Origin of the sequence: Paenibacillus sp. FSL K6-0276, from assembly GCF_037977235.1 — a bacterium.
Lineage (GTDB): Bacteria > Bacillota > Bacilli > Paenibacillales > Paenibacillaceae > Paenibacillus_AQ.
The window spans coordinates 4,552,089-4,607,179 of sequence record NZ_CP150276.1 but is presented as its reverse complement, the minus strand read 5'-3'; the positions used below and the strand labels follow the sequence as shown (position 1 = coordinate 4,607,179).

Sequence of the window (55,091 nt, the reverse complement as noted above, 5' to 3'; positions counted from 1 at the left end):
TGCTTCATTTCAAGTCGATCAGCAAAAGCGGTCTGAAAGGGATCACTCCTATTTCTGTTATCCGTGAAGAACTTGGAGTGCAGAAGGCCCAGCGGAAATTTCTGGGGGCCTTTTACGCCAACGGGACGGCCACACGTGGGATTCTCAAAATACCGAACGGTACTTTGGACAAACCGGCTAAGGATAAGGCTCGGGATGAATGGCAAAAAGCAAATTCGGGGCTGAACAACGCGCACCGGATTGCTATTCTGGATGCGGGCATGGAATATCAGAACCTCGGTATGCCCCTGAATGATGCCCAATTTATCGAAACAAGTAAATTCGGCATTATGGAGACCGCCAAGATATACAAGGTGCCGGGATACAAATTGGGTCTCACAGATGTGAAATTTTCGAATATGGAGAACCAGTCTCTGGAGTACGTGAAGAGTACGCTTCAGCCGATCTTCACGAATTGGGAGCAGGAATGTGATTACAAGCTGTTTACGGAGTCTGACCAAAAGAAATATTACACCAAATTCAATGTAACTGGCGAATTGAGGGGAGACAGCGCCAGCCGAGCAGCCTATTACAAGGAAATGATTGCAATGGGCGTTTACACCATCAATGAAGTGCGGGAGCTGGAGGAGCGGGACAATATCGGTGACAAAGGAGACGTACACTTTGTCAGCCTGAACTATGTCAACCTGAAGAAGATGGACCAGTATCAAATGCTGAAAGCGGGCCTCGGGAAAGAGGCTACGAATGAAGGGGGGTGACAACAACAATGAGTGAAAAGGTTATTCGCTACTTGCCTGTTAAAATTGAAGTGCGCAGTGCAGAGGGTGAGGGAGACAGTAAGACTCAGACCATCGGCGGCTATGTCGTCAAGTTTAACCAGCGCAGCCAATTGATTTGGGGCGAGTTCTACGAGCGTGTAGCCGCAGGGGCATTTTCCCGCAGCCTGCAGGAGAACGTGATCAAAGCGTTCTGGAATCATCGCAGTGACTTTGTTCTCGGATCGACAAAGCCGGGGACGCTGCGGTTGCTGGAAGATGATGTGGGCCTATCATTTGAAATTGACCTGCCTAACAATACATGGGGCAATGATGCCTTTGAATCTGTACAGCGCGGGGATGTTGACGGAGTGAGCTTCGGCTTTTATGTGCGCAGTGACGCTTGGCAGTATTTAAAGGAAGAGGATGTTTACGAACGGACCTTGTTAGATGTCAATCTGTTTGAAGTATCCCCGACGCCGTTCCCGGCTTACGAAGATAGCGAAGTGAGTCAGCGCAGCATTGATCAGCTGGGCATTACGTCCAAAGAACAGCGGAAAATTGAAAAAGAAAAGCTATTACTCGAAATCGACCTGTTGGCTCTTGGCTAATAAGTCGATTTTTGTTTTGCCAAAAAACCTAGTGGAGGTACAATATGGACCCGAAAGAACGCGAATTACGCCAGAGACTGGCGGCAAAGTTGGAAGAAGCCCGGTCACTCATGGAAGGCGGCAAGCTTGATGAAGCGCGGACGGCAAAGGATGCAGCAAAAGAGCTGCGGGCGCAGATTGATTTAATGGTTGAAATGCGGGATTTGGACACTCCTGGAGACGCTGTTCCTGCAGAACCTGAACAGCGTGAGCAAAAACCGGACAAAGAAGTACAGTATCGCAGCGCATTCCTGAAAGAATTGCGTAAAAAGCCTCTGAATGCTACGGAGCGGGCATTGGTAGACGAAGCGATTGAGGAAATGCGTGCGGGCATGCAAGGATCGGTCGGAGAAGATGGCGGGCTTGTTGTACCGCAGGATATTAGTACAAAAATCAATGAATTGAAGAGGCAGTATGCTTCTCTGGAACCTTATGTGACAGTGGAGCCGGTTTCCACGCGTTCAGGCTCCCGCGTCATTGAAAAGTATGCTGATATTACTGAGTTTGCTGAAATCACCGAATTGACGGATCTGGACGACATGGATAATCCAAAATTCAAGTCTATTTCTTATGCAATTAAAGATCGCGGCGGAATTCTTCCTATCTCCAATTCTTTGCTGCAAGATACGGATCAAAACTTGATGGAGTATATCTCCAAATGGATCTCTAAAAAGTGCGTCGTTACCCGTAATAAGTTGATCTTAGCTGTGCTGAATTTGAAAACCAAAGTAGCTATTGCGGATATCGACGGCATCAAAACCATTTTAAATGTCACATTGGACCCATCTATCAATCTGAGTTCTATCATTCTGACGAACCAAGACGGGTTTAATTACTTGGATTTGCAAAAAGATGGTCAAGGACGCCCGTTGCTGCAGCCTAATCCAACCATGCCTACCCAAAACATGTTATTCGGCAAGCCAGTTGTCGTAATTGGTAACCGTTGGCTGCCAACAACCGGCACAACCGTGAAAAAGGCTCCTATGATTATCGGGGATCTGAAGGAAGCGATTGTGTTGTTTGACCGTCAACAATACTCTATTGCTTCTACTAATGTCGGTGGTAAAGCATTTGGCCGGAATTCAACCGATGTTCGCGCCATCTGCCGCGAGGATGTGCAGAGTTTCGATGAAGACGCATTTGTCTACGGCCAGCTGACCATTGCCGGCTCTGGAGCCTAATGCTGACAACAGTAGATCGTCTGCAGAAGGCAATGGGGATTCAAGGGGATTCGCTTGAAGAAGAGATGCTGCAAATTCAAATTGCTGCATCTTCTCAAGCGATTGAAAACTACTGCAAGCGCTCATTCAAGCTGCAGAGTTACACTGAGCGGCACAGCGGGAATTCCCGTTCCTCATATATCAACCTGCGGAATTATCCGGTGAAGAGTATTGAACAAGTAGTCATTCCTGGAAAAACTGTAGGAGAGTATGAAGTGCTGGATGAAGGGCGGGTATTCTGCCCTTCGGGCTGGCCTGCCGGTGAACAGAATATCAACGTAACGTATACCGCCGGTTATGTACTTCCCGGGGATGAGACAGAAGACAATCCGCGCACTTTGCCGGAAGTGTTGGAGCTGGCTTGTCTCTTTCATGCCCAATTAATGCTCCGTACACCTGGAGTGACAGCGGAACGGGTAGGTGATATTTCTGTTAACTATAGTGCGGAAAGTGAAGGGATGCCGCCTACCGTGGTAGCTCTTATTTCTCCGTATGTTGGGAGGTGGGTATAATGGCAAGCCAAAGAAGCCGGGCGCGGCGGGTCGGCGTACAGATCACCGGAGAAGATAACCTGCGGCAGCTGGCCGAAATGCTGCGGCCCTTGGCGGAACAGAAGGTCCGCATTGGTATGCAGGGGGATGCTGAACTGGCAATGATTGCAGGTGTTCACGAATATGGCAGCGTGAAAATGAACATTCCTGCCCGGTCCTTTATCGGGACGGGCAAGAAGAAAGGCCAGGCTGCCATCGGCAAACTGGTGCGTGCCGGGGTGACGGAGATTGCCCACGGCCGCAAGTCGGTTGAATCCTTGTTTGCGGAGATCGGGGAGGTGGGGCTTGATCGGATGGTTAAGAATTTTAATCGAATCAAGGAACCTTCACTATCTGCCCATTATGCAGCGCATAAGACTGGCCCCCGGAAGCTACTGCAGCGGGAAGAGGACTTGCGCGAATCCCTGACCTTCGATGTTGTTCCAAAGGGGGAATAAGGATGCGGCGGTTTAAATTTGCGGGTGTAGTTCGCAAGTATTTCAGGCCGTATATTTTGGTGCGTGCGGGAAGCGGGCAGCATATCAAAGGGAAATGGGTGCCGTCCCCGCCGGAGCGTGTGGAGCGGAGCGGGAGTATCCAGCCGGTCAGCGCCCGCCTGCGGGCCACGGAGGGCGGGAATTATACCGAGACTGACCGTATGCTGTACACAGCGGCCACGCACAGCACTGGAGAGCGAATAGAGTACCTGGGAGTACAATACACGGTCAACGAGTCTCCGGACCGCGAGTATTCCGACGTTAATCAATATTTGCTGCGGAAGGTGGTTGCCAATGCTCCCGTTTGAGGATATCCGTGTCGCCATCGTTGAAGGGTTGGAGACGGCTTCCGGCGGGCTGGTGATCGAGATGAACGGCGGGGGGGATATTCCTTCCGGCGATTTCATGACCTACCACTTTGTCGGGGGCTTTGAGTCCACTGGCGGGCAGCCTATCATTACGCAGCAGGCCGGGCAGCAATTCAGACGGGAGACGGTGACATTTACCGTCTCCTTTAACTGTTACGCCGATGATTCTGACGTCGCCATGGTTAACGCCATGAGCGCCCGGGACTGGTTCAAGACAACTGGCCGGGAGCTGCTGAAAGATACTCTGAACGTCGTTGTGATTGAAATCGGGGAGATTCAGAACCGCGATATCAACATCGGTGAAGAGTGGGAGCGGCGGCAGGGTTTTGACGTTGATTTCAGGGCCACGGACATTGTGATTACAGACCTGTCCGGCTGGATCGAGACAGCACCAATACAAAGGAGTGATTATGTTGAGCATTAGCGACGTTACAGTAACTATTGCCGTGCTTAAGCCGACGCCTATCCTGGGCGGATTCGGTAAGCCCTTGATCTTGGGCAGCAGCACGGCGGGTAAGGATTTTAAAAATTATGCGGATATTGCAGCGGTACAGGTGGATTATGCGGCGAACACGGAAGAATACAAGGCGGCATTTGCTTTGTTTGCACAGAAAAATCCGCCTGCTGAGGTGGCGATTGTTTCCCGCAAGACAGGCACAACGCCAATTACGTTGGCGGACATGCTGCCGACGCTGTTTCTGAAGGCATGGCATTTTCTTGTTACAACTACAACCACGGTAGATGATTTGATTTTGATTGCCGATGCCGTGGAGGCGGACAAGTCCAGGCAATTCTTCGCCCGAACCAGCAGCAAAGCGGACGCGGCAACTATCAAGGTTAAAAACTATGACCGCACAGAGGTGTTTTATCATACCACTGTTGCGAATTACCCGGAATCGGCGTGGGTGGGGGCTGTGGGCAGCCTACCAGTGGGGTCAGTTACCTGGAAGGGTTGGACGCTGGTCGGCATTACCCCGTTGGATATTGATGCAACGGAGCTGGCGGCAATTCATGCGCTGGGTGCTAACACATATGTAACCAAGGCCGGAACAAACGTCACCAGCGACGGACGGGCAGTGAGCGGTGAGTTTATCGACTTTATCCACTCACAAGATTACATCGTCTATTCTGTGCAATATGCTGTACAAGACCTGTTCAACCAAGCTCAAGCTGCCTTGAGTAAAATCCCTTACGACAATCGGGGGATTGCACAGATTGAGAGCGCGGTACGCACAGTGTTGCAGCGGGCTTATCTCAATGGCATGATCGCCGCAGATAATGACGGCGTACCGTTGTACAATACGACTTTCCCACCGCGAAGTGAAGTGGACCCGGCGAATATTGCCGCCCGTACCTACCCGGATGGGCAATTTGATTTTGTCATTGCCGGGGCTGTCCATACTGCCGCCATTCGCGGCACCATTAAATTTGCATAGGAGGGATTAAGCATGGCAGAAGCAAAAACATATGATGCAATGGACGTCTCTGTAATTGTGGGAGGCGTCTTTTTAACGGGATTCGGCGAGGATTTAGTTAGCGTCACGAAGGACGAGGATAACTATTCAACGTCTGTCGGCGCTCAAGGGGATGTCGTGCGTACCAAAGTGAACAATCCTTTGGGTACGATTACTATAACACTGCAAGGTACCAGCCCGCAGGTGCCTTACTTGGATGGCCTGAGTAATAGCAATAAAATCGTTCCCGTATCGGTCGTTTTCTCCGGTACGCCGAAGCAGACGAACACGGCAACACAGGCGTACATTAAAAAGCCCGCAGACCGCGAGTACGGTTCTGAGGCTGGCGATCGTTCGTATGAATTCCAGTGCCTTGATTTGTCCATGAACTAATAAACTAAAATTCGAGAGGGGATTAATAATAATGGCAACATTCCAGCAGAAAAAGGTAAAGACGAAATCCGGCAAGGAGTACACACTTCAACATCCTGGGGTACGGAACGTGACCAAAATCACGGACCGCGTGAAGAATAAACATGGCATTCCGTCTGACGAACGGCTTGCAGAGGAAATGCTGCAGCATGTCATCGTGGAACCAAAAATGAGGCTCGATGATTTTGAATCCTACATGGAAATGACGGAGATTGTCGGTAAAGCCTTCGCATTCATCACCGGCCAGGACAATGAGCCTGTAGACGATGCCGAGGATAACTAAGACTGAAGCCAAACGCCGGGCGATTGAAAACTGGGGCCAGTGGCGTTTGCTGCTTTCAGATATGGGAATCACCTATTCGGATCTGCTGATTATGGATGATGATGATGTTGCTGAGGCGAACGCTGCCTTGGATATCCATATCGCGGAGCTGAAAAAAGCGAATAAGAGCAAAAAATAGGCGTCCTTCTGGGGCGTCTATTTTTGTTGCCGGAAAGGAGGAACTATGGCAGGCGGAATAATCGGTTCCTTGATGTACGCTGTCGGTTTTAAGTTCAACAGTAGCGGATTAGATGAGGCGGATTCCAAAGTAGGAATACTGACCAAAAGCGTAATTGGACTCGGTGCCGCTGGTGGGACGGCCTTAATCGGACTTGGCACGGCTGCATTATCTGCGGCGAGTGACTTTGAAAATGCCATGTCTAATGTACAAATGACGACCGGGCAGACGACGGATCAAATGGAGGCCACGCGGGAAATCGCTAAGAATCTGTACAATCAGAATTTTGGTGAGGATTGGGACGATTTGGGCGGATCTATCGCCGCTGTAGCTAATGCAACGGGGCTTACAGGCGATGCACTGGAGTCAGCATCTCGTGAAGCTATGCTCTACGCCGGGCAATTCGACGGTGAGGTTACGGAGTCTATCGCCGGGGTTAGCGTGGCGATGAAGAATTTCGGGGTTACCAGCACCGAAGCTTTTAACCTATTGACCCAAGGGCAGGCTAATGGCACCAACACGCAAGGCGACATGCTTGACTCCATCAATGAGTATTCCCAGGCGTTTGCTTCTATGGGGTTCACCATGGAGGACACAATGGGATATCTCACGAATGGCTTAGCAGCTGGAGCTAGAAACACCGATTTGCTTGGGGATGCCATGAACGAGTTCAGCATCCAATCCATTGACGCAGGCGGAACGGCGGTTCAATCCTTTGAAGCGCTCGGACTCAACTCTGAAAAGATGATGGCTACTTTCTCCAAGGGTGGACCAGCAGCGAAGCAAGCCTTCAAGGACGTCGTTTCCATGATTTCGGACGTCGCGGACCCGGTGCAGCAGAACACCATCGGCGTCGGACTGTTCGGGACGATGTTTGAAGAATTGGGGGTTAAGGCGTTCTCGGCCTTGGACGATGTGAACACCGGCTTTGATCAAAGCAAAGATTCCGCCGAAAATCTCAAAAATGGATTTACGACAATCGGCGATTCGTTGCAATACTTCAAACGTCACATCGAGACAGGGATATTGATTCCTATCGGTCAAAAGCTGCTTCCATATTTGCAGCAGTTTGGTAGCTGGATATCTAGCCATCAATCTGAAATCGCCGCCTTTGGGGATCTGATCGGCACCTGTTTGGGGATGGCTATTGAAAAGGTAAGCGGTTGGGTACAGGCATTAATACCTTATTTGCAGGAGTTTGGTGCTCAGGCTGCGGCCCTTTGGCCTGACATTCAAAATATCGCCGGACAGATTTATGAGGTCGGTAAAGCAATTGTAGAATGGGAGCCGTTTATCCCAATCGTATCCGGCATTGCTGCGGCGTTGCTTACCTACAAAACGGTTATGTTTACCGTGTCCACAGCAACTAAGGTAGCGGGCATGGCGACAAAGACCTGGGGTGCTATCACGAAGGCATTCACCGCTGTGCAGACAGCATTCAACGCCGTCCTAGCTATGAACCCGATTATGCTTATCGTGCTGGCGCTTGTAGCGCTTGGAGTGGCGATGGTAGTGGCCTATAAGAGATCCGATAAGTTCCGGGCGTTTATTGACAAGATGTGGAGCGGCATCAAAACGGCAACAATGGCAACCTTGAATTTCTTCAAAATCACGATTCCGAAGTACTTTATGATGGCCTTCAACGCGGTGACGAATTTCATCAAAAAATGGGGCGTTACGATCCTGGCCGTCATTGGTGGCCCCATTACTATGATTGCACTCCTGGTGTACAAAAATTGGGATACGATCAAAGCGGTGACGGTATCGGTGTTTACTGCGATCTGGACATGGCTCAAATCTGCTTGGGGTTGGATTGTTGATACTGTAACTGGCTCTGTCTCTATGGTATGGGGCGCGGTCAAGGGAGCCTGGAATAAAGTATTCGATATAACCAATTCCATTATGACTAAGGTATGGAGCAAGATTACTGGAATTTGGGGTTCAATTGTCGGAGGGGTTAAGACAGCCGGGAGTAATTTGTGGACGGCTGTTTCTGAAATGTGGGGGAAGGTGATAGGATTTTTTGAAGGAATCAACCTCTATGAGATCGGCAAAAACATTATCCAAGGGTTGATTAATGGTATAACATCCATGATCGAAACTCTGAAAACAACAATGTCTGACATCGGAAATGGCATTGCTGATAAAGTTAGAGAAGTTCTTGGAATCCATTCACCTTCCCGGGTCATGATGGAAGTCGGTTTATATACGGGCGAGGGACTCATTAATGGTATAGAGGACATGACACCGAAGGTTGGTCTGGCGTCTGGAATCATGGCTGATGAAGTGACAGACAATCAACTTACTTCAAGTAGTGATGAGCACTCCAAGTACACGCCAGAATCCGCCCCAGCCCGGACCAGTAATAACCAAAGAGTCAATTTCACAGCCCCGGCTATTAGTATTACAATCCAAGGCAATGCGGACGCTAAAACAGCGCAGCAGATTGGCGAAGTTGTAGATCAAAAACTGCAGGATATCTTAGATGCCGTATCCCGAATCATGGGGGTGGAGATCAGTGGCGCTAATTGATGGTAAATACATTACAGTCCAGACGGAAAGCCTGAGTTTTCCGGTTGTGGCTACTGAGCAGCCGGTGGAAAAAGGCATTAACCTGGTTGATCATGTCCAGGCTCAGGCCCGCACTGTGTCCCTATCTGGCGTCATGGTAGGTGACGAAGCGGCAAAGACACGGGCCTATCTCATCACCGCGAAGGACAAAGGCCAGATTGTCAATTATGTGGGACGCAATGCCTTCAAAGGATTGATTACTTCCTTTTCATCGGATCATGAATATACCATTGCTAACGGATTTACCTTCAGCATGGAGCTGCTCGAAGTCCGTACAGCTAAATCGTCCTATGTGGACACGCTACCGCCTCCGGTTAAAGCGCAGGCTGCGCCGATTGTAAACAGCGGCACCAAGCAGACCAAAGATAAATCCAGCACCGCCAAGTCTAAAGACAAGCCAAAGGATAAGCCAAAGGATAAGCCTAAAGACAAGGATAAAGTCGAAAAGGTCAAGTTCAAATCCGGCAGTAAGTGGGAGTGAGTCATGGAATATATCGAGATTGAGAAAGGTCTTATTCCCTACCGTTTTGATATCTCCATTGCGAACGAAATGTTCACCATTGAGGTTCATTACAACCCGGATTTTGATTTTTTTACAGTGGACCTGGAACGGGACGGGGAAACTCTTGTGTACGGGGAAAAGCTGGTCTATGGTCAGACGCTCTTTTATGACGTACAGGACAGCAGGTATCCGAGGCTCCCAATTGTAGTATGGGATCAATCAGAAAAAAGCACAGAAGCAACTTGGGAGACGCTCGGAGTGAGCGTCTTTCTGTATGTGTGGGAGGATGAGGCCAATGGCTAAAACAAACTTTGGCCGGGTTGCGGAGATCATGACAGGCAACATGTCTTTTGCGCTGGAAAAATACAGCATGGAGGGTACCATCCCTTTTGACAATGACGCGCTACCTAATGAGTCTGAGTTGCGGCTGTGGAATCTGGCACAAACCACCATTAACAACATCAAGCGTAACGGTGTGCTCATGGTCAATGCAGGCTATACCGGAGATATCGGGTTAATTCTGCATGGTCGCATTTCGGCGGTGAGGACACGATGGGAAGGCGTGGACAAGGTAACCATCATCAACGTACTGGACAGTGAGGACTTGAGCAAGCGCGAGGTTACAGAGATCGCCTTTGCTAAAGGCACACTCGCCAGTGCGATCATTAAGCAGATGGCTGGATATATCGGCCTGCCGGTGGCACAAATGACGCTTAACCAGGATTACCGATACCAAGACGGCTATACCGCAAAAGGCAAGGTAACGGATATTATTACGGAGGTCTGCAAGGACTGCGGCACCTCCTGTTATATCAATCAGAGTAAATTATATGTCCGAAACCTGCGCAGCGGCGCGGATGCGGTCTTTGCTCTGTCACCGGATACCGGATTGATCGGCAGCCCCGAATATTTTGAGGACAATGGAATCAAGGGCTACAAGATTCAAACGCAGTTGCAGCGCCGATTAACGACAGCATCCGTCATTAACCTGACCTGCCGGGAGTGGTCCGGCAAGCTGCACGTTCGCAGCGGTAGCCATAAGTTTTCAAATACTGGCGATTTTGTAACTGAAGTGGAGGCGATCATGTGACCAAGACAGACCCGGCGGGAACACTGGCCAGTATATTGGGAGGGCATGGAGCGAAGCAAGCAGACAATATCAACGTGGCCCTACCCTGCAAGGTGATAACTTTTGATCCGGCGACGCTGACCGCCACCGTACAGCCTTTGCTTAAGCTATCCGGCGGTGAACCGGCTCAAATTATGTCCGTGCCGGTCACTGGGCAAAAGGTGAAATTTGAATTGGATATCGGCAACGGGCTTCGGGAGTTTGAAACGGCCATGCGTCCAGCGCTGCAGCCCGGTGACACCGTGTACATTGTTTGCGCAGATGCAGAGATTAAAAATACGCTATCAGGCCGTGTGTCCGCGCCTGACTCCGGTAGGCGACACAGCCGGAATGACGCGGTAATTGTGGGGGTGATGCCATGCAGTCTTTAAAACTGGACGTTTCCGGTGATCTAATATTTTTGAGCGGTGAGCTGCAGCTTGTATCCGGTCCGGAAGAGATTGCCCAATGCTGTGCGTTGGCTGTCGGCACCAATAAGGGCGAGTGGATACTTGACCCGGAAATGGGTATTGATTTTGCTCGAATCACAGGCAAGGGTGTGACGGAAGAAGAGATCCGCGACGAGCTGACAGCCGGAGTGCTTCAGGAACTGCGTATCCAGACCGTGGACACCGTGACAGTTACCTTTGATAGGCAGAAGCGGACAGCCACAGCAGACTTTACGGCCACGGCGGTCAACGGTGATGTGATTACAATCGAGGGGGTAGATACCGTTGTTGGATAGCACAGGGTTTAAGCGGCTGCGCTTTGACGATCTTTTTGCGCAAATGGAAGACAAGGCTAAGGAAGCATTCGGTGACACCGTTAATACCTCTGTCCGGTCACCGTTAGGTATCATTCTCCGAATATTTGCGTGGTTTTTAGCAATCATTTGGAGTACCGCCGAAGACGTCTATAACAGTGGCTATATTCCGACGGCAACGGGAAACAACCTGGATCGGCTGGGGCCGCAGGTAGGTATTACCCGCACACTGGCGCAGTGGGCAAGCGGACAGCTGACGATTACCGGGACACCTGGGTATGTCGTGCCTGCTGGCTTCCGGGCGGCTACCGCTTCCGGCGTGGTCTTTGAGACACTGACAAGCGTTACGCTCACAGGCAGTACCGGTACCATTGCTATAGAGGCGCTGGAGGCGGGTTCAGGTGGCAATTTGGGCGCTGGCATGATTACGGTTGTGGTTAATCCGGTACCGGACGTGACCAGCGTCACCAATGCCGCACCGACTACCGGCGGCAGGGAGAAGGAAACGGACGCGGAGTTCCGCAATCGCTTTGACCAATCCGTTGCCGGTGGCGGTGCAGCTTCGGTGGATGCCTTACGCGGTGCGCTTCTGCGGCTGCCTACCGTCCGGGCGGCAACGATCATAGAAAATACCGGCATGACGGCAGACAGCGCCGGGCGGCCGCCGAAGTCCTTCCAGGCTTATGTGCTGGGCGGTGATGAACAGGGAATTGCCGAAACTATCTTTGCGACCAAGAGCGGAGGAATCGAGTCCCACGGGGCTATCAGTAAGCAGGTGGAGGACTTGGGCGGCCAGGCACATACGGTTAAGTTTTCCCGGGCCACTGAGGTTGTCATTAAAGTCTCTGTAGCAGTTATCAAAAACGAGCGATACCCGGCAGACGGTGACGAGCAGGTACGTAGCGCGCTTATCCGATATATCGGCGGCACCGATGCAGCGGGGTCATATTATAACGGCCTGAGCATGGGCGTAGCCGTTGTGTATACACGCTTAATCAGCGCTGTATATAGCGTTGAGGGTGTGGAGGATATAGCACTTACCGTTGGAAAGGTGTCCGGTAGCCTGGGCGGCAGCAATGTTTTAATCCAGCCGTACGAAGTGGCACAGACTACGGCGGCACAGATTTCGGTGAGTAGCCATGTTTAGCATCAAGGATATGCTCAAGCGTTTTGCCGACACCTACAACAAAAGCCCGGACAGCAATCTGGGCAAGTTGATCAGCATCCTACATGGTGAGTTGGCGACGCTGGATGATACTCTCGCCCGTATACGCGAGTGGCGCAGCATCGACAATGCACAAGGTACGACGCTGGACCGGATCGGGACCAATGTCGTGCAACCGCGCGGGGCGGCAACTGACGAGGTGTACCGCGTGCTGCTTAAATCAAAAATCGCCCGCAACCTGTCCAAGACGGATATCAATACAATTATCCGAGTGCTGGCTCTTGCTCTTGATGCTGATTACTCGGATATTCGAATTAAAGAGAAGTACGCAGATGAATTTGAGCCTGAGCCTGCCGCGATTGATCTTATTCGGGTACCGATTCGGCGGCTGAATGAAGTGGGGATGTCTCCGGGGCAGTTTGCGCAGATCATACAAAAGACTGTGGCGGCTGGTGTCCGGGTGGCTCAGATCGAGCTATCCGGTACATTTGCCTTATCAACGCAGTATGGGGTGCTTGAAACCAGTTCAACCGCCGGGTTGTCAGATCCAAATATGACCACGGGAGGCACGCTGGGTACGGTATTTGAATCTGGTGATGATTATCCATTACCAATATAGGAGGCGTTTATTTTGGCAGATTTCAATGAACAACTGCCCGATTGGCTGGAGACGGGCATAGAGCCGCCTACGAGTAAGAAAAATGAAGGTTGGCAAGTCGATGACAAGCCCCCGGCTGCATGGTGGAACTGGCTACTTAATCGAACATATAAAGTGCTGGTGGAGATTAGAAGCGTGTTTACGGCTCATAAAGCAGATACAACTATCCACATCACAGCTGCAGAGCGAACATCTTGGAACGCTAAGGAGACAACAACCGGTGCACAGGCAAAAGCTAATGCTGTGCAGACAAATTTAACAAGTCATGCCACAGATACCACCGTGCACATTACGGCAGCAGAGCGAACAGCTTGGAATGCCAAGGCTCCTACAACTCTTGCAACACAGTCAGCAGCCGGTCTTATGAGTGGGCCGGATAAAACCAAACTGGACGGCATTGCGGTTGGAGCCAACAACTATACCCACCCGGCAACACATCCACCGTCTATTATTGCCCAGGATGTTTCAAACCGTTTTGTTTCAGATGCTGAAAAAACTGCTTGGAATGCCAAAGCGTCAACTGCTGTAGCAACACCTAACACTGCGGGGTTGGAATCTGCAGCGGATAAGGCTAAACTGGACGGCATTGCAGCGGGCGCTAATGCTTATGTACATCCCAATCATACTGGAGACGTAACCAGCACAGGGGATGGAGTGACCGCAATTGCAGCGGGCGTCATTGTTAATGCAGATATCAATGCTGCAGCAGCCATAGATGCAAGTAAGATCGGGACTGGAGCGGTGTCCAATGCGGAGTATGGTTATTTGGATGGGGTGACTAGCGGAATACAAGGGCAATTGAACAGCAAAGCGCCTTTGGCTACTACACCGCAGCAAACAACAGCGGATATTACCTACTATGTCCGTACAGATGGTAGTGATAGTAATAACGGGTTAGCTAATACAGCGGCAGGAGCGTTTAAAACAATCTCAAAGGCTATCAGCGTGATTCCTCAAGTTGTGAATCACGCTATAAACATTAATGTGGCGGCGGGGACTTATAGTGATGATATTTATTTAGGCGGTCGCAGCGGTTCGGGGGAAATCAAAATAACGGGCGCATCTTCGTTGGTGACTACCCATGTAGCCTCAAGTATATCTCTTTTGAGGTGTACATGTAGAATAACTGTAATAGGATTTGTTTTCAGCAAAGCGGGACCTAATTTAATATTTAGTTCCCCCGAAGTAACTATCTCGTATTGCACTATTAGTTCTGCCGTAAACGAAAAGGGTTTTATTGTAGATAGCGCTAAAGCCTACTTTGTTGGTTGTTCAGTCAGTAATAGATCGCCAGCCTTCCAAGCGCATACCAACAGCGAAGTATTAATTCAAACTTGCTCAGGCTCGGGTAATTCTTACGCTGTTACAGCAGCCTATGGCGGGAAGGCTGTACTGGATGCTAGCAATATATCAAGTACTAACAAGAATTCTGCTTATGCTGGCGGGATGATTATGGATAATAATTCCTGTGTTATTAACCCTTGGGGAGATAATACTCCAACTAGTCGTACTGGTATATTTGCGGGAAAGTCAGCAAGTCAAGCAGTATCGGCGAGTGTATGGACTAAAGTAGCATTCTCCGCAACTTCATATGATCACCTAAGTGAATTTAATAAAACTACATCGACATTTATAGCAAAACAAAAAGGCATGTATTTAGTGACGGCGAGTGTATTTTTAGATTCGGTTCCTGCTGGATTTAGTGCACAATTACGCCTTTACTTAAATTATTCGACAAACATGGTGCTAGATGAAAGGACTGCGGTAAATGCAACAAGTATGATCGTTAAAGGCGCGGTGGCTATGTACATGGATGCGGGACACACTTTAGAGTTATACGTAATGACGACCGGAGCAACAAATATCAATTTAGCAAATGATGTTACAGCGTTTCAAATTAATAGAATGGCATAAAAGGAGGATAAACTTATGAATATTGCGTCAGCAATTATGCACATCTATCCAAACGCCAATCCAATGGGTGATTTTATTGTCCAAGACAACGGCGCTGAGCCAATTTTACGCGCAGGCGTGGACGGACGTTTTCGCTACGAGATTCGTCCACTTGAAGAAGACGAGACCGAATATATAGAAGGTGTACACTATCGTTATGTAGTGGACTTTAATCGACTAGTAGAGGGCGTTGACTACGATATTGTAGAGCGTGGGCAGTTTATCGCATCGTGGAATTTGGATGAGCCACAGCCGACAGAAGCAGAGTTACAAATAGCATGGGAAGCCTACCAGGAAGCCGAAGCCAATAAGCCGCCTAAACTAACGGAAGTCGAGCAACTACAAGAGGACAACGCTGCCCTGATGCTGGAGCTGGCGCAGACACAGGCGAAGCAGGAGCAGGCTGAGCAGGACCAAGCTTCCTTACTCCTAAGTCTAGTGGAAGGAGGTGTGTTGTAGATGGATTGGTTTGCAACTATTAAAAGATATTATGATGCTGGACGATATACGACAGCGCAAGTACAGATTTTTGTTACGGCTAAAAAAATCACAGCCGAACAGGCTATAGAGATTACAACCAGCGCCGCATAGTAGGCGTTTTTATTTTGCCCTCGTAGCTGTTACGGGGGCTATTTATATTAAGGGGAGATAGATGGGGGGAGGGGCAATCGTGACAGAAATGGATGTACTTAAATATTTTTTAACACAAGGTCCGTTCGCGGTGTTATTTGTTTGGCTACTAATCTACGTAATGCGTGCGAATAAAGAGAGGGAAGGGCGACTGCAGGATCTACTAGAGAAGTTTTCGGAGAAGTATGATGTCATCATCATAGAGCTTCGTGAAATGAAAGATCGGTTTCCCCATAAAAACTAATTTAATGAGAGGGTGAAGTGTTATGGAATGGAATGCAGTTATGAAGTTTATTAATCCTGAATTAATGGTTGTTGTCGTAGCTTGTTGGATCATCGGTTATGGACTAAAACAAACGCCGAAAGTACCAGACTGGAGTATTGTATATATCGTTACGCTGATCGCCATCCTATTTTCTGTATTGATGCTAGGGTTTGTGATCACAAGCTTTATTCAAGGCATCCTATGTGGTGCTGTGGCTGTATATGGTAACCAACTGGTCAAGCAAGCAAAGAAAAGTGGTGAAGAATAATGAAGAAGGTTTTGATCGATGCAGGACATGGTGGCAAAGACCCGGGCGCTGTCGCAAACGGTTTAAAAGAGAAAGACATCGTACTGTCAGCGGCTTTAGAGATTAAAAAGAGACTTGAGGCAAATTATGATGGAGTTCAGGTATTGCTATCCCGTAGCACAGATGTGTTTCTGGAATTAAAGGAGCGCACAAATCTAGCCAACAAAGCAGGCGCTGATATCCTGGTTTCAATCCATGGTAACGCTGGTGGTGGCTCTGGCGGTTTTGAAACGTTTAGATATACAAAAGCCTCAGCCGCATCGGCAGCACTGCAAAACGTCCTGCACATGGCGATTATGGACACACTCAATAAGGTTGCTGTTGGCGTAATTAATCGGGGGCAGAAGGCAGATAACCTGCACATGGTACGAGAGAGTAAAATGCCAGCAGTACTCACGGAGAATTTGTTTTTGGATGTGGCAACCGATGCTGCCAAACTTAAAAAAGATGTGGTTATCCAAGCAATAATTGATGGCCATGTGATCGGGATTGCAAAGTATTTTGGTCTGAAGAAGAAGGAGGCGACATCGGTGAATAAAGATGTAAAAGTGACAGTCAACGTAAACGGCAAAAAGGTAGCTGACGGAGTGCTAGATAACGGCACTACTTTTACGCCTGCGCGTGCTGTAGCAGAGGCTCTAGGGGCTATAGTTGTATATGACGCAGCAACAAATACAGTTAACATCACAAAGTAAACTCTCAAACGCTTGACATTATGCCCACTGGCTTCGGCTAGTGGGCTTCTTTTTCATTCTTCAGTAGTGCCCTCGATCCTTAACCTTATTACCCTCGACACACTCTCCACATTACTGATCGGTACCCACACTGGACCTTCATCAGTGGTAATTTTCACTCTCTTTGGATCATTCGAATGTCCTGCGATTCCCTTAATTCGCTCGCGGGTATGAGATATAAAGACGACGATTTGTTCTCCCATTGAAACGGCAGCCCGGATTTCTTGCCTTATTTCCTTAACGTTCATGGTCACAGGTTCTCTTTTTTCTTTGTTATTCATATTCACACCTCTACGCGTTTTAAACATTATATAAGATTCACTTATAAGAAGCGACAACCTAAATATATCCATTGAATAAAGAACGAATGTTCGCATATAATACAAACAAATGTTCTTATTTTGGAGGGTGGATATGCTTAGTGATACAGCACGGAAGCTACTTATGATCATGACCCACTCAGCAAATCATCACGCTCATATGCCAGGTTTACCAGAGTTAGAACGGCTAAGTGGACGCATGCCGGTACCGATTAAAGCTGCTTTACAGGAATTGGTACAGGAAAACTATATCGAGTGGAATCCAAACATGCCGCCTGAGACAGCGATCATAATAGAGGGCTGGGAACGCCCTGACCCACGATTTAAAAGGCATGAGTCAATGCCACAGGATATACAGTGGGGTATTGATGGCGGAAATATTGACTACTGGACTAAGTACTAGGAGGAGTTTGAATGGCTGGAAAACTTGAATCTAATGGACTATGGGAGGGAAGTCGAATGATTTTACCGGAACATAAGCGCAGAATCATTCAAGACGAGCAGTAGCAAATGAAAAAGGAAAGGCCGGTTCTGGATGAACAGGAATGGGAATGGGAGTTAATTGTTCTAGCCCTGTATCATTCCATGGCCGACCACGAACCGGTTACGATAAAACTATTTGACCTCTATAAAGAAGTGCTCTATAAAGACATTGTCATACAGGTGGATCGGAAGCTTAAGCGGATCAAGCTCCGATGGTCAGATGACGATTGGGATTGGATAGAGATGTCCGAAATTATTGCTGCTACATATTAAATTCCAAAACGTTTAGAAATATGAAAAGCCCCGCCGTTTAATCAGCGGGGCTTGATTTTATAGTTTGTCCATAACTTCCTTATATTTGTTCACTTGCTCTTCTTCAAGTTTCCCTGGAAGTTGAAGTAGAACCTTATCCTTTGCATAGGTGTGGCTAAAAAACATTGCAGAGGCTTTTCCCATTTCATCATAATACTTTTTTAAATCATCAAGATCACTGGTTTTTTTGAAAACAAAAACTCGCGCGCCAACATCTTCACCAAGTGATGGCAAAACGAAACGTTGCCCTTCTTCAAAGGCCATAGGAGCAATACCCATATCCTCATTGGTCAGCGCCCTTGCGTCTTCTGCTTCTAATCCAGCCTCTTTAAATTTGGTAATAACATCGCCAGCACTTACAGAACTGCCGGAATCACTTGAACACCCGCTGATTACAAACAGCATTACCAATAGCAACAAACTTAACTTTTTCCCCATTGTTACCCCCACTATTCCTGATATTTTTACAAAATCAGTTTAGCAGATTTAGGAAATATTTACTACGTTGATTACTATATATGCATTTGAAGGGTATTTATCTTCTACCATTTCTTCTACCGTCATGGAGTTATTTACAGAACTCTATAGAACTTTATAATGATTATGTTGCTTTGCTAAACTGATATAGGACCTTATAGAACCCTATGGAACTAATGTGGGTCGCACTCGTAATGTGTGGGTACTTTCTGTATACTATATAGAGATAAATTAACTAATGATTATAATAGGGATAAAATTTCTCTTGTAAAATACTTTTATACAACTAGAATGAAGAGATAGTAATATTTCTACGTCTTATATGAGTAGGTGGCCGACGGATGAATGTCATAAACGCTGTTAGACCAATGCAACCAGTAAACAATGGAGTAACTAAACCGTATGTAATACTTTGCGATGATGGAAATCAATATTATACAAAATTCAAACAAAATCCAGAAGGGACAAGAGTTTTAGCTAACGAGTACGTTTGTGCAAAATTAGCTGATCAGCTAAAACTCCCCCTTGCAAATCCTACTTTAATTAATATTGATAAAGAATTTATTAAACTTTATGGAACAACTATCAGTAATCACATAGAATGTGGTGAAGAACTTTCTGGAGGGCTTCATTTTGGAACAAAGAAGATTAATAAAGCTTTTCAAATAGCTAACTCTAAAATGCTCGAATCTGCAACTAACATCCGGGTAATACCCGAAATAATTTTATTTGACCAGCTCATTTGTAATACCGATCGCGATTGCAATGGAGGTAACCTTATATTCGATCAATCAAACATGCAACTTGTGGTGATTGATCACACTCATGTGTTTGAAATTGGTAGCCTATGGAATGCGAATCAGTTGAACCTAAGGATAGGTTCTCGATTCGAACCTTTTACACAGAATGGGTATATATTTAGGAAACTGGTTCCTTTTGTGAATGGGCACAACCCTTTTGATCCGATTTTGGGGAAGATGTCTGGAATAACAGATGCATTTTTGTGGAATACTATTAATGGTATTCCGGATGAATGGACGATTCCTTCGGATGATAAAACGGCACTGCACTCATATTTAGGTGATCGATTACATAGAATAAATGATGCCTTGCACATACTAAAACCTTTATTACCTCATTGGAAAGGAGGGACTTAACCGTGGATTCTATTTGTAAGTTCGCAGTTCTTAGATATGTACCTGATGAAAACAGAGAAGAATTTATTAATATTGGAGTTGTACTGCATTCACCTGAAGAAAATTTCATTGATTGTATCATTACTACAAATTTCTCTAGAGTCTCTACATTTGATGATGAAATAGATGTTAATTTTTTGAAAATTGTTTTAAGTGGTGTTAAAGAAGATTTTTCTAAAAACTCCACGGTTTCAGGTCCTTCCTTTAAAGATACATCTGATTTTTATTATTTAGAAAAAGCTACATCAATATACGTAAATCAGCTTCAGTTCTCTAAAATTCAATTATTCAAATCATCAGATTTAGAAACTGACCTTCATAATCTTTATAAAACTTATGTTCATTTTGAAGTTCAGAAAAATCATAGATTAACTGAAATTGAAGTCAAGTCAATTATGAATAAAGTGATTCGTACTAAAATCTCAAATGCAGACTTAGAAAAGAATTTAAAGATTGACATTGGAACAGAATTAATTGAGTTGGATTATGCTTATAGAACGATCAATGATCGTATCAAGGTAATAAAAACCTTCTCATTTGACTACACAAATCGTGGTAGTAAACAAGCAACTTTATTAGCAAAAGAATGGGCTTATAATTTTAATAAAATGAAGGAAAAATCAAACCTGATACAAAAATTCGATACAAATGATATTGATTTAACAACTCTTATATATGTAAAAGATATGACTAAAAATATTAGTATCGCATTGAAAATTTTAAAAGAAGAAACTCAAACGTTTGAAGCTCATGACAAAACACAAATACAAAATTTTGCCGATACAATGGTTAGTGAGATGAAGCTTTTAAGCTAATAAAAAAGAGTCGTAGGAGATTATCCTAAACGACTCTTTTTTATTAAATAGATCTTTACCACTTCGCAGAATTGCTAACGTATTTGTAAACGAACTATTTATAATGAATATAAACACATACATATAAAATGTACTGATATCAAGCAAACGGAATCCAAATTATATACATTTTAACCTTTCCCCAAGCTCAGTTGGCTAAAGTGTGTGGACATAAGTATTTCAAGGCGAGTCCATTGGAGAGATTAATTGCGGATGCGCTGAAAAAAACATAAAAGAAACCCCGGATTTCTCCAGGGGCTAATGGTCACGGAATTGGTCACGAATACTATATAATTAGATTTAGTTAATAACCATGGTTTCTTATTAAATCAAGCATTTACGAATAGAGTTTAATGTATTTATCTCTTTTCCCTATATCAGTTGGTTAGAGCGGTCGGCTCATAACCGATTGGTCGGGGGTTCGAGTCCCTCAGGGCCCACTTATCAAAAACCCTTACTTTGTAAGGGTTTTTTGCTGTCTATAGGCTCATCCGTAGAAGAGGAAGAGGATAGGGAAAAGTCAGAATTGCTAGCGTGCTAACGGATTTGCTAACGGGAATTATTTATCCACAGGTTCGAGTTATTTTTCAACGTATTTATTCAGTTCCGCTTCTATTTTGTCAATGGCTTCTTCCTGCATGATGGGGAGTAAGTGTGAGTAGTTCATTGAACATCGCCTGAGTCATACCTAGTCGTATAGCAGCTACGTTTGGATTTATTCCAATCGCCTACAAAAATGATATATGAGTATGTCGCTGATCGTGCTACAATGTGTAAAAATAGCATAGGTCGAATGCTTTGATTATCAGAATACAATGACATACCACTAAGCCCGGATTTTAGTAAAACCGATGACGAATTTGTTGATCACCTGATGAAACAACTTCCACCATTACCTCCAGAAATGGAAAAGGACGATAAAGATAGATCATAAAAAGCACTCTCTATTATACGAGGGTGCTTTTTATACTGGCTACGGTTGAGGCTACCGCGGCCTATTTGCTCGTTGGCCGGAGCATCACGGCTATCTCCCCTAACTGGAGAGGAGTTAGGGGGCACTTCAAAGCAGGCTTCCTTTCTCATTTAGAGAAGGAGTAAACTGGTTCCGACCAACATTACTACGGATTCATACTGTCCCACAGCTTCTGGAATGCCCCGGACTCGACCTCGAAGAATACCGGCGCCTGACCGTAGCGTACAAGCCCTTGACCGAACAACGTCAGCTCTACCCGGGCGTTGTCTTTCAGTTGGAGATAGAGGATCTTGCGGTCTTCGCTATCGTAGATGCCTTGCTTGATAAGAGGCTCTGCTGCCAGCGGTTTGGCTGTTTGGAGTGCCGTCAGAAAGCTGCTAAGCGCCTCTCCGTCAGCGAGCGGTGTGTACTGCTGCTGCCCGTTGTTCCAACTGTAGAAACTTTCCCACTGTGCTGAAGTAATGCGGCCTTCAAGATTTAGCTTGCCAAATAGATCGGCGCCGCTGTTTATAGTGATGCCGTTCGTATGCTCATACAGTTCGGCGAATACCTCGCCGTTGATTTCAGAATAGGACATAATCAGCAAATCGGAATCATATCCCTTCACGGAATAGATATCCGTCTCACCGATGTTAGAAGCTAACTCAATGTACTTGTCTTTGCCGCTCCATTCATCGATGCCGCCTGTAGTCCGTCCCAGCTTCTCACCGCGCAGGGCGGCAGCGTCGGCGGCGTCTATGCGAGTCGCAGACTGTGTATAAATATTATCTTTATACACGACCAAGGCGATCATATCTGCCATAACGCCAGACTTGGTATCCGGCAGTTCCAGCTTGGGAATGACAATGCTTCCGGACGCATTTGTACCAGAATTGCCCGGTTCGCTTGGGCCCGGAGTTACCTGGGCAATCTGCCCTTGGGTACTCTGGCCGTTTAACTGCTGCCATATATTAGGCGCAGCCAAGCCGATTCCGGCGGCAAGCATGATACTTGCCGCGATATAAACCGTCTTGCGTGGACGTTTCAGCTCCTGCTGTTGCTCCAGTTTGTCGATCAATTCATTTTTCATCTCTTCACCTGGCTTCATAGAATCCACCGCTTTCTTGTATAATTTTCGAAACTGATCTTCTTTCATTGTGATTCCACTCCTTCCAGCTCCAGTTTTAACAGTTGCCGCCCCCGCTGAAGTCTCATCTTCACGGCAGACTGACTAATCTGCAGAATCTTGCTGATTTCCTGGATGGGATAGTCCTCGTAATAATAAAGATGGATTACGGTTTTATACTTCATGGGCATCGCCATAACTAACTGCAGTAGAGCCAAATCTTCGGGGCTGTCTACTGCAATGGGTTCAACACTTTCCAGCTTAACCTCGCGCTTACGCCAGCCTCTGCCCAATAGTGTTTTACAATGATTGGTGATTACCCGGATCAGCCATGCTTTCTGATGTTCAGCGTCTTTGAACTTTGGCGCTTTTTCTATCAACTTGATGAAGGTATCCTGAGTGGCTTCTTCGGCATCTTGGCGGCTGCCTAAATGGACCAAGGCAATCCGGAACAGCATATCTGCGTAGATTTCGTAACTCTTTATCACATGATTTCCCGGCTGGGTCATGGATCGCTGCATGATTCTATGCCCCCTTTACCTATAACACCATTTAGGACGGTATTTGGTCACATTTTGTTCCTGAGAAGACTCGTTTGCGTTTAGATCAAGATGTAAGGTACAAAAAACGCGGTCACCCCAACAGCATAATCATGACTGCTGGGGCAACCGCGTCTATTAATAGAGTGTCCTCCTTCACGGGAGACTCTCCTCAATATGTTTATATGTATAGTTAGGATCAGTACCTTTTACAGGTGCCATGCTATATTGATAAATCCGATCCTTTTCTTTTCGATAAAAGTATCTTGCGTTAGGTTCATCTGCAAAAATAACCGTTGTACTTACTACGGGAGCCTTACTAATCTGGGTGTATACTTTATAAAGATCTTCATTCTTATAATCTTTCGTATCTACCAAATAATGAATAACTTCATTGTTCATATGATTTCGGAAGGCGTAAAGCGCTAAGGAAGCAACTCCATATACTATAATGAGGGTAACAAAAAATAGTTTTGTTCTTTTCTTCATTAATTTCCTCCATTTAGATAAAATGTATATATTACAAGATAATATATTGTGACTGGTATGTCATTTCTATTGTATCTTGTAATTTACACATTAGAAGGGAGGAAAGAAGATGACGCAACAAGAAGAAAAAATACAGGAGCTGGAGCAGCGAATTAAGCAATTGGAGAATCATACTAATCCGAAGTTGCCAGGTCTGAGAATCTTATGGTTTATTATTTGGGGGGTTATAGGTGTATGGCGTAGGTAAAGAATTGCCTGGGTTACTATACTTGCTGCCTTTTTATTATGGACTTGCCAATAAAATGATCCTTCTTCAGTCGTCTTTGGGTTCTTGCAATAAAATGGAGAAGGTCCCCGTTTCATGATCCACTTCAATCGATTCAATCCCAACAAAATCCGGAATTTCGGGGTGAACTGCATCTACGTTATAATCTGGATGAGTCATCAATAATTCAATTACTTTAATGGCTTCCATATCGTTCCCCCTTACGAGAAATTCCACCATAATTATTAATGGACCTTCATTGCGACTAAGCTTATTATCCCCGCAGTCATTATTGAATATGTGTTAATCGCTCTTCGTTTCTTCCCATCACGGCCAATAATTGCCCCTGAAATACACGTCTCTGGATTTGATCAATCCGTTGCAAAGCGAGCTCGCTAGGAACTTGAAATTCTGCTGCAAGATAGGTGATAGCTTCTTCCCGTTGTTCAGGTAATGTCATGCGGGAGATCATGGAGTATGGCATAGCTGCGTATAGAATAAAACGCTCGGATTCATCCTCCTGTGCCCGCGTAAAATGCTCTGGCATCAATGTATGATTGTTACCATGGCGGAGCAGGTGACAGAGCTCATGGAGAAATTCCAGCCGCTGCAGACTAGCTGGAAGCCGGTTGTCGATAAACATGCTGTACATCCCTGCAGACGCTTCAATGCTCTTGCTTCTTACATCCAAATAATGAACCCAAATATTAAGACGCTCTGCAATATAAGCAATCGAAATTTGCGAAGGATGATTAAGGTTCAAGCGCTTGTATAAATCTTCCGTCCACTTCTCCAGCGCAGTCATTTGATAATATGATTTTATGTTTATCATCTCATTCACCTCATCCACATTAAGTTATAGGATCGTATGTTCGCATAAATGTACAAAAGAAAAGCCCGAAGGGCTATGTAGAGCAAAAAGTATAAAGAAAAAGGACATATAAGAACTAGTGTTCTTATATGTCCTTAGCATAAAGCAATTAAACACTAATATCAAGTGTTTTTCCTAAATTAGGAGCGACGCTTTTCCCTAGCATTTCCACCATCGCTTGGCTCTGGGTTTCCGCCTGATTTTTAGCAATATTCATGACCTGTATCCCAACATTTTGAGCTAAGGATGCTTGACTCATTGCCATTGATAATGCAGCTATATCCATATCGCACCTCCTTCGTGTATATCCTGTTTATCGACCCTGTCCATTCAATTCATTAGGTGAATAGCATTTGTTTGCCAATTCGCCCAAACGGCTTATCTCCTTTTTACATATCTTGTGCTGTAGTCATTAATCATTAGGAGGAATTGAACATGGGAATGGAACATTGTGGTTGTAACGTAGGTCCTGTAGTAAGTCCAGCATCAGTAGGTCCGGTATGTAGTCCTTTTACTTCAACAGGAGCTATTCTGGTACTCTTTATCTTGCTGGTTATCATCACTAAAGCTTGCTTTTTCTAAGCTAGCTAATGCACATTGTAGCCCCATCCGGCGTATGCCGGATGGGGCTTTTCTTTTGAAGCATAGTTCTCATTTGTCAGCCGAGTTATTATTTGAACATAAATTCTACGCGGGTTCCATCCGCATAAACTTCTAGCTGATTACCAACCCAGCTTCCTGCACCGCGGTTATCTTTGGGGGTTATGTATTCAATGTCGGCACCTTTGCCGCCTTCATCACACATGGCCATTGGCCATTCATCGCGGTCGTACCCTTTTTTGGTGGGGATCCCTTTTAAGGATTCTTTGCGGTTCTCTTCAGCCTGCTCACGGTTAATGGTGCACGTGGCGGATTCCCCTTTGGCAATCGCATCCTGAATATGCTTGGCGGTCTCAGGATAACGATCCGATGGGAAGGTCAGCTGAACAACTTCTGAATCGGATGTAGACGAGGGGGCTGCCGGGTCTCCGTTCTGTTCAAACCAGTAACCGCTCAAGGCAAGTAACACAACAATGATGAGACTGGTGATAAATTTCTGTATTTTCAAATCTGCTCCTCCTTTTTTGGAACTTAAAATAGTATATCTTATATCATAATGTAGTGCGATTTAATATACTTAGAAAAAATAAGAGGAGGACGGAATTGTATATGGAGTATTTGATTACAATAGAAGATCAGACGCTTATAGCCTCTGCTAAAGATATTATTACTAGACGTTATGAATGGGAAAGACACCATGTAGGAGCGGCGCTCCGTACTAAGACGGGGGAGATCTTTACAGCGGTACATGTAGAAGCTAGCATGGGGCGGATAACAGTCTGTGCAGAAGCGATGGTCATTGGAAAAGCGATATCCGAAGGCTACAAGGAATTTGATACGATTGTTGCGGTAAGGCATTCTGACCCAGATAGTGAGGAAAGAGAGATTAAAGTAGTCTCTCCCTGCGGTATGTGCCGTGAGTTAATTGCTGATTACGGAAAAGACTGCAAGGTTATTGTATCCGAGGATGGTCGGTTAGCTAAATATGATATTACTGAATTACTGCCGCTCAGATATACGAGATAATATACAGCTCTAAATTAATTTACAAGTTCTTGTCCATTCGCTGAGTTCGTTCCCAACCTTCTCTATACTATAACTTAAAAAGGTTAAAAGGATGTGAGGGTGGATGGAGCAGCGCAACCTTCGAAAACGGGTTGTATTGCAGTGGGAAAGTCCTAGTCAGCCAAAGGGGATTATCCCAGCAGGAGCGTTCTATCTTCCTTAAAAGGATTTCTGCTTCGAGCGTCGAAGCGCAAGTAAAAAAGCCCCGAATTTCGGGGCTTTCAGGCTGTCGAGAAAGTCTCGACAGCCTTCTTTATGTCTTAATAATTTTACACGACACCGCGTTAATGTTGTATAATATAGGTAACTATTTATAGAACGGATGGTGATTTGTATGTTGCGTTCCAACCGAGAAAAACAACAAGCGTACGAGTTTGTCTCTATCGAAGATTTAGTTCCTCAAGATCATTTGCTACGAAAAGTAGATAAGTATATTGATTTTTCCTTTATCGATGAAAAAGTTAGGCCGTTGTACTGCGCAGATAACGGACGTCCTGCTGTTGATCCAGTTATCTTATTTAAGATGATTTTTCTTGGATACTTTTACGGCATTCGTTCCGAACGTCAATTGGAGCGAGAGATCCAAACCAATTTGGCGTACCGCTGGTTTTTAGGACTGGGATTAACCGACAAGGTTCCAGACCATACGACTATTAGTTGGAACCGGCGAACCCGATTTAAAGATACGAACATTTTTCAGGACATTTTCGATGAGATTGTTCTTCAGGCTATTTCGCACCGGATGGTCGGTGGACGGGTTCTCGTGACCGACTCAACCCATGTAAAAGCAAATGCGAATAAACACCAGTACACCAAACAACAAGTACTGCAGAACACCAAAGATTACGTGAATGAACTCAACGCTGCTGTGGCCGAAGACCGGAAAGAGCATGGAAAAAAGCCCTGAAACCAAGAGAGGAAGTGAACGAGGAGAAAGAGATTAAAGTGAGCAAGACCGACCCAGATAGTGGATATATGATCCGGGATGGCAAACCGGAGGGCTTCTTTTATCTAGATCACCGTACCGTAGATACCAAATACAATCTCATTACCGATGTACATGTAACGCCCGGCAATGTTCATGATTCCGTGCCATATTTGTCGCGTTTAGACCGTCAGCAAGAACGTTTTGGATTTAAGATTGAAGCCGTTGCGCTCGATTCAGGTTACTTAACCACACCGATTTGTCGAGGATTACAAAGCCGAAAGATTTTTGCGGTGATTGCACACCGGAGATTTCATCCCAAGCAAGGATTGTTTCCGAAATGGAAGTTCACCTTTGATGCCGAGCGAAATTTGTATGTTTGTCCAGCCAGTCATGAACTGAATTACCGGACCACAGACCGAAAGGGTTACCGGCAGTATGCTTCTGATCCGGACCATTGTAAGAGTTGCCCATTGCTGGACCAATGCACTCAGTCCCGAAATCACCGAAAGGTGGTGACCCGGCACGTCTGGGAGGACAGCAAGGAATGGGTGCGGAATAACCGACTCAGTAAGTCGGGCAAGCAACTGTACCGCAAACGAAAAGAGACGATTGAGCGAAGCTTCGCGGATGCTAAAGAGCTCCATGGGTTTCGCTATTGCCGGTTGCGCGGACTTCCGAATGTCAGAGAACAGGCACTGATGACGGCAGCCGTGCAGAACATGAAGAAGATGGCGATCCACCTGGATCGCCTGGAACAGAGGGGGTAACCCCCTCCCTTTTCCGATTCTACTTATGCCAGAACCTAAAAAGAAACCCGCGGTCGTAAAATGACCTGGGTTTCTCGACACTCTGAAAGCCCCGAATTTCGGGGCTTTTTTTAAATATAAGAATTTATATGCTACACAACTATAATATCCTTATATTTCTACGAGAAACAGTTGTCGTCTTTAAAGGACGACAACGTGGTTTCTTCTTGCGTAATCATAAGAATTATCTTTTCACGTGAAAACCGTCTTAGATTTGTTCGCGGTAGCTAATGTTGTTGGCGATCTTCTCGTCACGAAAGGCTTTGCGCAGAAGATCTTTGACGGTTTGGGCATCATGGATTTTTCGAAAAAGAAGCTGAGGCGCTGAGGCATCATCAGAAAATACAGTTAAAGTACCGATGCCGAGCATCCGATCCATGACAGATTGTGCTACGGATAAATCGCGTACACGAAGCAATTCGATTTCTTCGACATTTTTACCGATAAGTCCGGTCTTTACCATAATGCGCTGGCTTGTAATAGTGTACGTAGTCGTGTTTAGGCGTACGATTCCTTTGAGGCGATCTGAGATGCTGGCAGGTTTGCCTTTCCAGAGTACGACTTCCTGAGTAGCGTTAGGATTTACTGATGGACGACGGGCGGTCACTGGAGCGGTGCCGTCAATGCTAGATCCGCATTCTCCACAAAATTTAGCGCCCTGCTTATATTCTGATCCGCAGGTTGTGCAATAAGGCATAAATACTCTCCTTCCCTGATTACAATTGAAATAATTATAACATAATAGTCAATTTACATAAATTTCATTTGCGCTTTACACAAACCGACATTATTCTGTTAAGTGGAGGGATAAATAATGAAAAAAGTCTTACTAATAGGAACGCTAATGTTGTCTGTCATCCTTAGCGCCTGCAGCAATAATAATTCAACTTCATCGGCGCCTGCCTCAGAAGAAGAAGTGCAGGAGACCGTGCAAAACTTCTACAATGAAATGTCCAAACTTGAGGAATTAGGAAAATCATCTTTAGCGGAGTTCAACGAAGCCATTGCATCTTATTCAGCAGGAGAACTTTCGGACAGGCAGCTAGAGAAGAAGATTAACGAATTCCAGAAGACCTCAACAGACCTATCCAATCAGGCTGAGAAGGTGAAGATTTCCTCTAGCTTGCCCGAAGACATTCGTAAGCTGCTTGATGAGTCTAAAATCGCTTTTCAAAGTGCTTATTCTTTAAAAGAACAAGCCTCTCAAGGTGCTGATTCTACAGAAGTCACCGCTGAGCAGTTTGAGGAATTGAATCAGAACGCTGATCTAGCGATGCTATACGGTATTTCCAAGCTCAATGAGGCAAGGGAAGCAACTGGGCTCATTGATGCTAATGGTCAGAACATTGCTGAGTCGAAGAAGGTTCAAGAATAGATCGCAATTTAGGCGCTGTACAGTTCAACTGTCAGCGTCTTTTTGATGTGATTTTGAACCTAAGTAGAGGTTTTTTTTAAGTGGAAAGCTCCTCTCGATCAGACATACATTATTATACAACTTTTAGATAAAGAGGAAGGTTTAAAAGTGGTATCTTTTTCCTAATTATTGATTATTCAGCGAAGGTGTGGATATAATACAAACATACGTTCGTGTATAACGGAATAAGTATAGAATTAAGGAGGGGTTACCATGGGCAAAAAGCTGGAGAAAAACGGACTGTGGGAAAGTAGTCGCATGATGCTGCCGGAGCACAAGGTAAGGATTATTAGGGATGAACGGGAGACGCTGCGCCGCATCAAGCCTATTCTGGATGAGCAAAAGATGGAGGAAATCGAATGTACACTGGCCTTATCATTACGGAGTCATGTGCGCGTAACTATTGTGCTGTTTGATCCCTTTGAGAATACAACATTTGTGACTTCCATTCACACCCACTCGCGTGAGTTTAAGCTGCAGTGGGCGGAGGAATGGAAGTGGATTAATGTAGATGACATCGTTGAGGTTTACATCGTCTAATGCTGAGAACCGCTGCCTTCACTTTTTTCATAAGCAATTAGGGTCACCGTTGGGTTGCCAGTCAGATGTGCAATGGAAGCTTCGGCATTCCGAATAATTTCGAGTGCTTCATCCTGCTCGCTCAGTGCTGCAACTTTATAGCTATCGCTATGAATGTCCATATGATCTCCCACCTTTCGTTAATATTTTGCCCTTTTTTGTGGAAATGATCCAAAGGTGTGGAAGCCGTGAATAGGTACTTTTCAGGTTAGATCTCGGGGATACCGGGGTCTTTTTTTTAAAATATAAGAAAGTATAAGTTTCACGCTATACATTATCCTTATATTTCTCGCATAAACGCTTACCGTCCTTATAGGGACGCTGAAGGCGTTTATGCTTGTATGCAGATGCAGGCAGGGGTACTAGTACAAGCAAATGGGGAAGCGGGATCATTGATTATACCAAGGGGTGATTCTATGCTGACTTTGGATCAAGTGAGGGATAAATCGGCGGCGCGTCTTGTCGGGCTTCATCCTGTCTTAGCCGCAGGGGCGAATGCTTTGATTCAGCAAAGCTATGCCAAAGGAGTACCTATCGTTATTACTCAGGGATTACGGTCGATTGCTGAACAAAATGCATTGTATGCGCAGGGAAGAAGTAAGCCCGGACCTATAGTTACCAACGCCAAAGGTGGAACCAGCTATCACAATTATGGCCTTGCGTTTGACTTTGCGCTTTTGCTGCCGGATGGCAAGAGTCTTTCCTGGAATATGAACCGTGATGGTAATAAAGATAAGATAGAGGACTGGCAAGAGGTTGTACAGGTGGCCAAGCGGCTCGGATTAGAATGGGGAGGGGACTGGACGTCTTTTAAAGATTATCCCCATCTGCAGATGGCCTTCGGCTTAACCACAAATCAACTTCGGGCAGGTAAGCGTCCTACGACGGATCAGGTCAATGAAGCTTTAAAAAGAATTACCGGGGAGGATGAGCAGGTGAATAAAGACGTTAAAGTGACGATAACCTTAAACGGCAGTAAACTTACTGATGGCGTTTTAGATACTGGCATAACTTACGTACCCGTGCGGGCTCTGGCTGAGGCGCTTGGAGCAAAGGTTACGTATGATGCTGCGAGCAAGACGGTGAATGTGGTAAAAGAGTAGAGGAATTCATGTATAGACCGTGCCACCCAAGGGGAAATTATCAATGATAACCTAACCATAAAGGGAGGCATAACGCTATGAACAAGCTGATAACAAGCCTTGCGTGCTGCACTGTACTGTCGATGAGTGTAATGGGAGCTAGTTACGCATCTAATCCAATCGGGTCAGCAGCTTTAGGCGGTATCCCAAATGCGAATACGGGCATGGATGGTACCGTGAATAACACTCGGATGATGAATACGGAAGGCAATCTAATGAACGGCACCACGGGAACGATGAATCAGCATGAGAGCATTATGAAAGATAAGATTCGCACAGGGGAAAATTATAGGCCAAACTCCTATAACACCAATAACTACAATGAAAACTACACCCGGGATAACTACAACAGAAATACGGTATCTCCACTATCCAACACTAAAACGGACGGTAGATATCGGGCAACCAGCACAACTACGAATACTGCGACAACCAGCAGAGGATCTAATTGGGGCTGGCTCGGATTGTTTGGACTCTTGGGCCTCGTCGGAATGAGAAGCAGAAGTGACGAACGCAGATAATCGACATGCCTAATAACCCGTGTCGGCACACGCTGGAACGGGTTATTTTTAATGTGATAAATAATTTTTCGAAAAGGGATTGCGCGTTATCGATATTCATGATATTATATTTCTTGTCGCGTTATACGTAAACAACGTATGAAGCTTCAACACATAATATGCCGGGGTGGCGGAACAGGCAGACGCACAGGACTTAAAATCCTGCGGTACGTGAGTACCGTACGGGTTCGACCCCCGTCCTCGGCACTAGTAAAACAAGGGTTTCAGCTCATTTGAGCTGGAACCCTTGTTTGTTTTTAAGCGGGTTTGCTGGTATTTTGCTAACGCCGGTTCATTCTGGTTTTATAACGGCAGCCTCTTTACCTCGTTTCCGTCAAAGGAGCGGATGCCAACAATATGCAATTTTTCCTTTTCGTACTCGTTTCTTTCGGTTCCGAGAAAAGGGCGTGTACAATGATTTGAATTCATCAGATCCAATGCAAGCGCATATTTATAAGAGTTACCAGGTTGGATACAGTCCGGCTGGAAGCATAATAGCCATCGTATTATCAAGCACAAACTTGAGCGGAGTCAGATATGATGTTTTCAATTCAAACAACACCTCGGTTTTGAATGGTCTCATTTCCATAGCCGGAAAAGCAGCAATTGCATTGGCGCTGGGTGCTAAAAGGTGGTGAGTAGTTCAGAAGATGTCTCATTGAATAAAAGGAGGTAGTTATGCAGGATTTTGCAATGTCGATGTTATGGTTATGGATTTGCTATTTTATAGTGACTATTATTGGAGTTTTACATACCGTATTTAATATTTATGTGTTAAAAATGAGTCCAATGGACGAAAAAGGCATGGGGGAGGGATATGAAAAAACAAAGCCTTGGCATCCTCTTTATAATGTCATTCTGTTTTCTATATTTGGTTGGCTATATATGCGGGGGTTATCTGTACCCAACCTTGAAGAAGCCCTTATTACGGGGGCAATATGGGCCGGAGTTTGCATTATATTTGATGTTTTGGGCTGGGTGGTCATTAAGCACCCTTGGAGTCTTTCTTTCAAAGAATTCTATATTCATTATCAGCCATGGATTACACTTATATATTTGGTTATTTTTATGGGTCCTGTAATCGGATATTTTTTCGTTTAATTAAATTTCATATGGAGCATGAGGCATTGAAATCGGGCCGAATCCAGGAAACGGAGCAACAATGAGCAAATCATCGGGCGTGAATAAAACTACCGGTGATATTGCCAGAATCATGGCCTGGGTTCCCGAATCGACCTAGACGCTTACAAGCTATACCGGGCTGAACATGGTTATTGGATCTATGATTTTATTCTGCCATACCGAATTCTCGATACTTTGGTCAACAGATCCAGTGAAGCTCTTATCGACTATCTGCGTAATCGCCCTGCCAAGCAGTTCACAATGCTTGATTGCCACGACGGTATCCCAATCACACCGGATTTGGACGACCTGATTAATACCCAAGAGGCCAGAAAACTCGTTGACATCTGTCTGGAGAGAGGTTCGAACCTCAGCTTAATCCTGTCCGTTGACCATAAAGGTGAAGATGGCTTCGATGTTCATCAGATCCGATGCTCGTTTTACTCGGTACTGAACCGCGAAGATGACGTCTATTTAGCTGCGAGGGCAATCCAATTTTTTACACCTGGCATTCCTCAGGTTTATTACGTCGGGTTGCTAGCCGGAGAGAACGACGAGGAGCGAGTAAGAGAAACAGGCGAGGGTCGTGAAATTAATCGCCATAACTACACGCTGGAAGAGATAGAAAAGTCTCTGCAAACTGAAGTAGTACAGAGGCTTTTGAAATTGATCCGATTCCGCAACGATTATGAGGCGTTTAACGGGCTGTTCACAGTTCTGGATTCGTCTAAAGAGGAAGTGCGACTGCGTTGGGAGAATGAGGACAAACGCTGTGACCTGTTCGTTGATCTCCAGACCATGCGGTCGACCATCTCTTACTCCGATAATAACGGCAAAATAATTGAATATATCATCTGATGGAGGAGTAAAGGAATGAAAGTTTAAGAAGTTATTGAAACCATTGTAGTTGATTCGTGTGGTGATATCAGAACGGAGAAGACTGGGACAGGCTAATGAGTGGAAACCCGGATTGATTGGCTTCATGACGACCCTGTAAGCCCATCCTATAAGGACAGCTGCTGCAGCGTGTTCTCCAGTTTTCTCCTCTCTGTAATATCTGTGGCCGTACCTATGAAGCCGGTAATTTCTCCGTCCAACCAAAGCGGTGAAACGATAAGCGAAATCGTCAAGCGGGAGCTGTCTTTTCGGATATACGACCATTCACGTCCCTCCGAGGGCTCTTCCATCGCACAATAAAAGAACGCGTCGTTTGCCATTTATAATGGACAACTCTTCGTCATAGGCAGCCACTTCCACAGGGTCATGAAAAATCAGAGGTGTTTCCCGGCCGATTAGATTTTCTGCTTGATACCCAAGAATCGTTTCCGCAGCCTTGTTCATATGAGTAATTCTTCCTTTAGGATCAAAAACAGTGATTATCGTGCTTACAGATGACTGGAAAATGGCTTCTTGAAGCATATGCAGAGAGCGGTACCTTCTCTCACTGTTCTCCAGCTCTTGCGAAGCTGATTGGAGTAAGTAAAAAATGCAATCAGTTTAGCCGAAAACAGGCCCCCGGAACAAATGAGTGCCAAATAAGTAAGTGTATCTATGGTAGGTCGCAGCAGTAATGATACGAAGGAAATGAGGGTTAAGCTTAGGAGCAGAGAGAGGAGCCGACGGCGCCAATATTGGTCAATATACTGCGAAATAGCAGGTTGAGGAGAAATTATGCCTATTATACTATGCTTATGGGGATAAAGGGTTGTTTTTTTGAGAAAGATAATTAAAGAAATGGTAGAGGGAATTATAATTCATTAGTTTTGATCTTGTTTTTGTCAGTTCTTAATTTTTGAATTTAGTAATGTTCTAAAAATATCTCCATTCGTATGTGCAACAAACAGATCATGAGTGCTGTTACAATAAATGATGTCCTGACTTATCGTCTTTAAGAGTTAGGGCTTAATATTTTCCGGTACAAACATTCGTAATGCTTTTATAGAAAGATCCATACAGCGTTCCGTAGCTCGGTAGAATCCTACCAATTTGTAGGGCATTTCTGAGCTGTAGAGCAAGCGAATGTCTGCATGCATAAAGTCCTTTTGTATTATTTTCTCTCTAAGCATTCCGCAGTCAACGACGATGAAGTTATAGTCTCGATTTAACTCTTTCGTAAAATAAAAATCGGAACCTTCCACTACATAAGCATTTACTGATTGCTCCGGCTTGAATAACTGAATGATATGGGCTAGATGATTGCTGGTATTCGATTCTAGATAACAGGCTGACCCGTCATGTGATTAATCCAACAGACTAGGTTAAGCGCCGTGGTGGTTACATCCATGCGCCGATCATGCAATCATTGCTTTATGTGGATATTCTATGAAAATATTCATTCAAGTGAGATGATCCTAATAGATTTTAGAACTTGGACTATCGCGCTATCAGAGCTTTTGCGTTATAATCTAGAAAAATTTCTTGAAGGTGGAGCACTGTGAGAATTGGAAAAATGAGATTGCGCCTTCAGACAACAATCACCCTGATGATCTGCTTGATCGTCGTCCTCGTCCTGCTGATCGTGTATATGATGTTTGGTATGAAGTTCTCCCGGCAAGCCCAGGAATCGCTGGAGAACAAGGCCATCACCATTGCCCGCACCGTTTCGCGCACGCCGGTTGTTATTGACGGTCTGATGGGAAATGCGGATTCCGGCAGCATTCAGGATTACGCAACCGAAATTAGCGCCATTAATAACGTCCAGTTTGTGGTTATTATGGACATGCAGGGGATTCGCCGTTCCCACCCCGATGCTGCTCTGATCGGCAAGCATTTCATGGGAGGGGATGAGACGGATGCATTGCATGGCAAGGAGAAAATATCCGTTGCTCAAGGTTCATTGGGCTATTCCGTGAGAGCGTTTTCGCCTGTATTCGGACCAGATCGCAAGCTGATCGGTGCAGTGGCCGTGGGAATATCGCTCGGCAGCGTCCAGTCAGCCGTAAAGCAGAATCATTGGATCATCTACTCGGGTATATTGGTTGGCGGACTTATAGGTATCGCCGGGGCTGTGCTGCTGGCACGCAAAATCAAGCGGATGATGTTCGGTATGGAGCCGGGGGAAATCGCTAAATTGCTGGAGGAGCGGAGCGCCATGCTTCAATCCACCAAGGAAGGGATATTGGCAGTAGACAAAGAATCCCGTATCACCTTAGTTAATGCTGAGGCACGAAGGTTGATGGGCAGCGTCGGAATAAGCCAGGACCCGCTTAACACGAAGGTGGATCAATTCTGGCCTCTCCTGCGGATGGAGAAAGTGCTGGATAACGGTGAGCCTTTGCTGGATAAGGAAGTGGAGCAGAGCGGCATCACGCTGCTGGTGAATGTGGTTCCGGTAAGGGTGAACGGAATCATCGAAGGAGCCATTGCCACTTTTCGGGACAAGACCGAAGTCAGTCTACTGATGGAGCGGCTTTCGGGGATATCACTGTATGCGGAGGCGCTGCGTGCCCAGACTCATGAATTTAAGAACAAGCTGCACGTGATCATGGGCCTGACCAATATGCGCAGCTACGACCGGCTGGAAGAATATCTGACAGATATTGTGCAGAGTATCCGGACAGAGGCGGACTCCGTGGTCAGACTGGTCAAAGACCCGGTTATGGTCGGATTTCTGCTGGGCAAGCTCAGCAGGATCAGGGAGGCAGATGTACGTTTGGTCATTCTGGACGACGGTGTGCTGCCCGAATCTGCCGATCACGAAGTATCCCGGGAGCTGGTCACTATTGCCGGCAATCTGCTGGATAATGCCCTGGAGGCTGTACAAGGTACAGATAACAAGCTGATAGAGATTGGATTCCGGCATGAGGACAATCTGCTTACACTCAAGGTTAGCGACAATGGTACAGGTATATCTATCGGAAATGGAGATCACCTGTATGAACAGGGCTATTCTACCAAAGGCAAGGACCGGGGTATCGGGTTGTATCTGGTGCACCGGAGTGTGGCAAAGCTGGAGGGGACGATTCACTATGAGAGCCGGGAAGGTCAAGGAACCGAGTTTACTGTGCAGTTACCCTATATTGTGAAGAGTGATGATAACTAACTATGATAAAAGTACTTATTGTTGAAGATGATCCAATGGTTTCGGAGATGAATAAATTTTACTTGCAGCAGGTTGAAGGATTCCGCGCCGAAGGCTGGGCCAGCTCTGCGGAGGAGGTACTGGACATGCTGAGGGAGAATGTCTATGACCTGATTCTGCTGGATATTTACATGAAAGAGAGCAACGGGCTGGAGCTACTGTCCGAGATTCGGCGGAGAGGCTTAAGGATTGATGTCATCGTCATTTCGGCGGCAAGCGACAAGGAAAGCATCCAGGAAGCTCTGCAAAACGGAGCTGTGGACTATTTGATTAAACCGTTCGAGTTCTCCAGATTCCGGGCAGCGCTGAACGGATATAAGGAGCAGAACCGGTTGTTCCGCACCCAGGAACGGCTGAACCAGTCTGAGCTGGACAAGCTGTCCAGATTCAAGCAGGAACGGACAGCTTCACAGGAGCTGGCCAAGGGATTCACCCGTCAGACACTGCAGACTATCTGGAGAGCGGTAGAGAACTGCGATTGCGAGCTTTTTTCTGCGGAGGACATTTCGGCTGTATCAGGAATTTCCCGGGTTTCTGCCGGTAAGTATCTGGTCGGGCTGACGGAGATGGGGGTGCTGGAAATGGATCTTGTCTATGGGAGCGTGGGCAGGCCGGTACAGAAATACAGGATCGCCCCCAATGGCAAAACGCTGATAGCCCAATACATTTGACAGGATCGGAAGCTCCTGCTGCGAAATCGCAGCGGGGCTTCTTTTTTTTGCCGATTATTCACCTGGCATTACGCCTGGGCTATAGTTGTATTTCAAGCATTTTACAGCCTTCAGCCCTTACTTTTGACAGCGCTTACTTTAATAATTTACAAAACCTCTTCATTATTTACACAAAAACAAAAGCGCTTTCAAAGGCGCTATGATGAATTTGTAAAAGAGTTAAGGAGGTAAGGATAACATGCAAAAAGCAATTCAACCGTCACTTGCAGTACCGGATGAGCAGCATGTACTGAAACAAGGAAAACAAGGCTTTGCACAGCGGGTCATGCATTTAAAAGTGGGTGTCATTCCGCTTCCGCTGTATGTGGTATTTGCACTCATCATATTTGCGGCATCTGTACTCGGTGAACTACCAAACGATATGATCGGCGGATTTGCGGTGATTATCGTTATGGGTGTGCTGCTCAGTGATCTTGGTTTCAAGCTTCCGGTTCTGAAAAATATCGGAGGCCCGGCAATCCTCTCGTTAATGATTCCATCGTTTCTGGTGTTCTGGAATGTGCTTGACGCTTCGGTTATCGAATCGGTCAACACGCTGATGAAGACGTCGAACTTTCTCTATCTGTATATCTCAATTCTGGTGGCCGGAAGTATTACTGGTATGAACCGCACTACATTAATCAGCGGTTTCATCCGCATCTTTATCCCGATGATGGCTGGAACCATTGTTGCGGTAGGCGCGGGTCTAGGCGTCGGCATGCTGCTCGGCTACAGCGCGCACCGCACCTTGTTCTACATTATCGTACCTATTATAGGTGGCGGTGTCGGGGAAGGAATCCTCCCGCTGTCCATTGCATTCTCGCAGATTCTCGGCGGCGAATCCGGTTCCTATGTGGCCCAAATGATTCCGGCGGCGGTGATCGGCAATGTGTTCGCGATTATCGGTGCGGGGCTGCTCAAGAAAATGGCCGATAAAAATCCGTCAATTACCGGCAACGGCGTCTTGGTGAAATCGAAAGATGGCCAGAAGTTGAGCGGAAGCACCTATGACAGTGAAAAACCGGACTTCCTGCTGATGGGCGCTGGGCTGCTGTTCGCCTGCGGATTATTCATTACGGGACACTTGCTGTCGCCATTCATCGGCATTCCGGGTCCGATCCTGATGATCTTTACAGCCGCACTGCTGAAAGTATTGAAGCTGCTGCCGGCCAAAATTGAGCAGGGTGCTTATCAGCTCTACAAATTAGTCTCCGGGACATTGACTTGGCCGCTCATGGTGGGCCTTGGCATGCTGTACATTCCGCTGGAGGATGTGGCTGCCCTAATTTCGATTCCTTATATTATCATTTGCGCTACTGTTATCGTCGCGATGATTCTCACCGGCTATTTTATCGGCAAATGGGTCAATATGTACCCTGTGGAAGCAGCAATAGTAACCGGCTGCCGCGGCGGTCTTGGTGGAACGGGCGATGTGGCGATTCTGTCAGCATCCGGACGTATGGAACTGATGCCTTTCGCACAGATCTCTACACGTATTGGTGGAGCAATTACGGTTGTTGCAGCAACGCTGCTTATCTCTGTATGGGGCGGCTGATTAACACAAGTCATGCCAAAACATCATGCAGGAGGCGATTAGTATGAATCAACTTAGTGGGCAGCCCCATGTGTTTACGCTTCGTGTCCAGTACCGCAGCAACAGCGATTATCTTGCGAATCTGGTGAGCATCGCCGAGAACTATAAAGGTACGGTGCTGAATGCAGAGCTGAAGGAGCTACGCACGGACCTGACCGGTGCCGATGTCGTAATTTCTGTGGAGCATACTGAGGATCAGAAATGGATTGAAAAAGCGGTAACCCAGTTGAATGGAGGAGATATTATGGAATTATTGGAAGAAATCATGCTTCTGCACAAAGGCGGTAAGCTCGAAACAACCTTGAAAAATCCGATCCGAACCAAAGAGGACTTATCCAAAGTATACACGCCGGGTGTGGCAAAGGTCTGTCAGGCGATTGCACAGGATCAGGCCCAGGCCTATGAATTGACGACGAAGAAAAATACCGTGGCTGTCATATCCGATGGGACCGCTGTACTGGGTCTTGGGGATATCGGGCCGAAAGCGGCCATGCCGGTAATGGAAGGCAAAGCAGCGCTGTTCAAGCAGTTCGCGAATGTTGACGCCGTGCCCATCTGCCTCGACACTAAAGATACGGAAGAAATTATCGCGATTGTGAAGGCGCTCGCACCTACATTCGGAGGCATTAATCTTGAAGATATTTCCTCTCCGCGCTGTTTCGAGATTGAAACGAGACTGCGAAATGAGCTGGATATCCCGGTATTTCATGATGACCAGCATGGTACGGCCATCGTTGTGCTTGCCGGATTGCTGAACGCGCTTAAGGTATGCGGCAAAAATATCAAGGATGTCAAAATCGTGGTGAACGGTGTCGGTGCGGCAGGCATCTCCGTCTCCAAAATGCTGCTGCACGCAGGGGCCGTGAACTTGATCGGAGTGGACCGTGAAGGTGCCATTAACCGGCTTGTGACCTATGACCGGACCCATTGGAGTGAATTTGCCCAAATCACGAATCCCAATCTGGAAACCGGCGGGCTGTCGGATGTAATCAAAGGCGCGGATGTCTTTATCGGGGTATCTGCACCGGGCGTGCTGAAACTGGATGATGTGCTGAATATGGCCAAAGATCCGATCGTGTTCGCCATGGCGAATCCGACCCCGGAAATCGATCCCGCTATCGCTGCGCCGCATGTAAGAGTAATGGCGACAGGCCGCTCCGATTATCCGAACCAGATTAACAATGTACTGTGCTTCCCCGGCATTTTCAGGGGTGCGCTGGATTGTGAAGCCATGGATATTAATGATGAAATGAAGCTTGCGGCAGCAGAGGCGATTTCCTCGGTTATTGATCCGTCCGAGCTTCATGAGAAATATATCATTCCGGATGCCTTTGATCCGCGGGTAGTTGAAAGAATCCGCATGGCCGTTGCCCAGGCAGCGTTCAAAAGCGGCGCAGCTAGAAAAAATCTGCTGATTGGCGTGAACTGATTTCTGAATAGAAACGTGTTCCGGCAAAAATAAGAGCTGCTGTGGATGAGGGAATACAAGGATGTCGGCTGAACAAATTACAGAGAAGCAGGTCTACCTGTTTGAAGAAGGAAATGCCTCTATGGTCAAGCTTTTGGGAGGAAAGGGTGGGAACCTGGCTGAGATGACAGCACTTGGGCTGCCCATTCCGCCGGGATTTACAATTGCCCCCTTTGCTTGCAAAAGCTATTACAAGCAAAGGGGGCAATTGTCAACTGGCCGTTGGTTCTAGGAATCAAACCTCCTATAGAACTTTGGCAAATCCGTAAACACCGGCTATTTGCCTTAACGATATTGATGTTACCAGCACATCTATTGAAGAATCCGCAGATCTTATCATGGAGTGTATGGTACAAGAGAGATAGACTGACAATGACTAGTAAGAAAAACGAGTGCATATCTCATACATGTACTCGTTTTTGCATTTAATGCTATATGTAAAGACTCTCTTTAATACTGGAGATTCAGGTTGATTTACGGGAATAGCTGACCAGCAGCACGGCTGCAAGTCCCAGGTTTTGAAAGGAATGATTTAAGCCGATTAAGGATGTTTAAGGTTGTCATATTAATGGCAGGAGCCACTTGTTAATAATGTTGCAGGGTATGCAAGTGGTGGGTTAACGATCAGTTAACAATAGTATGATTCAAGACAAAGCAGTCTCCGAAGTTCTGAAAAGAATTCTGAGACTGCATTTTTGTGTGCAGGAAATGATACGAAGGGGTACTCGCTGACGGATTCGGTTTCGTTGTATGAGATTGGCCTAGGTGGCAAGATTGAGACTATGTTCCAGGAAATGCTGGCAGGTCCAGGAGCCGTACGGAGAACCTTAGAGAAATATCTGAAATAAGGATGAGGAAGTAACGCATTATTGGCATGTGATAGATAAATCACGTAAGCACTCTTGATTGAAAAAACAAAGGAGTGACTCCTCAATAACTGGATAATCACTCCTTTGTTTTAATCCGCTTTATTAAAATTCAATCAATGTCCCATTCCGTGATTGTTAACGGTGTAAGTTGCGGAACCCGATTCGACAGCAGAAGCACTTGCAGAGGCGATCATTAAGCTGGAACTAACCAAGACTACGACGGTCAGCAAGAACAATCTCTTTTTCATTAGTAAACTCCCTCTCTATTATGGTTTTCATTATGTTGTGATGCACTTGGAGCTGTGATTGATTAGCATAGTCTCTAAGGATCTCAAATAATGCTGCTGCTTTCTTAAAGCCTGTATCATCTTTCAGCTTAATACTTGATAGTAAAGTTTCTAGAGTTGTGTTAATTGCATCGTACATATTCTCCTGTTTGTAGTGGTACATCGCCAGCAAGAATTTGTAATCCACAAAATACCTTATACTCTCTTTAGTTCCTTGTTCTACAATAGCGTTAACGTTTATTTCGAATTCTATCAGAATACAATCTACGGAATAATTATATTTTATCGAAGATTCCAAGATAGTTATTAGTCCTGGCAGTAACTCTTCCTTAGCGCTGTTTCTAATAAATTCAACATACTCCTCTAGGATTCCAGTCTTGCCTTCCAGAAGGTCGAGCACGTAGGCATTGGCTTTTGCAATATTACGGTAATATTTGACTTCATTATTTCCTTCTTCATTTAACCCTTTGATCCAGCCTAATTTAGAATATTCTAAAATACACATTCTAGCTTCAGGATACTTTCCGAGCTTTTGCAGTGCGATTCCTTTTGAACATAAGCTAAATCCAAAATAATAGGGAATACTCCGCTTCAGTTTTTGTTCTCTTATTGTGTTACTGCTTGTCTCATATATGATTGCAATCTGTGTGATCAACGTGTCTGCAATTTCAATCATAGCATCCCAATTTTCCAATGAAAAAGATGCCTTAAGCATACACGTTAAGGAATCAGCATTTAATCCATCCAAATCCAATTTCAATGCGATCTTCCTTTCTTCAGCATATCATTCATCGGTTATTACTGCGTCGTTTGTATCTTTAAAATATTCTTTATTTTACCAATATAGTAAGTGATTTTCATCACTGGAACAAGGAAACAAGAGTTTGTTTTATGATTGTCCAAATATAACCAGGGTACAGTGTTTTCACTAGGTTCCATAGAATCGAGGGAATTATGTTTGTTATGCTGTTTATTTGCCCCCTCTGTTTTTGGGTTATTTGTACGTAAAATACCGAAATGTACCTATCTTGGAAATCCATATTCAATTATGATCTTCCCGAAAGAAAGCGCACGCTGGGCACCCACCGATTACAAGCTCATGTCCTGGAAAACGGCAAGATTGATTTACTATTCGTTGAATTTAGTGTCAATAACGGCAGCGACCGGGAAGAATCGATTAGAGGCATGGAAGGAATTGTGCGGCAGTGCAGACGGTTGTCGCCCGGCACTGACATTTGCTTCTTGTACACGGCAGCAGAGAAGAATCTGTCAGGGAGCAACCCCTTTAACATTGCTGTCCACGAAGAAGTAGCCAAGCATTATGATCTTCCATCTGTTAATTTTGTAGCTAGAGTCTATGCACAGACCCAGGCGGGACAAATGGAATGGACCGAGCTGGCTCCGGATGGATATCATCCCAATGATGACGGTCATGCGCTGTATGCTTCTTTTTTACAGGAGTATTTGGATACAGCTCTTGTTCCTGACAACACATGTTCGATTAGCGGAAGTGCTTTAAGTATTCCTCCTCTGGAGGAGCGGAATTATGAATATGGTAACTTACTGGATTTCAGAGGCGCTGATCATGCAGATGGGTTTGAGCTACGCGAGCTTACCCCTGAAGATCCGCTAATGAACTGGCGATTTGGAACGGAGCACTTATTTACAGACAGCAGAGAGGCATCTTTTTCTTACACAGTAACCGGACAGAGTGTAGGTCTGCTGCTATACGGCCCGGATAGTGGGATATATTCGCTTAATGGCGGTCCCTTTAGTGCAATTAACTTATTCGACGAATGGTGTCCGCTTGCGTTTCGGCCTATTATTGCTATGTTCGGAATCCAGGAACAACGTCTGGAATTGCAAGTAACTGTGCGAATTACAGGGGATAAGGATGAACAGAGTAAAGGCACCAGTCTGCGCATTCTGAAGCTGATGTACAATTGATTATTTTAGCCAAGGGGATTATACTGCCTCTTATTAAGCGTTTACAATACTAAGAAAGATGGTGTTGATCATTTCTTTTACAGAGCACAGCGTCGATTCTTCTCCTATCGTAATCCGCCTGACTGATTATGGTGTTCTGCCGGATTCCGGCTTGGATGCTCAGCCGGCCATGACAAGAGCCATTCAGGCTGCCGCTGAAATAACTGGACTCGTCCTGCTGGATTGTCCGAAGGGCTGCTATCATTTCTATCCAGAAGAGGCGATCCGGAAACCCTACTACATCACCAACACTACCAGTGAAGAAGAGAATCCTGATGTCACCAAGACTATAGGAATTCTACTAAAGGGGATGCACAATTTAACGTTTGAGGGTAATGGATCTCTATTTATCTTCCATGGCAAGCAGACTATGTTCTTGCTGGATGGATGCAAAAATATAGAGATTCGCAATTTACATACCGACTACGCTCGGCCGACTGTGACAGAGATGACGATTACTGAAAGCGGTACTCATTATTTCGATGTCCAGGTTCACCCCGATTCGCGTTATGAGATCAGGGATGGCAAGTTGTTCTGGATCGGTGAGGGCTGGAGCTTCTCGGAAGGACCGATGCAGACCTATGACCCACTACGCAATACGACTTGGCGGATGGACAACTGGTCGGAGCTGGCTGAGTCTGTTGAAGAGCTAGAGCCGATGAAGCTCCGCTTGCATTTTGATCATCAACCTGAGGTTGTCGCCGGGCATGTCCTGCAAAGCCGTGATGGTATTCGCGATCAGGTAGGTGTCTTCATTGTGGGAAGCTCTAACATCACCTTCAGCAATGTGGGGCTGCATTTTTTACACGGACTTGGTGTTGTAGGACAGTTCAGCGACAATCTCACCTTTCAACGCATGGATATTTCACCGCGCCTGGAAACCGGCCGAACGGTTACTGGCTTTGCGGATTTCATCCACATGTCCAGCTGCCGAGGCAAAATTACCGTTGCGGACAGCCGTTTTGCCGGTTCACATGATGATGTCGTCAATGTCCATGGTACCTATCTACGGATCGTGGAGCAGACATCGGCAAATACGGTGAAAGTTCGCTTCATGCATCCGCAGACCTACGGTTTTCTGGCCTTCTATCCGGGAGACGAAATTGAATTTGTTCGTTCTGGCTCTCTGACTACCTATGCGGCTAACGAAGTGGTAGAGGTTAAGCGTATAAACCCGCGTGAGCTTATGCTGACCCTAGCACAGCCGATTCCTGAAGGGATTGGCAGCCATGATGTGATCGAGAATGTAACCTGGACACCAGAGGTTGAAGTCGTGAATAATCACCTCGCACGGGTACCGACCCGTGGCATCCTTGTGACAACCCGGCGTAAAGTAGAGATTAAGGAGAATGTTTTTGAACGGATGCAAATGAGTGCGATTCTGATTGCTCTGGATGCGGAGTCTTGGTATGAGTCTGGCAAGGTGGAGGATGTGACGATCACTGGGAACCGTTTTATAGAGTGTGGTCGTCTTGAAGATCCCGTTATTTTAATTTCGCCAGAGAACACAGAGGTTGATGAGAGCGCTCCCGTACATAGGGGAATTGTAATTAAGAATAACAGGATTGAGACTAGTGAAGCGTTAGTCCTTAGTGCCAAGAGTACCCGTGGACTGGTCTTCAGTGCTAACGAAATGGTCATTGGTGAGGAAAGCACGGGTCGTCATTCCAGTCTTGAGGATGCGATGTGTTTAACTGCCTGCAGCGAGGTCGAAATTATCAATAATTTATTTCATAACAGAGAGTGAGGGAGAGACCCAATGAAACTTCAATATGACAAGCCAGCAAGCGTATGGAGCGAAGGGCTTCCGATCGGGAATGGCCGTCTGGGTGGTATGATCTTCGGTGGTGTGGAACAGGAGAAAATCAGTCTAAACGAAGATACACTTTGGTCAGGATTTCCAAAGGATGGGAACAATCCTGGTGCCAAGGAAGCTCTACCAAAAGTCCGAAAGCTGATTCAGGAAGGCCGCTATGAAGATGCGGACACCATGACCAGAGAAATGTTGGGTCCGTACACCCAATCGTATCTGCCTTTTGGAGATCTACTACTTCGTTTTGAGCATGGCGGTATTTATCATTCCTATCAGCGTACACTTGATGTGGAAAATGCGATTCACCGCATTGAATATCGGATTGGCAATGTTACTTACACCCGTGAGATGTTCGCTTCACATCCTGATCAGCTGCTCGTGCTGCGTTTGACCTCAAGTGCGCAGGGGGCGCTGAATGTGCATGCTTCTTTGGACAGTCCTCTTCGGCACAGTCTTCGCTCGCAAGGCGACAGCTTTGAACTGTCGGGTACTGCGCCGGAGCATGTAGATCCGAGTTATTTCGGGAGCGACGATCCCATCAGATACGGAGAACCAGGGGACAGCAAGGGAATGGCCTTCGAAGGTCAACTCTCCGTAACGGCGGAAGACGGTGAAGTAACAGTTGACGGCAGTGGGATTCATCTACTGGGAGCGACGACGGCAACCTTTTATTTCAGTGCGGCTACAGGCTTTAACGGTCATGACAAAATCCCGGGAGTTGACGGGCGAGATGCTTCGGCTATTGCTGCTTCTTTCTTGACAGATGGGAAAGGCAAGTCTTATGATAGCCTGCTTCAAGCGCATATTGCCGATTACCGATCACTTTTTGATCGGGTGAAGCTTAAGCTGGGTAAGTCGCTAGCCCCGGAGGCGATATCCACGGAGCAGCGAATTACGACTTACTCGGCACAAGATCCTGGTCTTGTCGAACTGCTCTTTCATTATGGGCGCTATTTGCTGATCTCAAGCTCGCGTCCCGGAACGCAAGCTGCCAATCTTCAGGGAATATGGAATGCGGTTACCCGTCCGCCATGGAGCAGCAACTATACACTGAACATCAATACAGAGATGAACTATTGGCCAGCTGAAATTTGTAATCTGGCAGAATGTCATGAGCCGCTATTGGATTTGGTCGGTAATATGGCCAAGAAAGGTGCGGAGACCGCTCGGGTTAATTATGGCACCCGAGGCTGGGTGGCTCATCACAACTCAGATCTTTGGGCACAAACAGCACCGGTTGGTGACTACGGTGACGGAGACCCAAGCTGGGCGTATTGGCCGATGGGTGGCATTTGGCTGACACAGCATCTCTGGGAGCATTATGCTTTTGGCGGAGATGAAGAATATTTACGGACTTCAGCTTATCCCGTGATGAAGGAGGCGGCTCTGTTCGCACTGGACTGGCTTATTGACGATAGCAACGGTAGACTTGTGACTTCCCCGTCCACTTCCCCGGAGCATAAATTCCGGACAGCGAAGGGTGTATCCGCGGTCAGCCCTGGTTCCACTATGGATATTTCACTCATCTGGGAGCTGTTCACGAATTGTATCGAGGCATCTGTAACGCTTGGAACGGATGAGGCTTTGCGTGAAGAACTGGCGAGTGCCCGTGAACGTCTCTTGCCTCTGCAGATTGGCAAGTACGGACAACTGCAGGAATGGTCCATAGACTTTGAGGATGAGGATATGTATCACAGACATACTTCGCATCTGGTCGGCATCTATCCAGGCCGGCAGTTGTCGGAAGAAGAGACCCCTGAGCTGTTCGCTGCGGCAAGAACATCGCTTGAACGGCGCGGGGACGAGAGCACAGGCTGGAGTCTGGGCTGGAGAGTTGCCCTATGGAGTCGCTTCGGGGATGGCAACCGCTCACTACGTCTGCTCTCAAATATGCTGCGGCTGGTGAAGGACGGGGAGTCAGAACAGTATAGTCACGGCGGCGTTTATGCCAATCTGCTTGGCGCACATCCACCGTTCCAAATTGACGGTAACTTCGCCGCTTCTGCCGGAATTGCTGAGATGTTACTGCAATCTCACCGCGGCTATCTCGAACTGCTGCCCGCACTTCCAGATGAATGGCAGGAGGGAAGTGTAGCGGGGCTGCGTGCCCGCGGCGGCTTTGAAGTTAGCATTCAGTGGGATAAAGGGCATCTCGTGGAAGCTCAGATTAGCTCGTTACTGGGTAATGATTGTGTGATCGGCACCGATGCTAAGCTCATGGTGAGTAATGGTGACCACGAGATGAAGTATGACCGTTCCGTAGATGGAATGGTGAGCTTTCCTACTACCGCCGGCCAGACCTACAAGCTTATGATTGGTGAGCAGTAATAGTCAGTTTTATACGAATACTGATAGCAGCAGGGACCTGAATGACAGGCCCTGCTGCTGTTTTTTATATATACCAGTGTGAGTAATAGGGTCTGTATAAGATGTGTTAGATCGCGGTATGGATCGGTAGATCGTTGTATAGAAAACGCTTTATCTGATCTTTATAATGAGGGCATACTTGGGGGACACAGGTACAGAGGAAGCAGCCTTCAAGGTCCAAAATGCAGTAACAAGGAGGCAAATCATGCTAACTGATAGTGCTACAACGGTAAAAGTGAACACGGACACAGCATCTCTTATCCGTGTAACCAATGATGAGGTGAATCTAGAGATTGATCTCGAGACGGGTGAAGCATCCGTTGTCGGCGGAAATACTTCTCATGTAAAGGGGATTCACAGCGCATTCCGCTGGCAGGGCCGAGAATATAACACTGAACATTATCAGAGCCACAAACTGAAGTCACAGGAAGTAGTAGTTCGTGAAGGCTTTGGAAAAGGTGTTCATGTAGTCATTTTGCACGAATCGTCCCTGCTGCCACAGCTTGAGCAGTATTTCTATATTTATGAATCTTCATCGTTTGTGTTGATGCAAATCGTAATCGCAAGCGACGAGGAGATCAAGGCGAACCGCATGGCGGTCATTCAGACCAAATCGGTGTCACTTGGCGGGGAATCAGCCCAACCGGATGAACCAAGCATACTTCGTGTGCCGTATGACAACGACAAATGGGTCAGATATACAGTAGTGAAGCCGCCGATGGATACGGAAAGCTATGAGGTAACAGCAATATTCGCACCAGAAAGCCGGCGTGGGATTATTATGGGTTCCATTACTCACAAGGTGTGGAAAACGGGTATTCGTATCAAAAGCGAGCGGAGTCACCACTTATATTCGTAGGATTTTATGATGATTATAGAAAAGGCCTTGAAGCTTACGGTCAGGCTAACTGTGAAGTCCAAGGCCTATGCTCGTTTTGTCGGCCTGGACTTCAAGGAAAGAGATGCCATCTTCAGCGACAACTATTTTGATATGTCGGGTGGTACAACTAGAACCATTACAATTGCTAAAAAAGATCTCGACAAGCCAGCTACAGCGGAGGAACTTCGTGCACAGCTTACTTTACGCTCCGTCTTTGATATTTAAATAGGATGGTTTTCAGGAAGAAGGTCCTTAACACGGGGCCTCTTCTTTGTAATGTATTTTTTTTACTATAGCCGCTAATAATCATTTATTGTTTTGCTAGAATTTAATATCGTAATATGTAACTTTTAGAGATCAATATTTTACTACTCAAGGTATAGATATTCAGATTGTATCCCCTTCCATTTATCTTTAAAATAGACTTCAAACAACGAGATAAATCAAGCCGGTTACATTACAAGAAGATCTGATCAGAAGAGTAGGAGGATATTATGAGTATTTATTATGATGACAGCCGCAAGGTATTTCATTTACAGTCTGAGCAATCCAGCTATATTATTGAAATCATTAGAGGTGAACTTCCAGCGCATGTCTATTGGGGTCCTAAATTGGAAGGTAGAGAATTCAAGCAACCACTAAATCTGGTGGAACGTTGCTCTTTTAGCCCGACCTACACGATGGAGGACAAAAGGATCTCTCTCGACACCCTTCCAAGTGAATTTCCGTCTTATGGAAATGGTGATTTCCGAGAACCAGCGCTTGAGGTTCATTTGGTAGATGGTACGACCATTACGGACTTCCTTTATAAGAGCTATAAGATTAATAAAGGAAAGCCTACATTAAAGGGACTACCTTCCACCTATGTTGAAAGTGAAGAAGAAGCAGAGACACTGGAACTCTTTCTTCAGGATGACAAAACCGGACTGATAGCTGTATTGAGCTACACCGTATTTAATGATCAGGATGTTATAACGCGTTCCGTGCGAATTGAGAATCAGGGTAAGGACAATGTGGTTCTGAAACGTGTGTTGAGCGCGAATGTTGACTTCCATGATTCTGATTATGACATGCTGCAATTATCTGGTACTTGGACTAGAGAACGTCATATCCACAAAAGACCACTCGTACCTGGTATCCACCGAATTGACAGTAAACGCGGCGCTAGTAGCTCCCAGCAGAATCCTTTTATGGCCTTGCTTGCAAAAGATGCAACAGAGGATCACGGTGAAGTATACGGATTCAGTCTTGTATATAGCGGAAGCTTTCTTGCGCAAGCGGAAGTGGATCAATATGGAATTTCCAGAGTGGGCATCGGCATTCAGCCTTTTAATTTTCAGTGGTTGCTTGAACCGGGAGAATCCTTCCAAGCCCCTGAAGCTGTACTGGTAAGATCTAGTCAAGGACTTGGTGGATTATCAAGAACCTACCACCGTCTGTATCGGACCCGGCTATGTAGAGGCGAATTCCGTGATCGTAAGCGCCCTATTCTCATCAACAACTGGGAAGCGACCTATTTTAATTTCAACGCAGATAAAATCAAAGAAATTGCTCAAGCAGGCAAAGACCTTGGCCTTGAACTGTTTGTTCTGGATGACGGCTGGTTTGGAAAGCGAGATAATGACGACAGCTCCCTCGGAGATTGGGTAGAGGATCGTCGCAAGCTTCCAGAAGGTCTCGGAAAACTTGGGGAAGACATTACGGCAATGGGCATGGAATTCGGATTATGGTTCGAACCGGAAATGGTATCGCCAGAAAGTGATCTTTATCGTGAGCATCCGGATTGGTGTCTTCATGTACCAGGGCATAAAAGAACGTTAGCTCGCCAGCAGCTTGTTCTGGATTTATCCCGTAAGGATGTATGTGATTATATTGTGGATTCGGTTAGCTCCGTGCTGTCGTCGGCTCCGATTACTTATGTGAAATGGGATATGAACCGGAATATGACAGAGATTGGGTCTGCCCTTCTTCCTCCGGAACGTCAACGCGAAACGGCTCACCGTTATATTCTTGGGCTGTATGATGTGTTGGAACGTATCGTCACCCGTTTCCCACATATTCTGTTCGAGAGCTGCTCCGGCGGTGGTGGACGATTTGATCCAGGAATGCTGCACTATATGCCACAGACCTGGACTAGCGATGATACAGATGCCGTTGAAAGATTGAAGATTCAATATGGAACAAGTATTGTGTATCCTTCAAGTTCTATGTGTGCTCACGTATCGGCTGTTCCTAACCATCAGGTGCACCGTATAACACCTTTGGAAACACGTGGTCATGTCGCGATGTCTGGTAGTTTCGGCTACGAACTAGATATGACCAAACTCTCTGAAGCTGAACGCGAAGCTATCCGGAAGCAGGTTTCAGAGTACAAGGAACTGAGAATGCTGATTCAGTTTGGTGATTTCTATCGACTGCTTAGTCCTTTTGAGGGTAATCAGACAGCGTGGATGTTTGTTTCGGTTGATAAAAAAGAAGCTTTTGCCACGTACTTCAGAGTTCTTGCTGAGCCTAATGCACCTCTGCGCAAATTGCGGTTGAAAGGACTCGACCCAGCTAAAAACTACAGACTTGAGCTTAACGGTGAGGTGTACAGAGGAGATGAGCTGATGCACTTCGGACTCAACCTTCCACAACTTGAGGGCGACTTTAAAAGTTTACTTATCGTACTTAAAGAAGTTTAATAAGAAAAGGAGCAAGCCGGTCAGTGGCTTGCTCCTTTTTTATATGAATTAATTTTCGAAAAACACATGCTTGGTTAGGAACTCTAGATCCTGTTCTCGGTACGTCGAAGGATTGACCCCAAAATAAGATCGGAAAACTTTTCCAAAATAGCTGGCATTGTCAAATCCGGTTTCCGTGGCGATCTGGTTGATGGTCAAATCTGTTGTTTTAAGTTTAGAAGCTGCCAACTCGATCCGCCGTCTTTTTAAATACTCAAAGGGTGAAAGATTGATGTTTTTTTGAAACAGTCTGCAAAGATGATGTTTGGAAACGCCAACATGAGCGGCGACATCGTCTAAGCTTAGATTGTTATTATGCAGATCATCCTTCATAAATTGAATAGCGGCGTGAAGCTTGTCATTTTTTATATAGGTGGTTAACAAATTTGGTTTCTTGAGGTATTTCTCCATAGACAAGATCCACTGAAAGACTTTTCCCGTTAAAAGATGCAAGTCTCTTTCTTCATGAACCTGTATGTCCTTGAATATACTCCACAATAAATCCATCGAAACCGATTCCTGGGGGAGTTCTACAATTGGACCGCAATGAGCGGCGAGTTGGCTCCAAAGTGAAATCGCTAAAGGACCCCGTAGATTGAGCCATAAAACTTCCCAAGGTTCGGTGCCTTCTTCCGGATAATAGTACCTGTGTATACTGGGGACAGTCACTAGAAAAGCTTTGCCCTTTGTTAACCGATGAACAACCCCATCTATTTCAATTCTACCCTCTCCAGATAGTGTGTACTGAAAAATAACACAACTTCTCTCCGTCCGGTTCTGGCCGTTGAATGAATAGGCAGGTGAATCGACTTGTTCCCAGCCGATAGAATCAAACAGAAGCATGGATGCTTCTTCTTCCGAGCGAAAGGTAAAGGAGGAACGGAACATTAGCAGCTTTCCTTTCTAGATAGACTTTTGAGTATAGATCAATAAATTACTACTGTTGTTTACTTTATCAAAGTGTAAACTTTTTTCGTTATCTGTTCAATCTCTGTTGACTATTCTGGGCAAAATACAGGGTTTGGTGGGGGAAATTACCTCACCTTTTTTGTTGCTTAAAATTCCCGATTACGCATATAATACAAACAAGTGTTCTTATTTTTATGGAGGCGATCGCATGCAAATAAGCATCGGCCAAATAATTGAAATTATATATCAGGATAAAGCGAGAAATATCAGCCAGCGGAAAATTGAAATACACAGTATATGTGACGGCCGCATACGAGCAAGCTGTCTAACTACAGGAACTCCTCGCATGTTCTTGGCAACAAATAACCTATCATGGCAACCAGTGCAGGAAAAACGTCATGCTTAAGGATCGCGTCATTCTACTGTCTGACTGCCAGGCATTTTACGCTTCTGTGGAGAAAGCTGCCCATCCTGAATATCGAGATAAACCTGTTGCAGTTGGGGATCCGACAAGAATGAACGGTATTGTGTTGGCGGCTTGCCCGATTGCAAAAGCAAAGGGTGTAACAACGGCTTCGCGTGTAGGTGAAGCTTTAGCAAAATGCCCAGAGCTAATCGTAATACGCCCACGCATGGGGACTTACATTAAAGTATCGCTCTTGATATCAGAGATTTACCGGACATATACCGATCTGGTAGAACCCTACAGTATCGATGAGCAGTTTCTGGATGTCACAGGATCTCTTGCATATTTCGGAGGATCTCTGCAGGATATGATTCATAAAATTCAGCATCATGTTTTACTTTCGACTGGAGTCTGGACTCGGGTAGGCATTGGATCTACTAAGGTTATGGCAAAGATGGCGACAGATAACTACGCCAAAAAGATGAAGGATGGGATATACGAACTTACTTTTGACCAATTAGAGACGACCCTTTGGAGACTTCCTGTACAGGATATGTTTATGGTAGCGTCTAGAATGACCAAGAATTTTTGGCGTATGGGTATAACCACAATTGGAGACATTGCGCGAATGGAACTGTCAGAGTTTAAGCAACGAATGCGAACCACCATGGGTAAGCAGAGTGATATCCAAGCGGAATATTATTGGCAAACTGCGCGCGGGCTAGATCCTAGTCCAGTGGTCACAGGAATGCGTCATCAGATCAAATCAGTGGGACATGGCAAGGCTCTGCGTTGGAATTTATACACCCGGCATACGGATATTGAGGTTGTGTTGCTTGAACTCGTCATTGAAGTATGTCAGCGAGCGCGGCGGTATCGTTATATGGGATCGGTGGTATCTATTTCAGTTTTGGAGACGGACGGAGAGCGTTCAAACTCTTACGAGCGCCAGATGACATTGCCCGAACCAACATCATTAACGCACGAAGTAGCTGCAGCTGCGCAAAAATTATTTGCAGACAACTGGTCGGGCCTTCCCATAGGTCGATTAGCGATTTCCTTGTCTAACCTATCTGATGATAGCGTCATCCAACTTACACTCTTTGATGACAGGATTCGGGCTTACAACAAAGAACGCACAATCGATCAAATAAAAGCTCGTTATGGCAGTAAAGCTCTAATCAGAGCTTCATCTATGCTTGAATCCGGTGTTGCCCTAGAAAGAGCTGAACAGATTGGAGGTCACTATAAATGAGTAAACTTGAGGGTAATGAACGCTGGAAAACGAAAATGATCATGACCGAGCATGTTGAGCAGTACGAGGAACAACAGCGTGAGAACACAGATAAAATGATAACTATTGAGGAACGTACGATGGTTCGTGATCTCATTTTGCTTCCTTACATAGACACCATGGTTAGCAAGAGCCTGAAAGAGATCGAGCACTCCAGTAACATTCTTAAACGCGCCTATTTGATGGCTGGTCAAGCCATTCAACGCCGGATCATGCAGGATACCTATCAGTTGCAAAAAGAGTTGAAACAGCGGAATATCAGGGTGCTTGCAGATGAGCAGGAGGAATTCTTGGTGTATTACAAAATCTTTTGCCGAGGATATCAGGAACGCTTTGGACTAACTCGAGATGTTATGCGTACAGAGATAAGCTTAAGGTTGACTAAATACACAGCTGAACTCGGAGCAATATTAAAAGGTCACTTCACATAAAACAAGGCTTCGTCAGTGATTATACTAGCGCGGCCTTGTTTTATGTGAATCAGAAATTAATCCCGGAAGCCATCTATCTGATGGAATAAACGCCCAGGGATATGATAAGCT

General features: G+C 45.9%; 68 protein-coding genes, 2 tRNA genes and 1 pseudogene (1 of these 71 only partly in view). 55 read left to right on the top strand and 16 right to left on the bottom strand.

The annotated features are described in order from the left end of the window. From MHH52_RS21870 to MHH52_RS21755, 24 genes are all read left to right on the top strand, one after another. A protein-coding gene (locus tag MHH52_RS21870) for a phage portal protein (RefSeq protein ID WP_340004431.1) crosses the window boundary here: on the top strand, positions 1-758 show its 3' portion. It extends 523 nt beyond the left edge of the window; 758 of the gene's 1,281 nt are visible here — the last part of the coding sequence; the start codon falls outside the window, past its left edge; it ends in the stop codon at positions 756-758. A gap of 8 nt (positions 759-766) precedes the next feature. Beyond that, on the top strand, positions 767-1,366 hold the full coding sequence (locus tag MHH52_RS21865) for an HK97 family phage prohead protease (RefSeq protein ID WP_340004430.1): 600 nt from the start codon (positions 767-769) through the stop codon (positions 1,364-1,366). 44 nt (positions 1,367-1,410) lie between these two features. Continuing rightward, entirely contained in the window at positions 1,411-2,586 is a 1,176-nt protein-coding gene (locus tag MHH52_RS21860) for a phage major capsid protein (protein WP_340004429.1), read from the top strand. Next, on the top strand, positions 2,586-3,137 hold the full coding sequence (locus MHH52_RS21855; RefSeq protein ID WP_340004428.1) for a phage gp6-like head-tail connector protein: 552 nt from the start codon (positions 2,586-2,588) through the stop codon (positions 3,135-3,137). Before MHH52_RS21860 ends, MHH52_RS21855 begins: the two co-directional genes overlap by 1 nt. Then, positions 3,137-3,613: a hypothetical protein gene (locus tag MHH52_RS21850; protein WP_340004427.1), complete on the top strand. Its 477-nt coding sequence runs from the start codon at positions 3,137-3,139 to the stop codon at positions 3,611-3,613. Before MHH52_RS21855 ends, MHH52_RS21850 begins: the two co-directional genes overlap by 1 nt. A gap of 333 nt (positions 3,614-3,946) precedes the next feature. After that, the gene (locus MHH52_RS21845; RefSeq protein ID WP_340004426.1) at positions 3,947-4,444 is read left to right on the top strand and encodes a hypothetical protein; all 498 of its coding nucleotides are present in this window, start codon (positions 3,947-3,949) and stop codon (positions 4,442-4,444) included. After that, complete coding sequence (locus MHH52_RS21840; RefSeq protein WP_340004425.1) at positions 4,431-5,456, top strand: DUF3383 family protein; 1,026 nt, start codon at positions 4,431-4,433, stop codon at positions 5,454-5,456. The genes MHH52_RS21845 and MHH52_RS21840 overlap by 14 nt, the downstream gene beginning before the upstream one ends. 12 nt (positions 5,457-5,468) lie before the next feature. After that, positions 5,469-5,867, top strand: coding sequence for a phage protein (locus MHH52_RS21835; RefSeq protein ID WP_340004424.1), 399 nt, complete (start codon positions 5,469-5,471; stop codon positions 5,865-5,867). A gap of 31 nt (positions 5,868-5,898) precedes the next feature. Beyond that, entirely contained in the window at positions 5,899-6,189 is a 291-nt protein-coding gene (locus MHH52_RS21830) for a hypothetical protein (protein ID WP_340004423.1), read from the top strand. Next, positions 6,173-6,367, top strand: a complete 195-nt coding sequence (locus tag MHH52_RS21825) for a hypothetical protein (RefSeq protein ID WP_340004422.1) — start codon at positions 6,173-6,175, stop codon at positions 6,365-6,367. The genes MHH52_RS21830 and MHH52_RS21825 overlap by 17 nt, the downstream gene beginning before the upstream one ends. A 45-nt stretch (positions 6,368-6,412) precedes the next feature. Further along, complete coding sequence (locus MHH52_RS21820) at positions 6,413-8,938, top strand: phage tail tape measure protein (RefSeq protein WP_340004421.1); 2,526 nt, start codon at positions 6,413-6,415, stop codon at positions 8,936-8,938. Continuing rightward, positions 8,892-9,458 carry a phage baseplate protein gene (locus MHH52_RS21815; protein ID WP_340004420.1) on the top strand — a complete coding sequence of 189 codons (567 nt, stop codon included), beginning with the start codon at positions 8,892-8,894 and terminating at the stop codon, positions 9,456-9,458. The genes MHH52_RS21820 and MHH52_RS21815 overlap by 47 nt, the downstream gene beginning before the upstream one ends. 3 nt (positions 9,459-9,461) lie before the next feature. Beyond that, positions 9,462-9,782, top strand: a complete 321-nt coding sequence (locus tag MHH52_RS21810) for a hypothetical protein (protein WP_340004419.1) — start codon at positions 9,462-9,464, stop codon at positions 9,780-9,782. Continuing rightward, the gene (locus MHH52_RS21805; protein WP_340004418.1) at positions 9,775-10,569 is read left to right on the top strand and encodes a hypothetical protein; all 795 of its coding nucleotides are present in this window, start codon (positions 9,775-9,777) and stop codon (positions 10,567-10,569) included. Before MHH52_RS21810 ends, MHH52_RS21805 begins: the two co-directional genes overlap by 8 nt. Positions 10,570-10,643: 74 nt before the next feature. Continuing rightward, positions 10,644-10,979, top strand: coding sequence for a Gp138 family membrane-puncturing spike protein (locus MHH52_RS21800; RefSeq protein ID WP_340004417.1), 336 nt, complete (start codon positions 10,644-10,646; stop codon positions 10,977-10,979). Next, entirely contained in the window at positions 10,967-11,332 is a 366-nt protein-coding gene (locus MHH52_RS21795; protein ID WP_340004416.1) for a DUF2634 domain-containing protein, read from the top strand. Before MHH52_RS21800 ends, MHH52_RS21795 begins: the two co-directional genes overlap by 13 nt. Further along, positions 11,322-12,497 (top strand): baseplate J/gp47 family protein, encoded by a 1,176-nt coding sequence (locus MHH52_RS21790; RefSeq protein WP_340004415.1) that lies wholly within the window; start codon positions 11,322-11,324, stop codon positions 12,495-12,497. Before MHH52_RS21795 ends, MHH52_RS21790 begins: the two co-directional genes overlap by 11 nt. Beyond that, positions 12,490-13,134 carry a hypothetical protein gene (locus MHH52_RS21785; protein WP_340004414.1) on the top strand — a complete coding sequence of 215 codons (645 nt, stop codon included), beginning with the start codon at positions 12,490-12,492 and terminating at the stop codon, positions 13,132-13,134. Before MHH52_RS21790 ends, MHH52_RS21785 begins: the two co-directional genes overlap by 8 nt. Before the next feature lie 12 nt (positions 13,135-13,146). Further along, positions 13,147-15,087 carry a hypothetical protein gene (locus MHH52_RS21780; protein WP_340004413.1) on the top strand — a complete coding sequence of 647 codons (1,941 nt, stop codon included), beginning with the start codon at positions 13,147-13,149 and terminating at the stop codon, positions 15,085-15,087. 15 nt (positions 15,088-15,102) lie between these two features. Next, positions 15,103-15,585 carry an XkdW family protein gene (locus MHH52_RS21775; RefSeq protein ID WP_340004412.1) on the top strand — a complete coding sequence of 161 codons (483 nt, stop codon included), beginning with the start codon at positions 15,103-15,105 and terminating at the stop codon, positions 15,583-15,585. After that, complete coding sequence (locus MHH52_RS21770) at positions 15,586-15,717, top strand: XkdX family protein (protein ID WP_340004411.1); 132 nt, start codon at positions 15,586-15,588, stop codon at positions 15,715-15,717. A gap of 61 nt (positions 15,718-15,778) precedes the next feature. Beyond that, entirely contained in the window at positions 15,779-16,000 is a 222-nt protein-coding gene (locus MHH52_RS21765) for a BhlA/UviB family holin-like peptide (protein ID WP_340004410.1), read from the top strand. Positions 16,001-16,022: 22 nt separating this feature from the next. Next, complete coding sequence (locus MHH52_RS21760; protein WP_340004409.1) at positions 16,023-16,289, top strand: phage holin family protein; 267 nt, start codon at positions 16,023-16,025, stop codon at positions 16,287-16,289. Beyond that, a complete protein-coding gene (locus MHH52_RS21755) occupies positions 16,289-17,023 on the top strand; it encodes an N-acetylmuramoyl-L-alanine amidase (protein WP_340004408.1) in 735 nt (244 codons plus the stop codon). Before MHH52_RS21760 ends, MHH52_RS21755 begins: the two co-directional genes overlap by 1 nt. 53 nt (positions 17,024-17,076) lie before the next feature. Here the strand turns inward: MHH52_RS21755 and MHH52_RS21750 are convergent, their stop codons facing one another. Then, the gene (locus tag MHH52_RS21750; RefSeq protein ID WP_340004407.1) at positions 17,077-17,343 is read right to left on the bottom strand and encodes a hypothetical protein; all 267 of its coding nucleotides are present in this window, start codon (positions 17,341-17,343) and stop codon (positions 17,077-17,079) included. 133 nt (positions 17,344-17,476) lie between these two features. Here MHH52_RS21750 and MHH52_RS21745 point away from each other — a divergent pair, with 133 nt between their 5' ends. Both MHH52_RS21745 and MHH52_RS21740 read left to right on the top strand, forming a co-directional pair. After that, a complete protein-coding gene (locus tag MHH52_RS21745) occupies positions 17,477-17,785 on the top strand; it encodes a hypothetical protein (protein ID WP_340004406.1) in 309 nt (102 codons plus the stop codon). A gap of 107 nt (positions 17,786-17,892) precedes the next feature. Further along, the gene (locus MHH52_RS21740) at positions 17,893-18,138 is read left to right on the top strand and encodes a YolD-like family protein (RefSeq protein ID WP_340004405.1); all 246 of its coding nucleotides are present in this window, start codon (positions 17,893-17,895) and stop codon (positions 18,136-18,138) included. Positions 18,139-18,195: 57 nt separating this feature from the next. Here the strand turns inward: MHH52_RS21740 and MHH52_RS21735 are convergent, their stop codons facing one another. Beyond that, positions 18,196-18,615, bottom strand: coding sequence for a stress protein (locus tag MHH52_RS21735; RefSeq protein ID WP_340004404.1), 420 nt, complete (start codon positions 18,613-18,615; stop codon positions 18,196-18,198). A 380-nt stretch (positions 18,616-18,995) separates the two neighbouring features. Here MHH52_RS21735 and MHH52_RS21730 point away from each other — a divergent pair, with 380 nt between their 5' ends. The 3 genes from MHH52_RS21730 (at position 18,996) to MHH52_RS21720 (ending at position 21,144) form a co-directional block, all read left to right on the top strand. Then, a complete protein-coding gene (locus MHH52_RS21730; protein WP_340004403.1) occupies positions 18,996-19,811 on the top strand; it encodes a HipA family kinase in 816 nt (271 codons plus the stop codon). Between the two features lie 2 nt (positions 19,812-19,813). Then, on the top strand, positions 19,814-20,665 hold the full coding sequence (locus MHH52_RS21725) for a DUF3037 domain-containing protein (RefSeq protein ID WP_340004402.1): 852 nt from the start codon (positions 19,814-19,816) through the stop codon (positions 20,663-20,665). A 415-nt stretch (positions 20,666-21,080) separates the two neighbouring features. Next, positions 21,081-21,144: transfer RNA gene (locus MHH52_RS21720), tRNA-Met, on the top strand. A gap of 678 nt (positions 21,145-21,822) precedes the next feature. On the opposite strand, the gene MHH52_RS21715 is transcribed toward MHH52_RS21720, so the two are convergent. The 3 genes from MHH52_RS21715 to MHH52_RS21705 form a co-directional block, all read right to left on the bottom strand. Next, positions 21,823-22,812: a hypothetical protein gene (locus MHH52_RS21715; RefSeq protein WP_340004401.1), complete on the bottom strand. Its 990-nt coding sequence runs from the start codon at positions 22,810-22,812 to the stop codon at positions 21,823-21,825. Beyond that, a complete protein-coding gene (locus MHH52_RS21710; protein WP_313641757.1) occupies positions 22,809-23,303 on the bottom strand; it encodes a sigma-70 family RNA polymerase sigma factor in 495 nt (164 codons plus the stop codon). The genes MHH52_RS21715 and MHH52_RS21710 overlap by 4 nt, the downstream gene beginning before the upstream one ends. 174 nt (positions 23,304-23,477) lie before the next feature. Next, positions 23,478-23,810 (bottom strand): DUF3139 domain-containing protein, encoded by a 333-nt coding sequence (locus tag MHH52_RS21705; protein WP_340004400.1) that lies wholly within the window; start codon positions 23,808-23,810, stop codon positions 23,478-23,480. Positions 23,811-23,919: 109 nt separating this feature from the next. On the opposite strand from MHH52_RS21705, the gene MHH52_RS21700 reads away from it, so the two are divergent. Next, entirely contained in the window at positions 23,920-24,057 is a 138-nt protein-coding gene (locus MHH52_RS21700) for a hypothetical protein (protein WP_340004399.1), read from the top strand. 66 nt (positions 24,058-24,123) lie between these two features. Here the strand turns inward: MHH52_RS21700 and MHH52_RS21695 are convergent, their stop codons facing one another. The 3 genes from MHH52_RS21695 to MHH52_RS21685 all read right to left on the bottom strand — a co-directional run bounded on the left by MHH52_RS21695 (position 24,124) and on the right by MHH52_RS21685 (position 25,232). Beyond that, entirely contained in the window at positions 24,124-24,285 is a 162-nt protein-coding gene (locus MHH52_RS21695) for a hypothetical protein (RefSeq protein WP_170880221.1), read from the bottom strand. A gap of 79 nt (positions 24,286-24,364) precedes the next feature. Further along, the gene (locus MHH52_RS21690; protein WP_340004398.1) at positions 24,365-24,907 is read right to left on the bottom strand and encodes an ImmA/IrrE family metallo-endopeptidase; all 543 of its coding nucleotides are present in this window, start codon (positions 24,905-24,907) and stop codon (positions 24,365-24,367) included. 148 nt (positions 24,908-25,055) lie between these two features. Beyond that, positions 25,056-25,232, bottom strand: coding sequence for a YjfB family protein (locus tag MHH52_RS21685; protein ID WP_313641753.1), 177 nt, complete (start codon positions 25,230-25,232; stop codon positions 25,056-25,058). A 149-nt stretch (positions 25,233-25,381) separates the two neighbouring features. On the opposite strand from MHH52_RS21685, the gene MHH52_RS21680 reads away from it, so the two are divergent. Next, positions 25,382-25,528: a YjcZ family sporulation protein gene (locus MHH52_RS21680; protein ID WP_313641762.1), complete on the top strand. Its 147-nt coding sequence runs from the start codon at positions 25,382-25,384 to the stop codon at positions 25,526-25,528. 88 nt (positions 25,529-25,616) lie between these two features. On the opposite strand, the gene MHH52_RS21675 is transcribed toward MHH52_RS21680, so the two are convergent. Then, complete coding sequence (locus MHH52_RS21675) at positions 25,617-26,048, bottom strand: NucA/NucB deoxyribonuclease domain-containing protein (RefSeq protein ID WP_340009765.1); 432 nt, start codon at positions 26,046-26,048, stop codon at positions 25,617-25,619. A 107-nt stretch (positions 26,049-26,155) separates the two neighbouring features. Here MHH52_RS21675 and MHH52_RS21670 point away from each other — a divergent pair, with 107 nt between their 5' ends. Beyond that, on the top strand, positions 26,156-26,572 hold the full coding sequence (locus tag MHH52_RS21670) for a cytidine deaminase (RefSeq protein ID WP_340009764.1): 417 nt from the start codon (positions 26,156-26,158) through the stop codon (positions 26,570-26,572). 373 nt (positions 26,573-26,945) lie between these two features. Next, a protein-coding gene (locus MHH52_RS21665; RefSeq protein WP_340003511.1) for an IS1182 family transposase occupies positions 26,946-28,306 on the top strand; the annotation gives its coding sequence in 2 pieces (ribosomal slippage) (positions 26,946-27,516 and positions 27,516-28,306; 1,362 coding nt in all). Between the two features lie 247 nt (positions 28,307-28,553). On the opposite strand, the gene MHH52_RS21660 is transcribed toward MHH52_RS21665, so the two are convergent. Then, on the bottom strand, positions 28,554-29,042 hold the full coding sequence (locus MHH52_RS21660; protein ID WP_340004397.1) for a PH domain-containing protein: 489 nt from the start codon (positions 29,040-29,042) through the stop codon (positions 28,554-28,556). 117 nt (positions 29,043-29,159) lie between these two features. Here MHH52_RS21660 and MHH52_RS21655 point away from each other — a divergent pair, with 117 nt between their 5' ends. Further along, a complete protein-coding gene (locus tag MHH52_RS21655; protein ID WP_340004396.1) occupies positions 29,160-29,720 on the top strand; it encodes a hypothetical protein in 561 nt (186 codons plus the stop codon). Between the two features lie 252 nt (positions 29,721-29,972). Next, positions 29,973-30,299: a YolD-like family protein gene (locus MHH52_RS21650; protein WP_340004395.1), complete on the top strand. Its 327-nt coding sequence runs from the start codon at positions 29,973-29,975 to the stop codon at positions 30,297-30,299. On the opposite strand, the gene MHH52_RS21645 is transcribed toward MHH52_RS21650, so the two are convergent. After that, entirely contained in the window at positions 30,296-30,460 is a 165-nt protein-coding gene (locus tag MHH52_RS21645) for a hypothetical protein (protein ID WP_167348532.1), read from the bottom strand. The genes MHH52_RS21650 and MHH52_RS21645 overlap by 4 nt on opposite strands. 294 nt (positions 30,461-30,754) lie before the next feature. On the opposite strand from MHH52_RS21645, the gene MHH52_RS21640 reads away from it, so the two are divergent. The 3 genes from MHH52_RS21640 (at position 30,755) to MHH52_RS21630 (ending at position 32,247) form a co-directional block, all read left to right on the top strand. Further along, on the top strand, positions 30,755-31,441 hold the full coding sequence (locus MHH52_RS21640; RefSeq protein WP_340004394.1) for a M15 family metallopeptidase: 687 nt from the start codon (positions 30,755-30,757) through the stop codon (positions 31,439-31,441). Between the two features lie 77 nt (positions 31,442-31,518). After that, positions 31,519-32,001 (top strand): hypothetical protein, encoded by a 483-nt coding sequence (locus tag MHH52_RS21635; protein WP_340004393.1) that lies wholly within the window; start codon positions 31,519-31,521, stop codon positions 31,999-32,001. 160 nt (positions 32,002-32,161) lie between these two features. After that, positions 32,162-32,247: transfer RNA gene (locus MHH52_RS21630), tRNA-Leu, on the top strand. 253 nt (positions 32,248-32,500) lie between these two features. Here the strand turns inward: MHH52_RS21630 and MHH52_RS21625 are convergent. Then, positions 32,501-32,623 carry a hypothetical protein gene (locus tag MHH52_RS21625; RefSeq protein WP_340004392.1) on the bottom strand — a complete coding sequence of 41 codons (123 nt, stop codon included), beginning with the start codon at positions 32,621-32,623 and terminating at the stop codon, positions 32,501-32,503. Between the two features lie 95 nt (positions 32,624-32,718). Here MHH52_RS21625 and MHH52_RS21620 point away from each other — a divergent pair, with 95 nt between their 5' ends. Continuing rightward, positions 32,719-33,141, top strand: a complete 423-nt coding sequence (locus MHH52_RS21620) for a hypothetical protein (protein ID WP_340004391.1) — start codon at positions 32,719-32,721, stop codon at positions 33,139-33,141. 144 nt (positions 33,142-33,285) lie between these two features. Beyond that, positions 33,286-34,020: pseudogene (locus MHH52_RS21615) on the top strand (sucrose phosphorylase); the annotation flags it as partial. 146 nt (positions 34,021-34,166) lie between these two features. On the opposite strand, the gene MHH52_RS21610 reads toward MHH52_RS21615, so the two are convergent. Further along, a complete protein-coding gene (locus MHH52_RS21610) occupies positions 34,167-34,349 on the bottom strand; it encodes a PAS domain S-box protein (RefSeq protein ID WP_340004390.1) in 183 nt (60 codons plus the stop codon). Next, a complete protein-coding gene (locus tag MHH52_RS21605) occupies positions 34,324-34,581 on the bottom strand; it encodes a PAS domain S-box protein (protein ID WP_340004389.1) in 258 nt (85 codons plus the stop codon). Before MHH52_RS21605 ends, MHH52_RS21610 begins: the two co-directional genes overlap by 26 nt. A gap of 1,015 nt (positions 34,582-35,596) precedes the next feature. Between MHH52_RS21605 and dcuS the strand changes: the two genes are divergently transcribed. From dcuS to MHH52_RS21570, 7 genes are all read left to right on the top strand, one after another. After that, positions 35,597-37,204 carry a DcuS/MalK family sensor histidine kinase gene (gene dcuS / locus MHH52_RS21600; RefSeq protein WP_340004388.1) on the top strand — a complete coding sequence of 536 codons (1,608 nt, stop codon included), beginning with the start codon at positions 35,597-35,599 and terminating at the stop codon, positions 37,202-37,204. A 2-nt stretch (positions 37,205-37,206) separates the two neighbouring features. Beyond that, positions 37,207-37,914 carry a response regulator gene (locus MHH52_RS21595; protein ID WP_313640993.1) on the top strand — a complete coding sequence of 236 codons (708 nt, stop codon included), beginning with the start codon at positions 37,207-37,209 and terminating at the stop codon, positions 37,912-37,914. Further along, on the top strand, positions 37,911-38,117 hold the full coding sequence (locus tag MHH52_RS21590) for a hypothetical protein (protein WP_340004387.1): 207 nt from the start codon (positions 37,911-37,913) through the stop codon (positions 38,115-38,117). Before MHH52_RS21595 ends, MHH52_RS21590 begins: the two co-directional genes overlap by 4 nt. 35 nt (positions 38,118-38,152) lie before the next feature. After that, positions 38,153-39,508 carry a 2-hydroxycarboxylate transporter family protein gene (locus MHH52_RS21585; RefSeq protein ID WP_340004386.1) on the top strand — a complete coding sequence of 452 codons (1,356 nt, stop codon included), beginning with the start codon at positions 38,153-38,155 and terminating at the stop codon, positions 39,506-39,508. Between the two features lie 43 nt (positions 39,509-39,551). Further along, positions 39,552-40,976 carry an NADP-dependent malic enzyme gene (locus MHH52_RS21580; protein ID WP_340004385.1) on the top strand — a complete coding sequence of 475 codons (1,425 nt, stop codon included), beginning with the start codon at positions 39,552-39,554 and terminating at the stop codon, positions 40,974-40,976. A 61-nt stretch (positions 40,977-41,037) separates the two neighbouring features. Next, positions 41,038-41,247, top strand: coding sequence for a PEP/pyruvate-binding domain-containing protein (locus tag MHH52_RS21575; RefSeq protein ID WP_340004384.1), 210 nt, complete (start codon positions 41,038-41,040; stop codon positions 41,245-41,247). 463 nt (positions 41,248-41,710) lie between these two features. Then, a complete protein-coding gene (locus MHH52_RS21570; protein WP_340004383.1) occupies positions 41,711-41,863 on the top strand; it encodes a hypothetical protein in 153 nt (50 codons plus the stop codon). A 225-nt stretch (positions 41,864-42,088) separates the two neighbouring features. Here MHH52_RS21570 and MHH52_RS21565 read toward each other — a convergent pair whose 3' ends face one another. Then, on the bottom strand, positions 42,089-42,931 hold the full coding sequence (locus tag MHH52_RS21565; RefSeq protein WP_340004382.1) for a DNA-binding protein: 843 nt from the start codon (positions 42,929-42,931) through the stop codon (positions 42,089-42,091). A 257-nt stretch (positions 42,932-43,188) separates the two neighbouring features. On the opposite strand from MHH52_RS21565, the gene MHH52_RS21560 reads away from it, so the two are divergent. From MHH52_RS21560 to MHH52_RS21535, 6 genes are all read left to right on the top strand, one after another. Then, positions 43,189-44,118 carry an SGNH/GDSL hydrolase family protein gene (locus tag MHH52_RS21560; RefSeq protein WP_340004381.1) on the top strand — a complete coding sequence of 310 codons (930 nt, stop codon included), beginning with the start codon at positions 43,189-43,191 and terminating at the stop codon, positions 44,116-44,118. A 58-nt stretch (positions 44,119-44,176) separates the two neighbouring features. Next, positions 44,177-45,904, top strand: a complete 1,728-nt coding sequence (locus MHH52_RS21555) for a right-handed parallel beta-helix repeat-containing protein (RefSeq protein WP_340004380.1) — start codon at positions 44,177-44,179, stop codon at positions 45,902-45,904. Positions 45,905-45,916: 12 nt separating this feature from the next. Continuing rightward, the gene (locus MHH52_RS21550; protein WP_340004379.1) at positions 45,917-48,298 is read left to right on the top strand and encodes a glycoside hydrolase family 95 protein; all 2,382 of its coding nucleotides are present in this window, start codon (positions 45,917-45,919) and stop codon (positions 48,296-48,298) included. Between the two features lie 244 nt (positions 48,299-48,542). After that, positions 48,543-49,196 (top strand): hypothetical protein, encoded by a 654-nt coding sequence (locus MHH52_RS21545; RefSeq protein ID WP_340004377.1) that lies wholly within the window; start codon positions 48,543-48,545, stop codon positions 49,194-49,196. 6 nt (positions 49,197-49,202) lie between these two features. Beyond that, a complete protein-coding gene (locus MHH52_RS21540; protein ID WP_340004375.1) occupies positions 49,203-49,442 on the top strand; it encodes a glycoside hydrolase family 2 protein in 240 nt (79 codons plus the stop codon). 269 nt (positions 49,443-49,711) lie between these two features. Further along, positions 49,712-51,901, top strand: a complete 2,190-nt coding sequence (locus MHH52_RS21535) for an alpha-galactosidase (protein WP_340004373.1) — start codon at positions 49,712-49,714, stop codon at positions 51,899-51,901. 48 nt (positions 51,902-51,949) lie between these two features. Here the strand turns inward: MHH52_RS21535 and MHH52_RS21530 are convergent, their stop codons facing one another. Then, the gene (locus MHH52_RS21530; protein ID WP_340004372.1) at positions 51,950-52,828 is read right to left on the bottom strand and encodes an AraC family transcriptional regulator; all 879 of its coding nucleotides are present in this window, start codon (positions 52,826-52,828) and stop codon (positions 51,950-51,952) included. Between the two features lie 419 nt (positions 52,829-53,247). Between MHH52_RS21530 and MHH52_RS21525 the strand changes: the two genes are divergently transcribed. Then, entirely contained in the window at positions 53,248-54,510 is a 1,263-nt protein-coding gene (locus MHH52_RS21525; RefSeq protein ID WP_340004371.1) for a DNA polymerase IV, read from the top strand. After that, positions 54,507-54,980, top strand: coding sequence for a hypothetical protein (locus tag MHH52_RS21520; protein WP_340004370.1), 474 nt, complete (start codon positions 54,507-54,509; stop codon positions 54,978-54,980). Before MHH52_RS21525 ends, MHH52_RS21520 begins: the two co-directional genes overlap by 4 nt. Positions 54,981-55,091: the final 111 nt, after the last annotated feature.

Excerpts from the sequence above, each read along its gene's own strand:
- MHH52_RS21695 (WP_170880221.1), bottom strand. The coding sequence starts at position 24,285 with ATGGAAGCCATTAAAGTAATTGAATTATTGATGACTCATCCAGATTAT.
- MHH52_RS21750 (WP_340004407.1), bottom strand. The coding sequence starts at position 17,343 with ATGAATAACAAAGAAAAAAGAGAACCTGTGACCATGAACGTTAAGGAA.
- MHH52_RS21680 (WP_313641762.1), top strand. The coding sequence starts at position 25,382 with ATGGGAATGGAACATTGTGGTTGTAACGTAGGTCCTGTAGTAAGTCCA.
- MHH52_RS21575 (WP_340004384.1), top strand. The coding sequence starts at position 41,038 with ATGTCGGCTGAACAAATTACAGAGAAGCAGGTCTACCTGTTTGAAGAA.
- MHH52_RS21580 (WP_340004385.1), top strand. The coding sequence starts at position 39,552 with ATGAATCAACTTAGTGGGCAGCCCCATGTGTTTACGCTTCGTGTCCAG.
- MHH52_RS21690 (WP_340004398.1), bottom strand. The coding sequence starts at position 24,907 with ATGATAAACATAAAATCATATTATCAAATGACTGCGCTGGAGAAGTGG.
- MHH52_RS21620 (WP_340004391.1), top strand. The coding sequence starts at position 32,719 with ATGCAGGATTTTGCAATGTCGATGTTATGGTTATGGATTTGCTATTTT.
- MHH52_RS21810 (WP_340004419.1), top strand. The coding sequence starts at position 9,462 with ATGGAATATATCGAGATTGAGAAAGGTCTTATTCCCTACCGTTTTGAT.
- MHH52_RS21770 (WP_340004411.1), top strand. The coding sequence starts at position 15,586 with ATGGATTGGTTTGCAACTATTAAAAGATATTATGATGCTGGACGATAT.
- MHH52_RS21830 (WP_340004423.1), top strand. The coding sequence starts at position 5,899 with ATGGCAACATTCCAGCAGAAAAAGGTAAAGACGAAATCCGGCAAGGAG.
- MHH52_RS21850 (WP_340004427.1), top strand. The coding sequence starts at position 3,137 with ATGGCAAGCCAAAGAAGCCGGGCGCGGCGGGTCGGCGTACAGATCACC.
- MHH52_RS21840 (WP_340004425.1), top strand. The coding sequence starts at position 4,431 with ATGTTGAGCATTAGCGACGTTACAGTAACTATTGCCGTGCTTAAGCCG.
- MHH52_RS21825 (WP_340004422.1), top strand. The coding sequence starts at position 6,173 with ATGCCGAGGATAACTAAGACTGAAGCCAAACGCCGGGCGATTGAAAAC.
- MHH52_RS21530 (WP_340004372.1), bottom strand. The coding sequence starts at position 52,828 with ATGTTCCGTTCCTCCTTTACCTTTCGCTCGGAAGAAGAAGCATCCATG.
- MHH52_RS21715 (WP_340004401.1), bottom strand. The coding sequence starts at position 22,812 with ATGAAAGAAGATCAGTTTCGAAAATTATACAAGAAAGCGGTGGATTCT.
- MHH52_RS21545 (WP_340004377.1), top strand. The coding sequence starts at position 48,543 with ATGCTAACTGATAGTGCTACAACGGTAAAAGTGAACACGGACACAGCA.
- MHH52_RS21755 (WP_340004408.1), top strand. The coding sequence starts at position 16,289 with ATGAAGAAGGTTTTGATCGATGCAGGACATGGTGGCAAAGACCCGGGC.
- MHH52_RS21595 (WP_313640993.1), top strand. The coding sequence starts at position 37,207 with ATGATAAAAGTACTTATTGTTGAAGATGATCCAATGGTTTCGGAGATG.
- MHH52_RS21705 (WP_340004400.1), bottom strand. The coding sequence starts at position 23,810 with ATGAAGAAAAGAACAAAACTATTTTTTGTTACCCTCATTATAGTATAT.
- MHH52_RS21760 (WP_340004409.1), top strand. The coding sequence starts at position 16,023 with ATGGAATGGAATGCAGTTATGAAGTTTATTAATCCTGAATTAATGGTT.
- MHH52_RS21865 (WP_340004430.1), top strand. The coding sequence starts at position 767 with ATGAGTGAAAAGGTTATTCGCTACTTGCCTGTTAAAATTGAAGTGCGC.
- MHH52_RS21745 (WP_340004406.1), top strand. The coding sequence starts at position 17,477 with ATGCTTAGTGATACAGCACGGAAGCTACTTATGATCATGACCCACTCA.
- MHH52_RS21820 (WP_340004421.1), top strand. The coding sequence starts at position 6,413 with ATGGCAGGCGGAATAATCGGTTCCTTGATGTACGCTGTCGGTTTTAAG.
- MHH52_RS21765 (WP_340004410.1), top strand. The coding sequence starts at position 15,779 with ATGGGGGGAGGGGCAATCGTGACAGAAATGGATGTACTTAAATATTTT.
- MHH52_RS21735 (WP_340004404.1), bottom strand. The coding sequence starts at position 18,615 with ATGGGGAAAAAGTTAAGTTTGTTGCTATTGGTAATGCTGTTTGTAATC.
- MHH52_RS21625 (WP_340004392.1), bottom strand. The coding sequence starts at position 32,623 with ATGAGACCATTCAAAACCGAGGTGTTGTTTGAATTGAAAACATCATAT.
- MHH52_RS21660 (WP_340004397.1), bottom strand. The coding sequence starts at position 29,042 with ATGCCTTATTGCACAACCTGCGGATCAGAATATAAGCAGGGCGCTAAA.
- MHH52_RS21700 (WP_340004399.1), top strand. The coding sequence starts at position 23,920 with ATGACGCAACAAGAAGAAAAAATACAGGAGCTGGAGCAGCGAATTAAG.
- MHH52_RS21845 (WP_340004426.1), top strand. The coding sequence starts at position 3,947 with ATGCTCCCGTTTGAGGATATCCGTGTCGCCATCGTTGAAGGGTTGGAG.
- MHH52_RS21650 (WP_340004395.1), top strand. The coding sequence starts at position 29,973 with ATGGGCAAAAAGCTGGAGAAAAACGGACTGTGGGAAAGTAGTCGCATG.
- MHH52_RS21795 (WP_340004416.1), top strand. The coding sequence starts at position 10,967 with ATGCAGTCTTTAAAACTGGACGTTTCCGGTGATCTAATATTTTTGAGC.
- MHH52_RS21855 (WP_340004428.1), top strand. The coding sequence starts at position 2,586 with ATGCTGACAACAGTAGATCGTCTGCAGAAGGCAATGGGGATTCAAGGG.
- MHH52_RS21815 (WP_340004420.1), top strand. The coding sequence starts at position 8,892 with ATGCCGTATCCCGAATCATGGGGGTGGAGATCAGTGGCGCTAATTGAT.
- MHH52_RS21655 (WP_340004396.1), top strand. The coding sequence starts at position 29,160 with ATGAAAAAAGTCTTACTAATAGGAACGCTAATGTTGTCTGTCATCCTT.
- MHH52_RS21555 (WP_340004380.1), top strand. The coding sequence starts at position 44,177 with ATGGTGTTGATCATTTCTTTTACAGAGCACAGCGTCGATTCTTCTCCT.
- MHH52_RS21740 (WP_340004405.1), top strand. The coding sequence starts at position 17,893 with ATGAAAAAGGAAAGGCCGGTTCTGGATGAACAGGAATGGGAATGGGAG.
- MHH52_RS21540 (WP_340004375.1), top strand. The coding sequence starts at position 49,203 with ATGATGATTATAGAAAAGGCCTTGAAGCTTACGGTCAGGCTAACTGTG.
- MHH52_RS21775 (WP_340004412.1), top strand. The coding sequence starts at position 15,103 with ATGAATATTGCGTCAGCAATTATGCACATCTATCCAAACGCCAATCCA.
- MHH52_RS21525 (WP_340004371.1), top strand. The coding sequence starts at position 53,248 with ATGCTTAAGGATCGCGTCATTCTACTGTCTGACTGCCAGGCATTTTAC.
- MHH52_RS21535 (WP_340004373.1), top strand. The coding sequence starts at position 49,712 with ATGAGTATTTATTATGATGACAGCCGCAAGGTATTTCATTTACAGTCT.
- MHH52_RS21605 (WP_340004389.1), bottom strand. The coding sequence starts at position 34,581 with ATGCTTCAAGAAGCCATTTTCCAGTCATCTGTAAGCACGATAATCACT.
- MHH52_RS21670 (WP_340009764.1), top strand. The coding sequence starts at position 26,156 with ATGGAGTATTTGATTACAATAGAAGATCAGACGCTTATAGCCTCTGCT.
- MHH52_RS21610 (WP_340004390.1), bottom strand. The coding sequence starts at position 34,349 with ATGGAAGAGCCCTCGGAGGGACGTGAATGGTCGTATATCCGAAAAGAC.
- MHH52_RS21710 (WP_313641757.1), bottom strand. The coding sequence starts at position 23,303 with ATGCAGCGATCCATGACCCAGCCGGGAAATCATGTGATAAAGAGTTAC.
- MHH52_RS21805 (WP_340004418.1), top strand. The coding sequence starts at position 9,775 with ATGGCTAAAACAAACTTTGGCCGGGTTGCGGAGATCATGACAGGCAAC.
- MHH52_RS21730 (WP_340004403.1), top strand. The coding sequence starts at position 18,996 with ATGAATGTCATAAACGCTGTTAGACCAATGCAACCAGTAAACAATGGA.
- MHH52_RS21860 (WP_340004429.1), top strand. The coding sequence starts at position 1,411 with ATGGACCCGAAAGAACGCGAATTACGCCAGAGACTGGCGGCAAAGTTG.
- MHH52_RS21550 (WP_340004379.1), top strand. The coding sequence starts at position 45,917 with ATGAAACTTCAATATGACAAGCCAGCAAGCGTATGGAGCGAAGGGCTT.
- MHH52_RS21645 (WP_167348532.1), bottom strand. The coding sequence starts at position 30,460 with ATGGACATTCATAGCGATAGCTATAAAGTTGCAGCACTGAGCGAGCAG.
- MHH52_RS21785 (WP_340004414.1), top strand. The coding sequence starts at position 12,490 with ATGTTTAGCATCAAGGATATGCTCAAGCGTTTTGCCGACACCTACAAC.
- MHH52_RS21685 (WP_313641753.1), bottom strand. The coding sequence starts at position 25,232 with ATGGATATAGCTGCATTATCAATGGCAATGAGTCAAGCATCCTTAGCT.
- MHH52_RS21640 (WP_340004394.1), top strand. The coding sequence starts at position 30,755 with ATGCTGACTTTGGATCAAGTGAGGGATAAATCGGCGGCGCGTCTTGTC.
- MHH52_RS21585 (WP_340004386.1), top strand. The coding sequence starts at position 38,153 with ATGCAAAAAGCAATTCAACCGTCACTTGCAGTACCGGATGAGCAGCAT.
- MHH52_RS21560 (WP_340004381.1), top strand. The coding sequence starts at position 43,189 with ATGTACCTATCTTGGAAATCCATATTCAATTATGATCTTCCCGAAAGA.
- MHH52_RS21635 (WP_340004393.1), top strand. The coding sequence starts at position 31,519 with ATGAACAAGCTGATAACAAGCCTTGCGTGCTGCACTGTACTGTCGATG.
- MHH52_RS21835 (WP_340004424.1), top strand. The coding sequence starts at position 5,469 with ATGGCAGAAGCAAAAACATATGATGCAATGGACGTCTCTGTAATTGTG.
- MHH52_RS21520 (WP_340004370.1), top strand. The coding sequence starts at position 54,507 with ATGAGTAAACTTGAGGGTAATGAACGCTGGAAAACGAAAATGATCATG.